Consider the following 53,968-nt stretch of genomic DNA (forward strand, 5'->3'; position numbering starts at 1 on the left):
TCCTGCTCCTCACCCATCGCGACGGCCTCCAGCACGACATGGGCGAGGGGCACCCGGAATGCCCGGACCGGCTGCGTGCCGTCCTGCAGGCGCTTGATTCGGAAGAATTCGCCGACCTGCTCCGCGACGAGCCGGAGGAGGCGACCCTCGAGCAGCTCACCCGCGTCCATCCGGCCGACTATGTGGAGGCCATCCTCGCCATCCGCCCCCGTGAGGGCGACCGGATCGCGCTGGACGGCGACACCATCATGTCCGCAGGCAGCGCGCGGGCGGCGCTGCTGGCGGCGGGCGCGGCGGTGCGCGCGGTGGACGAGGTCTGCACCGGCCAGGTGCTCCGCGCCTTCTGCGCCACCCGCCCCCCCGGGCACCACGCCGAGCGGCGGCGGCCCATGGGCTTCTGCTTCTTCTCCAACGCGGTGGTGGCTGCCCGCCACGCCCAGGCCGTCCATGGGCTCGAACGGGTCGCGATTCTCGATTTCGACGTCCATCACGGCAACGGCACGCAGGATTGCGTGCAGAACGACCCCTCGATCCTCTTCGCCTCCTCCCAGCAGATGCCGCTCTATCCGGGCACGGGCGAGGCCTCTGAGACGGGGGTGGGCAATGTCTTCAACGCCCCCCTGCCCCCCGGCGCCGGCGGCGATGCCTTCCGCGAGGCCTGGGAGGGGCTGCTGCCGGCCGTCGAGGCCTTCGCGCCCCAGCTCGTGATCGTCTCGGCCGGCTTCGACGCCCATGCCCGCGATCCGCTGGCCCAGCTGCGCCTCGCCGAGCCGGATTTCGCCTGGATCACGCAGCAGATCTGCGCCCTGGCCGACCGCTGCTGCGGGGGCCGGGTGGTCAGCCTGCTGGAGGGCGGCTATGACCTCGCCGCACTTGCCAGCTCGGCCGCGGCACATGTCCGGACCCTTCTGCGCAGTTGATACCGATCGGTTCGGGGCATTGGGATTCGCGCCCGAAGGTCCTATACTCGCCCGTTCATCGAGACGGTGCCCAAGGAGGGGCAACGATGACCACCGACGCCCTTTCGGCGGCCCAGCCTGCCGGCGACGACATCCGGGACCTGCCCTTCGAGGAGGCGCTGAGCCAGCTCGAGGGGATCGTCCGGTCCCTGGAAGGTGGCCGCAGCACGCTCGCCCAGGCCATCGCGGAATATGAGCGCGGGACGGCCCTGCGCCGCCACTGCGAGGCCAAGCTGGCCGAGGCCGAGGCGAAGGTGCAGGCAGTGGTCGAAGGCGCGGGCGGCCTCGCCTTGCGTGACGTGGAATAGGATCGCGGGAAAAGTTATGGAAATGGTGACGGGCGGTATTTCCGCCGCCTCCCTCTCGGCCGCGATGGCGCAGGCCGCACAGGACATAGATTCAGCGCTCGATCAGCTCCTGCCCGCCGTCCAGGGCGACGAGGCGCGCCTGTTCGATTCGATGCGCTACTCCACCATCGGCGGCGGCAAGCGCCTGCGCGGCTTCCTGGTGCTGGAAGGCGCGAAGCAGTTCGGCGTCTCTCGCACCTCGGCGCTGCGCGTCGCCTCGGCCATCGAGATGATCCACGCCTACAGCCTTGTCCATGACGACCTTCCGGCCATGGACAATGACGACCTGCGGCGCGGCAAGCCGACCAATCACAAGGCCTTCGACGAGGCGACCGCGATCCTCGCGGGCGATTCGCTGCAGAGCCAGGCCTTCAGCGTCCTCGCCGAAGAGGCCACCCATCCGGACCCGCAGGTCCGCATCGAGCTCGTGCGCATGCTGGCACATGCCGCCGGCCCGCGCGGCATGTGCGGCGGCCAGATGCTGGATATGATGGCCGAGGAGGCCAAGGCGCCGCTGGAGGAATCGGCCATCGGCCGGCTCCAGCTGCTCAAGACCGGCAAGCTCATCGAATTTTCGGCCGAGGCCGGCGCGGTGCTGGGTAAGGCCGCCGCCTCCCAGCGCCAGGCCCTGGCCCAGTACGGCCGCGACCTCGGCGCCGCCTTCCAGATCGCCGACGACCTGCTGGACGCCACCGCCTCCACCGAGGTCATGGGCAAGGCGACGGCCAAGGATGCCGGCGCCGGCAAGGCCACGCTGGTCGGGCTTCTCGGCGTCGAGCGCGCGCGGCTGCAGGCCGAGCGGCTGGTCGCCCAGGCACGCAATCACCTGGAAGGCTTCGACGAAAAAGCTGGCCTTCTGCGGGCGCTCGCCTATTTCGTGATCGAGCGGAGGAACTGATGCAAGACCGCCCCGAAACCCCCCTGCTCGACCGCGTCCGCTTTCCCGCGGACATGCGCAACCTCTCCTCCGACCAGCTGAAGCAGCTGGCGGACGAGGTCCGCGCCGAGACCATCAGCGCCGTCTCCGTCACCGGGGGCCATCTCGGCGCCTCGCTCGGCGTGGTCGAGCTGACGGTCGCCGTCCACGCGGTCTTCGACACGCCGAACGACCGGCTGATCTGGGACGTCGGCCACCAGGCCTATCCGCACAAGATCCTGACCGGCCGGCGGGACCGCATCCGCACCCTGCGCCAGCCGGAAGGTCTTTCCGGCTTCACCAAGCGCAGCGAGAGCGAATACGACCCCTTCGGCGCCGCCCATTCCTCGACCTCCATTTCCGCTGGCCTCGGCATGGCGGTGGCGAGCCAACTGCAGGGCAACGACCGGCATGTGATCGCCGTCATCGGCGACGGCTCGATGTCGGCCGGCATGGCCTATGAGGCGATGAACAATGCGGGCGCCAGCAAGGCGAACCTCATCGTCATCCTGAACGACAACGACATGTCGATCGCCCCGCCCGTGGGCGCCATGTCGGCCTATCTGAGCCGCACCATCTCGTCCCGCCCCTTCCTGTCGGTGCGCGAGTTCATGGCGAAGATGGCCAAGAACTTCCCGGGCCCGCTGGAGCGCGCGGCGAAGCGCGCCGACGAATATGCCCGCGGCCTGCTGACCGGCGGCACGCTCTTCGAGGAGATGGGCTTCTACTACGTCGGCCCCGTCGACGGGCATAACCTCGACCACCTGCTGCCCGTGCTGCGCAACCTGCGCGATTCCGGCCAGCAGGGCCCCTTCCTGCTCCATGCCGTGACGCAGAAGGGCAAGGGCTACGCCCCGGCCGAGGCCAGCGCCGACAAGTACCATGGCGTGGTGAAGTTCAACGTCGTGACCGGCGAGCAGCAGAAGCCGCCGCCGGGCCCGCCGAGCTACACCAAGGTCTTCGCCCAGTCGCTGATCGCCGAGGCCGAGGCCGACGAGCGCATCGTGGCCGTGAACGCCGCCATGCCCTCGGGCACCGGACTCGACCTCTTCGCCAAGCGCTTCCCCCGCCGCTGCTTCGACGTGGGCATCGCCGAGCAGCACGCCGTCACCTTCGCCGCCGGCATGGCGACCGAGGGGATGAAGCCCTTCTGCGCGATCTATTCGACCTTCCTGCAGCGCGGCTACGACCAGGTGGTGCATGACGTGGCGCTGCAGCACCTGCCGGTGCGCTTCGGCATGGACCGCGCGGGCCTGGTGGGCGCCGACGGCGCCACCCATGCCGGCAGCTTCGACATCGCCTATCTCGGCTGCCTGCCCGGCTTCACGCTGATGGCGGCCGCCGACGAGATCGAGCTCGCGCACATGGTCGCCACCATGGCCGCGATCGACGACGGCCCCTCGGGCGTGCGCTACCCGCGCGGCGAGGGCCTGGGCGTCGAGGCGCTGCCGGCCCGCGGCACCGTCCTGCCCATCGGCAAGGGCCGCATCCTGCGCGAGGGCACCAAGGTCGCCATCCTCTCCTACGGCGCGCGCCTGCAGGAATGCCTGAAGGCCGCCGACGAGCTGGCGACCTTCGGCCTCTCCACCACGGTCGCCGATGCGCGCTTCGCCAAGCCGCTGGACACCAAGCTGATCGAGCAGCTCGCCCGCCACCACGAGGTCCTGATCACCATCGAGGAAGGCAGCGTGAACGGCTTCGGCGGCCTGGTGATGCATCACCTCGCCACCCATGGCCTGCTGGATCACGGCCTGAAGCTGCGGCCGATGACCCTGCCCGACATCTGGATCGACCACGAGGCACCGCGCAAGCAGTACGACCTCGCGCGGCTCAACGCCCCGCAGATCGTCGAGACCGCGCTGGCGGCGCTGGGCAAGAGCGCGCTCGCGGTTCCGGCCTCGGCCTGAAGGGAGCGGCGCGCCCCTGGGGGCGCGTCATGAGGGCCGGATCGGATGGCTGACGAGGCCGCCTCACGCAGGAAGGGCCAGCGCGCGGATGTGACGCTGGTGGAACGCGGGCTCGCGGAATCGCGGACCCGCGCGCAGGCGCTCATCATGGCAGGGCTCGTCTATTCGGGCGAGCAGCGCATCAACAAGCCCGGCGAGGTCATCGCGCCCGACCGCGCCGTCGAGCTGCGCGGCCAGGACCACCCCTGGGTCTCGCGCGGAGGCGTGAAGCTGGCACATGGAATCGAGCATTTCGGCCTGTCGCCGGAGGGCCGGGTCTGCATGGACCTCGGCTCCTCCACCGGCGGCTTCACCGACGTGCTGCTGCATCACGGCGCGGCCCATGTCCACGCGGTCGATGTTGGCCACGGCCAGCTCGCCTGGAAGCTGCGCAACGACCCGCGCGTGACGGTGCGGGAGCGCGTGAACGCCCGCCATCTGAAGGAAGGCGACCTGCCGCCCCTCGGCGTCCTGGTCTGCGACGCCAGCTTCATCGGGCTGCGCGTGGTCCTGCCGGCGGCCCTCTCCTTCTGCGGGCCGGGCGCCTGGGCCATCGCGCTGATCAAGCCGCAATTCGAGGTTGGCCCCGCCATCGCCAAGGGCGGCGTGGTTCGCGACGCCGCGGTGCATGAGCGCGTCTGCGCCGAGATTTCCGCCTGGTGGGCCGCCCTGCCGGGCTGGCGCGTGCTCGGCGTCGAGCCCAGCCCCATCCTCGGCCCGGAAGGCAACCGGGAGTTCCTGATCGCGGCGGTTCGTCCTCCCGAAGGTTGAACGGCAACCCGTCTCTCCACGCGGCGTTCGGATGGCACTTATCGTCGCGAGGACGGCCTTCGTGCCCTTGGCCCTGCGTGGATTTCTTGGCCTCATGGTGGCCCTCGTCCCAGCCGGAGCGGTGCTGCTCAAGCTCGACCAGGAATCCAGGACCGCCCGCGAGACCCAGGAGATCGACCAGGTCACCTCGCTGCTGCAGCGCGTCGCCACGCAGCAGGCCGCCACCTTCGGCGCGGCACGGCAGATCCTCAGCGCCATGGCCGCGACGCCGATCCTCGCGGGTCGGGAATGCGCGACGTTCCTGCACCGGGCGCTGGAAGCCAATCCGCGCTACCTCAACGCCGTCCTCTCCGATGCCAATGGCCGGGTGATCTGCACCACGCGGGCCTCCGCACCGCCGGACCCCGGGCTGCTGGCGGTCCTGCGGGGCGAGGGGTTCCAGGTCAGCAGCTACCAGGCCGGCGTGGCCCCGGCGGGCGGCACGCTGAGCCTCGCCCAGCCGCTGCGCGACGCCTCGGGCCGCTTGGTGGGCGCGGCCGCCGTCACCCTCTCGCTCGACTGGCTGGCGGAGGATCTCGGCGCCATGGGGCTGCCGCCCCTGGCGATCGCGACCATTGCCGACCGCAACGGCATCGTCCTCGCCAGCTCCCGCCGCACCGAGACGCTGGTCGGCAGCCAGCTGTCCGGGCTGGCGCATCGTTTCCTCGACGCCGCCGCCGCGGGCGTCGTGGCGGCGACGGGGGAGGAAGGGCTGCGCCGCCTCGCCTATGTGCCGGCCCATGAGGGTCCCGGAGGCCTCTTCGTCGCGGTCGGCCTGCGCCAGGACAAGGCCGATGGCGCCGATGTCGCCCTCGACACGGCCCTGATGATCGTCGGCGGCCTGCTCCTGAGCTTCCTGATCGGCCTCGCGGTGTTCCACGCGGCCGCCGAGGGTCCGGTCCAGGCCCTGCTCGGCGCCGCGCGGCGCTGGGGCGCGCAGGACTGGAGCGCGCGGGTGGGCAGGATCGGCGGCGGGCGCGATTTCCGCCGCCTCGCCGGAGCCTTCGACAGCATGGCGCAGACGGTCGAGGCGCAGCAGCGGGCCGAGGCGCGGTGGCAGGCCTGCATGGAAACCGCGCCGCTCTTCGTGCTGGCCGCCGACCATGCGGGGCGCGTGGAATGGGTCAATCTCCGCTGGCGGGACGCCACCGGTCTCGACCTCAACGAAAGTCGTGGCGACGGCTGGCTGGAGGCCATCGCCCCCGCCGACCGACTTTCCTTCGAAGCCGTCTGGTACGCGGCCGTGGGCGATCCGGAAGGCCCCTCGCTGATCCGGGAGGTGACGCTGCGCAGCGGCCATCGCTGCCTCTTCACCGGCGCCCCGGCCGTCTCCGACAAGAAGGAGGTGCTGGCCTGGGCGCTCTTCGGCATCGACGTCCGCGATCGCCTGCGGGCTGAAGCGCGCGCCGAGGAGAGCGACGCCCAGCTGCACGCCGTCTATGCGCACGCGCCGGTCGGCCTCTGCCTGCTGGACCGCAACCTGCGCTTCCTCGCCGTCAACGGAAGGCTGGCCCGGGCCCATGGCCGTCCGGCTTCCGAGCACCCCGGACGCAGCCTGGCCGAGATGGCCCCCGACTTTGCCGCCGAGCTCGAGGAAAGGCTCCGGGAGGTCGTCGCGACGGGCAACGCGCTGGAGGATATCGAGGTCTCCACGCATCTGGACGGCGATCAGCGGCACTGGCTCTGCAGCTATCACGCCGTGCGCGACCATTCGGGCGCCGTGGCCACCATCAGCGGGGCGGTGGTCGACATCACCGCCCGGCGCCGCATGGAGGATTCCGCCCGGCAGCTCTCCCGCGAGGTGGACCATCGCGCGCAGAATGCGCTGAGCGTCGTGCGCGGCCTGCTGCGTCTCTCCGCCGCGGACGCACCGGACGACGTTCCCGCGCTGGTCGAGGAGCTGGAGGGCCGCATCGGCGCGATCAGCCGCGCGCATGACGTCCTCTCGCGGGAGAACTGGCTGGGGGCCGATCTCGGCGAGATCGTCATCCGCGAACTGGCCGCCCATCCCGGCCGCATCGAGGCCTCCGGCCCGCCGATCGGCCTCGTCGCCGAGGGAGCCCAGCCCCTGGCACTCGCCTTGCACGAGCTGGTCAGCAACGCGCTGCGGCACGGCGCCCTTTCCGACGAGAGCGGCCAGGTCGTCATCACCTGGATGCGCACCGACAAGGGCGCCGAGCTGCACTGGACGGAGAGCGGCGGGCCGCCGCTCGCCGGCCCGCCGGCGCGGACCGGCTTCGGCACCATGCTGATCGACGCCAATATGCGCACCCAGCTCGCCGGTGACATCCACCGGCAATGGGCAACCGAGGGACTGAGCTGCGTCCTGGAGATTGGCGCCGAGGCGCTGGCGCCCGACCACTCGCGTGGCCGTCTCGAGGGCAAGCCGCTCGCCGGCCGCAGCGTGCTGCTCCTGGAGGACGTCCCCTCGCCCGACATCTCCATCGCCGCGGCCCTGCGCGAGGGCGGCTGCCGCGTGCTGGGGCCGGCGCGCTCCGTCGCAGAAGCGATCTTCCTCGCCGGCCAGGCAGGGCGCGTGGATGTGGTGCTGATCGCCGGGCGGCTCGCGGAGCATCAGGATGAGCGGCTCGGCGAGATTCTGCGGCAACGCGCGCGGCTCGTCCTGCGGCTGTCGCCCGAACTGCTGAAGGGCCGCCCCATGACGCCCCAGGGCGTCCGCCAGGTACTGGCCGGGGCGTTGGCTTCCACGAGCTCCGGCTGAGAGAGCTTTCCCGAGACGGCGATGCAACGCGCGCCGCGCTTCGCGCGTTTCCCCTGCATCAAATGTTCGGAGGAACAACAATGCTCAAGGTATCTCGGACGGCCGGGGCTCTGCTTCTCCTCGGAACCCTTTCGGCCTGTGGCTACAGCACGGGCGACCGGGTGGGCTCCGGCGCGCTGCTCGGCGGTGCTGGCGGTGCGGCGATCGGCGCGATCGGCGGCAATCCGCTCGCGGGCGCTGCGGCCGGTGCCGTGGCAGGCGGCGCGGTTGGTGGCCTGACCTCGCCCAACACGGTCAATCTCGGCCGGCCGGTCTGGCGCTGAGGATCGGGATTCCATGCCGAGCGATACCAAGACGAAGAAGCGCCCCGCCACCAACAAGGCGGAGGCCGGGGTGGCCGCGTCCCTCAATGGCTTCCTGGCGGATACCTACGTTCTGCTGGGCAAGACCCAGGCCTGCCACTGGAATGCGACCGGCCCGAACTTCTTCGGTCTGCACAAGCTGACCGAGGCCCAGTACGGCGAGCTCTTCGCCAGCATCGACGAACTGGCCGAACGCGTCCGCGCGCTGGATGCGCTGGCACCGGGCGGCCTTGGCGCGATGCTGCATCTCGCCCGCCTGCATGACGGGCAGGAAGGCCCCGTCACCACCACGGAGGCTGCCCGCCTCCTCGCCGAGGACAACGCCACCCTGGCCGCCCGCGCAAGCGAACTGGCCGAGGAGGCGGACGAGGCGGATGACCTCGCGACGCACGACATGCTCGTGAAGCGCATCGAGGTCCACGAGAAGGCCGCCTGGCTGCTGCGCAGCCATCTCGGCTGAACATTTCAATAGGAGCTATACGATGTCCCAGACCGTTGAAAACGCCCGCAACCTCGCCAACGACGCCAAGAACGAAGCCCAGCGTCTCGCCGGCGGCGCGCGTGACCTCGCCTATGGCGCGAAGGACGACGCCTCGCGCCTCGTCTCCGATGCCCGGGCCGAGATCTCGCAGCTGCGCGAGAAGGTGGAATCCCTGCTGAACGACCGCGTCACGCCGGCGGTCTCCGCCGTGGCCGACCGCGCCTCCTCCCTTGGCAAGAGCGCGAGCGAGACCGTCCGCCACCAGGCCGATCGCGCCTCCGACGCCGTGCACGACAAGCCGCTGATCGCTCTCGGCGTCGCGGCGCTGGCCGGCTTCGTCATCGCGAGCCTCATCCGGCGATAAGCCTGGCCTCCAGGTCGAACGGGAACGGGCGGGGGGCAACTCCCGCCCGTTTTCCGTTGGGGCCGCGCCGTTCCGACCCACCAATGAATGGCGCCTGTTCACCGGATTCCAGCCAACCCGAAGGCTTCTGAATCGTTGAAAAACCAGCATTCAAACAGGAAGACGCGCTCATGAAGACCCTTCACGCACAGCTCGCTCCGATGACCCTGGCGGCCGGCCTGGTGGCCCTCCCCCTGCTCGCCTTCGCCCAGGCCGACGGCACGCCGGGCAATCCGCCGAGCACCGCTGTGGGCCGCGCGATCGACCGCGCCACGGGCAATCCCACGATCCCGGACGGCGCGCCCGGCAACCCGCCGGGCACGGCGGTGGGCCGCACGATCGACCGCCTGACCGGCCAGCCGACGAACCCCGACGGCACGGGCAACAACCCGCCCGGCACCGCGCTGGACCGCGCCGCGCGCCAATCCTCCACCACCACCCCCGCCGCGCCGGCCATCTCGGCGCCTGCTGCCGCCGTGCTGGCGGCGACCTCGGGCTCCGTGGTGATCGAGCGGCCGCGGCTGAGCCAGATCCTGGGCGGGAACATCTACAACGAGCGCAACGAACGCATCGGCGAGGTCGACGACGTGATCCTTTCGGCGCCCTCCGGCGAGACGCAGGGCCCGATCGCCGTGATCCAGGTGGGTGGCTTCCTCGGCATCGGCGGAAAGCTGGTGGCGGTTCCGCTCAACGATCTCCGCTGGAGCGCGGAGCACAGCCGGATCGTGATGCCGGGTGCCTCGAAGGAAGCGCTGCAGGCCCGAACCCCGTTTGATTACAACTCGTTGCGCAGGGGGTGAGCATCGTCATGACCGGCCTCCAGCGGCGCGGGCAACCCCGCGCCGTCGTCCCGGCGACACAGCCCCGCAGATCTTGCCACAGGGCTGAAACCGTTTCGACATATCGGCGTTCCACCGGCATGTCCGACGACGTACGTTCGGCGCTGCCGGGACAAAGCGTCGCGGCATCCTGCGCCTACTTGCCGGGCATCCACTATTCAGAGGTCGACAGCCTCAAATGACCAGCGGTCACGAGCCAGGAGAAGAGAAGGCGATGCCCCGTGCGTCTACAGGGTCGCAAAGGTCCCGACGGAACAGCACCTCGGAAGTGGCCTTCGACAGCTGGCTGAATCGCAGCCTGCGCGCCAGCTTCGGCGAGGTCACGCAGGAGCCCGTTCCCGCCGCGCTGCTGGACCTCGTCCGCGCGCATAGCCCCGGCAGCTAGCCGCCCCGGCCTTCCCGCCGGGGTCGCCCGCCCCGTCTAGCGACGGGCACCACGCTTCATCTTCTTGGGGTCATATCCCCCACCGCCCGGGCCCAGCGGCTTGGGTTTCCAATCCTTCTTCGCAGACGCCTTCCCTGCCGCGCCGGCCCGCGGCACCGCCTCGCGCAACGAGCGACCAGCCTCGTTGGCCAGGAGCGCGCCCTCGCCCGGGATGCCGAGCTCCAGCGCCTCCAGCCGCTTGATCTCGTCGCGGTAGCGGGCGGCGGTCTCGAACTCCAGGTCGGCCGCGGCCGCCCGCATCTTCTTCTCCATCTCCGCGATCGCCTGCCGCAGGTCCTTGCCGACGAATTGCGCCTCGGCATCGCCCTCCACGGCCTCGACGGTCACGTAGTCGCCCTGGCTGACGTCGCGCAGCACGTCGGCGATCTCGCGGCGGATGGTGGTCGGCGTGATGCCGTGCTCGGTGTTGTAGGCGATCTGCTTGGTGCGGCGCCGCTCCGTCTCCTCCAGTGCGCGCTTCATGCTGTCGGTCATGCGGTCGGCGTAGAGGATGACGCGGCCCTCGGCATTGCGGGCGGCGCGGCCGATGGTCTGGATCAGCGAGGTGGTGGAGCGCAGGAAGCCCTCCTTGTCCGCGTCCAGGATGGTGACCAGCCCGCATTCGGGAATGTCGAGCCCCTCGCGCAGCAGGTTGATGCCCACCAGCACGTCGAAGACGCCGCGCCGCAGGTCACGGATGATCTCGATCCGCTCCAGCGTGTCGACGTCGCTGTGCAGGTAGCGGACCTTCACGCCCATCTCGGTGAGGTATTCGGTGAGCTGCTCGGCCATGCGCTTCGTCAGCACCGTGACGAGCGAGCGGAAGCCCTTGGCCGCGACGGCCTTCACCTCGGCCAGCAGGTCGTCCACCTGGCCCTCGATGGGGCGGATATCGCAGACGGGATCCACGAGGCCGGTCGGGCGGATGACCTGCTCGGCGAAGACGCCCTGCGTGCGCTCCATCTCCCAGGGGCCAGGGGTGGCGCTGACGAAGACCGTCTGCGGCCGGAAGCTCTCCCACTCCTCGAATTTCAGCGGGCGGTTGTCGGTGCAACTCGGCAGGCGGAAGCCGAAGTCGCTGAGGATGATCTTGCGCGCATAGTCGCCCCGGAACATGCCGCCGATCTGCGGGACCGTGACGTGGCTTTCATCCACGACCAGCAGCGCGCCCTCGGGCAGGTATTCGAAGAGGGTCGGCGGCGGGTCGCCCGGATTCCGGCCGGAGAGGTAGCGAGAGTAGTTCTCGATGCCTTTGCAGGAGCCGGTGGTCTCCATCATCTCGATGTCGAAGGTGGTGCGCTGGTCGAGCCGCTGGGCCTCCAGCAGCTTGCCCTCGGCTTCCAGCTCCTTCAGCCGCTCCTTCAGCTCGGTCTTGATGCGACCGATGGCCTGCTGGAGCGTGGGCCGCGGCGTGACGTAGTGGCTGTTGGCGTAGATCGAGATCTTGTCGAACTCGCCGGTGATCTCGCCCGTCAGCGGGTCGAACTCGCGCAGCGCCTCCACCTCGTCGCCGAAGAGGCTGATGCGCCAGGCCCGGTCCTCCAGATGCGCCGGCCAGACGTCCAGGTTCTCGCCGCGCACCCGGAAGGTGCCGCGCTGGAAGGCGGCGTCGTTGCGCCGGTACTGCTGCTCGACCAGGCCCTTGAGCAGCGCGTCGCGCGGGATGGACCCGCCGCGCTCCAGCTTCACGACCATGTTCGAATAGGTCTCGACCGAGCCGATGCCGTAGATGCAGGAGACCGAGGCCACGATCACCACGTCCCGCCGCTCGAGCAGCGACTGCGTGGCGGAGTGCCGCATGCGGTCAATCTGCTCGTTGATCTGGCTGTCTTTTTCTATGTAGGTGTCGGTGCGCGGGACATAGGCCTCGGGCTGGTAATAGTCATAGTAGCTGACGAAGTATTCGACCGCGTTGTCGGGGAAGAAGCTCTTCATCTCGCCGTAGAGCTGCGCCGCCAGCGTCTTGTTCGGCGCCAGGATCAGCGTCGGGCGCTGCACCGCCTCGATCACCTTCGCCATGGTGAAGGTCTTGCCCGAGCCGGTGACGCCGAGCAGCACCTGATCGCGATCGCCGCCGTTGACGCCCCCGATCAGCTCTTCGATCGCGCGCGGCTGGTCGCCATTGGGCTGGAAGGGGCTCTCCACCGTCAGCGGCTTGCCCGCCGGCGGCATGGGTTGCCGGATGGGCTTGAAGAGCATGGGCGCGCTGATCAGGTTCATGCGGCCAATATAGGCACGGTCGGCCGCTCCCGCAGCCCGCTGGGCTTTCGGACGTTACGGACTTATGATCGATCCCATGCCCGAGGATGTGGACCCCGAAGACCGCTTCGTCAGCGACGATGCCTACGCCGCGGGCCGCCAGGCCTTCCAGGCCGGATCCTCCGTCCTGGAGAACCCGATGGCGCAGACCGGCGACTGGGGCAAAGCCTGGTTCGCCGGCTGGCTGGATGCCCTGGCCGATGCCGTGACCGGCCACGACCGCGAGAAATCCGGCTACGCCCGCCTCCTGCGGCATGACCGCGCGGAACCCTTCTGAGCAGTCTTCCCATGCGCCATATCGCCCCGATCCTTCTCCTCGCCGCGACGCTCGCGGCGCCGGCCGCCCAGGCCCAGACCCGCATCATCGCGCAGACCAACGGCTGGTCCGCCTTCGGCGGCACGGGCTCCGACGGCACGCCCCTCTGCGGGCTGGAGACGCGCGACCCCCGCACCGGCCGCCACTTCCTTCTCGAGCAGCCGGTGGGGCTCGAGCGGCCGCTGCTCCGGCTGTCCCGGACGAATTGGAGCCTCGGCACCGGGGGGAACCGCCCCGTACGGATCGTCATCGACAACCGGCGCAGCTTCTCGGCGAATGCGGTTGGCACCGGCCGCAGCCTCGTCCTGCCGCTCTCGCTCGAAGGGCCCGAAGGCTTCGAGGCCGCCTTCCGGCGGGGCTCGGTCATGCGGGTGGAGTTCCCCAGCGGCCAGGATTCGCCCTGGAACCTCAGCCTCACCGGCACCAATGCCGTGATGGGCGCCTTCATGGGCTGCCTGCGGATGATGAGCGACGCGCCCGTCCCGCCGCCGGCGGGCATGCCCTCCCCTGGCCTCGCGCCGCCCGGCCCGTCTGGGCCCGGGGACGTGCCCCATTGGGGCTTCCCCCCGGACAAGACGCCCCCGGCGGCGCTGCCGCCCGCCGAGCCCCCGCCGTCGCCGGACGGCGGCAAGCCCATCGACCTCTGATCCCGCCCCTCAGCCGGGGCGGGCGATCCGGTAGAGCAGGTGCCGGCGCATCGGATGACCCTCGGGCAGTCGTGGGTGCTCGAACTCGCCGTCCGGCGCCATGCCGAGCTTCTCCATGAGCCTCCAGGAGGCCTCGTTGGGCGGGATCGTCCACGCGAAGATCTCGGGCAGGCCGAGCGGCCCCAGCCCGGCCTCGATCGCCAGGCGCGCCGCCTCCTCGGCATAGCCGCGCCGCTGGTGGCCGGGCGCGATGCGCCAGCCCACCTCCACCGCCGGGGTGAAGCGCGCCTCGAAGCCGACCCGCATGAGGCCCACCAGCCCGACGAGCCTCGGTGCCTCCCGCCGCTCGACGCTCCAGAAGCCGAAGCCGTGCTCGGCGTGGTGGGCGATGAGCCGCCCCAGGAAGGCGTCGCTCTCCGCGCGCGTAAGAGTGCCGGGGAAGTGCCGCATCACGCCCGGATCGCCGTTGATCGCGGCGAGCTCCTCCGCATCGGCGGGCTCGGGCGGCCGCAGGGTCAGCCTCTCACTCCTCAGGATCATGGCTTCCCCCCTCGCCTCGCGTGAAACTTCCGCGTAGATTCAGGCAGGAAGGAACGCAAGATGAACCCCACCGACATAGAATCCATGGCCGCGAGCGTGCCGGACGGGGCGCTGATCGCCCTCCCGCCCGACAATTCGCTGCCCTCCGTCGCGCTCGCCAAGGCGCTGATCCGTAAGGGCGCGCGGAACCTGCGCCTGCTCGGCGTGCCCGTCTCGGGCTTCGCCACCGATATCCTCATCGGCGCCGGCTGCGTCGCCTCGGTGCAGACCAGCGCGGTCAGCCTCGGCGAGGCCGGCTTCGCGCCGCGCTTCACCGCCGCGCTGAAGGCCGGCACCATCACCATCACCGACGCCACCTGCCCGGCGATCCACACCATGCTGCAGGCCGCCGAGAAGGGCGTGCCCTTCATGCCGCTGCGCGGGATCATCGGCAGCGACATCCTGGCGAACCGCCCGGACTGGAAGGTGATAGAGAACCCCTTCGACGCCAACGAGAAGATTGTCGCCCTGCCCGCGCTCCATCCCGACATCGCGGTCTTCCACGGCGCCATGGCCGACAGCCACGGCAATATCTATGTCGGCCGCCGGCGCGAATGCGGCACCATTGCCCATGCGTCCAAGCGGGCGCTGGTGACGGTGGAGCGCGTGGTGGAAGGCAACTTCCTGGAAGACGAGAAGCTGGCCTCCGGCACCATCAACGCGACCTATATCTCGGCCTTCGCGATCGCCGAGCGCGGCGCGCGCCCGGCCGCCCTGCTCGACCAGTACGGCTTCGACGCCGCCTATGTTTCCACCTATGCCCGTGCGGCCAAGACCGATGGCGGCTTCGCCGACTGGTGCGCCGAGCACGTCTTCGAGGCACGCGCGGAGGCCGCGGAATGAGCACCGACTACCGCCCCGAGGAGCTGCTGGCCGTCACCCTGGCCAAGCTGATCCGCGCCGTGCCGACGCATCACATCGCCGTCGGCGCCGCCTCGCCCGTTCCGGCGGCCGCCTGCTGGCTGGCCGTGAAGCAGGGCGCGCCCGTCCGGCTCTCGCTGCTGCACAAGCGCTCCGGCAATCCCTTCACCGAGGGCACGCGCGAGCTCTTCGACCTGACCGGCCAGGGCCGGATCGACCTCTTCTTCCTGGGCGGCGGCGAGATCGACGGCCAGGCCAACCTCAACCTCATCGGCACCGGCGCCTGGCCGGGCCGCGAGGTGCGCTTCCCCGGCAGCTTCGGCTCGGCCTTCATGTACTTCATGTCCGGCCGGACGATCCTCTTCCGCGAGGAGCACAGCCCGCGCGTGCTGGTAGAGAAGGTCGCGAACATCTCCGCCCCCGGCATCAGCGAGCCCGGCGTCTATCGCCGCGGCCATGCCCAGGCGCTGGTGACGGGCCGCTGCGTCTTCACCTTCCACCCCGACCGCGGCCGCTTCTCGCTGACCTCGGTCCATGAGGGCGAGACGGTGGAAAGCGTGCGCGCGATGACCGGCTTCGACTTCGACGTCGAGGGCGAGGTGCCGCAGACGCCCGCCCCCACCGCCGAGGAGCTTGCGCTCCTGCGCGGATCGGTGTGTGACGAGATGATGGAAACCTACCCGGAGTTCTGCGCCCGGGTATTCAACAGGAAGCTAGCGGCATGAACGACGCCCTTCCGATGGCAGAGGGCCGCGCCCTCGCCACCGGCCCCGGCGCCCTCTCCGGACTGCGCGTGGTGGACCTCACCCGCGTGCTCGGCGGGCCCTATTGCACGATGGTGCTGAGCGATCACGGCGCCGACGTCATCAAGCTCGAGCCGCCCCAGGGCGACGAGGTGCGCGACTGGGGCCCTCCGTTCGACGATCAGGGCGATGCCTCCTACTTCCTGGGCGTGAACCGCAACAAGAAGTCGGTCGGCCTCGATCTCTCGCAACCCGCGGGCCGCGAGGTGCTGCTGCGCCTGCTCGAGGGCGCGGATGTGCTCATCGAGAACTTCAAGCCCGGCAGCATGGAGAAGTGGGGCCTCGGCTACGAGGAGGTGCTGTCCAAGCGCTTCCCCCGCCTGATCCATTGCCGCGTCTCGGGCTTCGGCGCGACGGGGCCGCTCGGCGGCTTCCCGGGCTACGACGCCATCCTGCAGGCGATGGTCGGCCTCATGTCGATCAACGGCACGGAGAATTCCGGACCGACGCGCCTCGGCACGCCGATCGTGGATATCGCCACCGGCCTGTTCAGCACCATCGCCATCCTCATGGCGGTCGTGGAGCGGGAGAAGTCCGGCAAGGGCCAGTATTGCGACATGACGCTGCATGATTGCGGCATGGCGCTGCTGCACCCGCATGCCGCCAACTTCTTCCTGAACGGCAAGCGGCCGGTGGCCACGGGCAACCCGCACCCGAACCTGGCACCCTACGCCAAGTTCACCACGAAGACCTGCGAGATCTTCGTCGGCTGCGGCAATGACCCGACCTTCCGGAAGTTCTGCAAGTTCCTGGGCCTCGACGACCTCGGCACCGATCCGCGCTTCGCCACCAACGGCCAGCGCGTGATCAACAAGGCCGCGCTGACCGAGATCCTGAACAAGCGCTTCGCGGACGAGGACGGCATCGAGCTCTGCCAGCGCATGCTGGCGGCGGGCCTGCCGGCCGGCCCCGTCTACGGCGTGGACCAGGCGATGGCCGCGCCGCACACGGCGCATCGCAACATGATCACCGAGAAGGACGGCTTCGTCGCGCTCGGCACGCCGATCAAGCTGAGCCGCACGCCCGGTGGCACGCATGCCGCGCCGCCGCGCTTCGCCGAGCATACCAACGAGGTGCTGGCGAAGTACGGCTTCTCGGAGGAGGAGATCGCCCGCCTCGCCGAGGCCGGCGTGCTGGTCGAGAAGCGGCGGAAGTAAATGGTCGTCGAGATTCGGGAGGCGGAAGCGCCTCCCGAAGTCGCTGCCATCTACGCCGAGCTGCGGCAGGCCTATGGCCTGCCGCTCGTGAACCTCATCTGGCGCCATTTCGCGGCGCTGGAGGGGGTGCTGCCCTGGGCCTGGGAAACGGTTCGCCCCGCCCTGCCCCTGCTGCCTGCCGCCCGCGCGCGCGTCGAGACGGTGCTTTCCGTGCCGAAGCTATGGATGGGCGCCGAAGCCGCCACCCTGGCCGCCGCCTACCATCGCGGCAATCTCAGCAATCTGATCCTGCTGACCGCGCTGCAGCGCGGCAGGTTAGGCGAGGCCCCGTCGCCTGCCGCCACGCCTCCCGTCAGGATGCTGCCGGAACCGCCAGCCCTGCCGAAGCTGGATGCCCTGCCCGAGGCGGTGGCGCGCGACGTCCGCGCCCTGGCCGCCCTGCATGGGCATGAGGGCGGCGTGATCCCCACGCTCTACCTGCACCTCGCCGTCTGGCCGGCCCTGCTGAGGCCTCTCTACAGCGCGCTCTCGCCGATGATGGCCATGGGCCGGATCGCCGCCCTGCGCGACCTCGCCATCGAGGCGGCATCCCTCGAGGCGGAGAAGCTGCGTCCCTTCCTCGGCTCCCCGCCGGAACCACCGCCGGCGGCACTCGCCACCGCGCGCGACACGCTGCGCATCTTCACGGGCCGGGTGATCCCCGAGATGATTCCGATCGGGATGATGCTGACCCGCTAAGCCGGTCGAAATGCCACCGCCGGGAAAGCTCCCCGGCGGCTGGCGTCATTCCTGGACGGGGGCGCCGTCGCCCTGGGCGACCAGCGCCTCGGCCTCGCGCTTCAGCCGCCCGTAGGAACGGGCGGAGAAGAACAGCATCCCCATGTAGATCGCGCCGCCCAGCGCCAGCGCGGCCCAGGGCTCGGTCACCAGGAAGGCGATGAAGGCACCGGTGCCCAGCAGCAGCGGCAGCACCATCTGCGCCGGCACCTTGAAGTTCTTGAAGGACCAGGACGGCAGCGTGCTGACCATCAGCCCGCCCACCACGAAGAGCACGATCGCGCTGAACAGGGGGAAGCGGATGGCCTCCGCCAGGCGCAGCCACTCCGATTCCGCGAAGGCGAGCGAGGCGAAGAGCGGGAAGAGCGCGAGACCCGCGCCCGCCGGGGCCGGCACGCCGGTGAAGAAGTTATAGGCATAGGCCGGCTTCGGCGCGGGCACGACGCCCGGCTCGGCGATGCTGGCCGCGTTGAAGCGCGCGAGGCGCAGCGCGCTGCAGACCGCGAACATCACGCAGGGGATGAAGCCCAGGGGCCCGGCGTTCTGGAGCGTCCAGAGATAGAGGATCAGCCCGGGCGCCACGCCGAAGCACAGGAAGTCGGACAGGCTGTCGAACTCGGCGCCGAAGCGCGAGGTGCCCTTGAGCAGCCGCGCGATCCGTCCGTCCAGCCCGTCGATCACGGCCGCGACCACGATGAAGGAGGCGGCCTGCGGGAAGCGGCCCTCGATGGCGAAGCGGATGGCGACGAGGCCGAAGCACAGCCCCATCATCGTCATCAGATTCGGGATCAGCCGGTTGAAGGACGGGCCGCGAAAGCGCGGCCGCTGGCGAGGGCTGAAGTGGCGTAGCCGGCCGCGGAGGCTCGGGCGGTTCATCCCGCGCCTTCCGTCGCCGCGAGATCGGCCAGGACCGTCTCGCCGCCGATCATGGTCTGGCCCACCAGCACGCGGGGCCGCACGCCCTCGGGCAGGTAGACGTCGGTGCGGCTGCCGAAGCGGATGATGCCGAAGCGGTCGCCGGCCAGGAACTGGTCGCCCTCGCGCGCCGTGCAGACGATGCGGCGCGCCACCAGGCCCGCGATCTGCACGCAGGCGAGCTGACGGCCATCCGCCAGGTCGAAGCGCAGGGCGTTGCGCTCATTCTCGGTGGAGGCCTTCTCCAGGCTGGCGTCGATGAAGGTGCCCGGGCGATAGGCGATGCGGCTGACGCGGCCCTGTACCGGGGCGTAGTTCACATGCACGTCGAGCACCGAGAGGAAGATGGCCACGCGCCAGCGCGGCGCCTCACCCATCTCCAGCTCGGCGGGCGGGATGGCCGGGCCGACGAGCACGACCTTGCCGTCGGCCGGGGCGATCACGAGGTCGCGCTCCTGCGGCGGCACGCGTTTGGGGTCGCGGAAGAAGTAGAGACAGAAGAGCGTGAAGGCGACGCCCAGCCAGAACAGCCAGCTGCCCAGCAGCATCCCGCCGAGCACGGCCACGCCGGCGCCGCCATAGATGAAGGGCTTGCCCGCCGGGTGGGGCGGCGAAAGGACGAGGGACAGGCTGTTCGCGAGGGACATAGCTCTGGTTTATCCCTTGTTCACCTTCCTGCGGCAAGTTGTGGAAGACATGATCACGCTGGGCCCCTTCGCCGTCGGCAGCGACGGCACCCTCTCCCCCCGATCGCCCGGCAGCAGCCCGGAGCTGCGCTTCGCCTGGCGGGGGCGCGATTGCCGGGCCCTGGTCACGGAGCGCGCGCTGCAGCTGCGGGCCATGGCGGGGCGCATCCCCTCCACCGCCGACCGTCATGCCGACCGGGCCGCCACCCTGCGGGCCGTGGCCGCGCTACCGCTCGAGCTGCCGGCCGGCTGGCGGCTCCGCCTCACCGCCGACCACCGGCTCGCGCTGGAGATGGAAGCGCCGCCGGGGGCGACGGCCGTCGCCCTGCTCGGCGACATGGTCCGCTTCGCCATGGCGATGGACCCCTATCTGGATCGGCTCGAGGCCGCCGGCGCCTGATCGTAAGGCGGCCTCAGTGGCCCGCGCGCGGCAGGGTGAAGATCTGCCCCGGATAGATCAGGTGCGGATTGCGGATCTGGTCGCGATTCGCGGAGAAGATCTGCGTGTAGCGGACACCCTCGCCATAGGTCCCGCGGGCGATGCGCCACAGGTTGTTCCCCGGCTGCACCACGTAACGCCCCTGCGCCCCGGCCTCCGCCAAGACATTCGCCGGCGGCGCATCGCGCTGGAAGGGCTGCTCGACGCGCGAGATGACCTGGCCCTGCGCGCCCAGATGGTCGGCCCGCAGCACGTGCCGGCCGAAGGAGGGCTGGCTCGGCGGCGAATAGCTCCAGCGTCCCTGCGCGTCGGCGACGACCTCGCCGGCCGGCACGTCGTCAATGTAGAGGCGCAGATGGGAGCCCGCCGGCGCCGCGCCTGCGAAGCGCATGCCGGAAGCGCCGGCATAATCCACGAGATCGATGGAAAGCCGCGTCGCGGTGGGGGCCTGCAGCGCCCGGATGGGCCCGTCGACGCCCGGGGCGGGCAGAAGCAGGACCAGCGGCGAGGCGGCGGGCTCCGCCGAGGCCGGCTCCGCCGCGGGGCGGGAAGCGGGCGCGGCGCCGGCCGGCGTGGGCGATGGCCGCGCCTCGGCCAGGGCGATCGGGCCGGGGACGACGAGCACGACGCTGGCCTCGCCAGCCAGGGGCTCACCGCCCGGCAGGCGCGCCGTCAGCGTCAGCTCGCGAGCGCCGGGCGTCAGGGGCCCATCCGGCAGAATGACCCATTCGCCGCGCGCATCGGCGCGGGCGCGGCCGATCTCCCGGCCATTCTCGAACAGGATCACCTCGGCGCCCGGGCTGGCTCGGCCGGCCGTGACCAGCGCGCCGCGTGCGCCGACCCGCGCCACGTCGAAGCGCGGCGGCTCCGGGCGCGGCCTGGCGGCCTCGGGGCTCGCGGCGGGCGCGGCTGTAGCGGCGGCGGCGGCGGCCACGCCCGCTGGTGGCGAAATGGGAGAACCGGGCGCGGCGGCAGGTCGCGCCGCCTCGGCGGGCGGTGAGACGGGGGCGCTCTGCTCACGACGCGGCGGAGCCGGCTCCACGCGCGCGGCGGTTTCACGGGGTGAGGCGACAACGGGCGGCACGGCGGCGGTCGTATTGCCGTCAATGGTTGCCGGGCGGGTGGATCCGGGGCTTCCGCCTTGCGCTGTCGTCGCGGGCGGTGCTGCGGGCGAGCGGGACGAGGCGTCGACGGGTGCGCCCTGGAAGGCACCGCCGAACCACGCGCCCAGGACGAGCACGAGCGCCGCGACCGCGAATAATCCCAACCGGCCCAAGCTGATCCCCGAACAGAAGTCGCATTTCGTAACTAAGCGGAAGCGTAACCGGCGTCCATGTCGCTGCGTGGTTTCCGCCCGCAAATTGCCAGCGTCGCGCCGATTTGCGACGCCGCAACGTGAATACTGTCGGGTTTCCATGCGGCGTGGGAGTACTCGCCGCCTCGGGGCCGGGATCGGCCCCCTTCGTCAGTTGCTGCTGATCGCGGGCTCCAGCCCCGCCAGCTTGGCCGCGGGATGGCCGGGATTGCGGAAGCGGAGCTCCCCCTCGGGAACGGAGGTGCCGGCGCCGAAGAATTCCTGCCGCGTGGTGCAGGTCACGGCGACGACGCGCTTGGCCACCGGCACGGTGAGGAAGCGACGCACCGCGCCCTCAAGCTCCAGCGTGTCGCGCAGGGAGTGCCACTCAGCCGCTTCCAGATCGTCCAGGAAGACCGCGAGGATGCCCGGTTGGCTCCCCGAAAGGCGCGCCTCGGCCGTCGAGGCTAGGCGCTTGGCCACGACCTGGGAGATCGCATTCTCGCGCCCGGCCCGCGCGGCCATGACGAAGATGCTGCCGCTGGCCGGATCGGCGGTCACGGCCAGATGCGCCTCCACGCCGAAGACCTGTCGCAGCCGCGCCGGCAGCGCCCGCTGCGGGTCGCTCGCCGCCTGGGCCCCGGCCAGCACCAGCGGATCGAGCTTGAAGACCGCCTCGGCGCTGGAATCCTGCCGCCGCTCATTGGCCAGCATGGTGGAGATGCGGGCATGGAGCTCGGCGAGGCGCGTCTGGTCCGACACGCCCTCCGGCAGGGTCATCTTCAGGATGTAGCGGCCGGGATGGGCGGCGAGCCAGGTCTGCAGCTCGGGATTCACGCGGTCCACGAGGGTGGCCCAATGGCCGCGGTGCAGCGGCCGCCCCTCCTCCGCCGAAACCGTCTCGCAGACCACCTCGGTCGCCGTGCCGCCGCGCTCGATGAGCAGGTCGTGGCGGGCGCCGTCGATCAGCCCCTCGAAGCGGACCTCGAAGCCGCGCGCCCGCAGCAGCGAGGCGGTGCGGACGAGATGGAAGAGCGGCAGGAGGTTCGCCTCCCCGGCCAGGCCCTCAGCGAACATGGATTTCAGCCGCTTGCGCCCGGTATCGGGCAGCGACTTGGCCAGATCGGTCACCTCGCGGGCGAAGCCCAGCACCAGGCGCTCGGCACGGCCCGCCTTGGCCATGGCTTCCGGACGGTCCAGCCGGCCGAGGATCAGTTCCAGGATATGGCGCTGCTGGGCCGCGCGGCCCGCCAGCGTTCCGGGCTGGGCGCGCGCGCCCAGGTCGAGGAGGCGCCGGCGCCAGAGGGAGGGCCCGGCGAGCGCCACGAAAGCGCTGAGCGCGCTCGCATCCGCGCGGTTCGGTTCGGCAAGCGGCATCGGGCCTCGCTAGGGTATCGCGGCATCCAGCGCGGCCAGCACCGCCCGGTCTCGCACGGGGTCGTCGTCCCGCGGGACGACGCTATCAGAATTCATTCCCGCGCCTCAACTTGCTTCATTCCCGCGGCAGCCGGCCCTGGGCAGGGGCGCCGGGGTTCTGGGCACGATGGCGCAGGAGGTGGTCGGCCAGGACGCAGGCCAGCATGGCCTCGCCCACCGGCACCGCGCGGATGCCGACGCAGGGGTCGTGGCGGCCCTTCGTCAGGATATCGGTGTTCTGTCCTTCCAGCGTCACCGCCTGGCGCGGGGTGAGGATGGAGCTCGTCGGCTTCACGGCGAAGCGCGCGACGATGGGCTGGCCGGTCGAAATGCCGCCCAGGACCCCGCCCGCATGGTTCGCGAGGAATTCCACATGACCGTCCTGGCGCATGCGCATCTCGTCGGCATTCTCCTCGCCGGAGAGGGCGGCGGCGGCGAACCCGTCGCCGATCTCCACACCCTTCACCGCATTGATGGACATCAGCGCCGCCGCGATCTCCGCGTCGAGCTTGCCATAGATGGGAGCCCCAAGGCCCACGGGAACCCCCTCGGCGCGCACTTCGATCACGGCACCGACGGAGCTGCCCGACTTGCGCACGGCCGAGAGCTGTTCCTCCCAGCGGAGGGCGGCCTTGGCGTCGGGGCACCAGAAGGCGTTGTTCCCCACCTCGGCCCAGTCCCAGGCCTCGCGGTCGATGCGGTCGGCGCCGATCTGGACCAGCGCGCCGCGGATCACGACCCCCTCGCCCAGCACGCGCCGCGCGACCGCGCCGGCCGCGACCCGCATCGCCGTCTCGCGCGCCGAGGCGCGGCCGCCGCCGCGATAGTCGCGGATGCCGTATTTCCATTCATAGGCGATGTCGGCGTGGCCGGGCCGGAAGCTCTTGGCGATCTCGCCATAGTCCTTCGACCGCTGGTCCTGGTTGTCGATATGGAGCGCGATCGGCGTGCCGGTGGTCCGGCCCTCGAAGACGCCGGAGAGGATGCGGACCTCGTCCGGCTCCTGGCGCTGCGTCACGAACTTGGAGGTGCCCGGCTTGCGCTTGTCCATGAAGGGCTGGATCCAGCCCTCGTCGAGCTCGAGGCCCGGCGGGCAGCCGTCGACCACGCAGCCGATGGCCGGACCATGGCTCTCACCCCAGGTGGTGACGCGGAAAAGATGTCCGAAGCTGTTGTGGCTCATGGCCGTCCTCCTGGAGGGGCTGGCGCTCCGCGTCGCTCACGCCATCCGCCCCAGCCTGTGTCTCGTCGCGATAACCGGCCGCGCGATGCCGGCGGCCGGCGCCCGGTCTAGCCCGCGCGCGAAACGGCGGCCACTGGGGGCCGCCAAAGCCTTGATGCGCCTGTCCCGGCGCGTCCCGCCTCAGAAGGTGGGGGGTGCGGCTTCTTCCTCACTGGAATCGGGCATCGGCACCTCGATTCGCACGGTCGAGGGGTCCACCCCGGGCCGCCGGTCGAGCCAATAGGTCACGCTCTGCGGCCAGAAGATCACCACCGCCACCAGGATCAGCTGCAGCAGCACCCAGGGGATCGCGCCCCAATAGATGTCGGTCGAGCGCACCTCCTTGGGAGCGATTCCGCGGAGGTAGAAGAGCGCGAAGCCGAAGGGCGGGTGCATGAAACTCGTCTGCATGTTCACGCAGAGCAGCACGCCGAACCAGACCAGATCGATGTCCAGCTTGGCAGCCACGGGCGCCAGCAGCGGAATGACGATGAACACGATCTCGAAGAAATCGAGGAAGAAGGCCAGGAAGAAGATGAAGACGTTTACGAAGATCAGGAAGCCGACCTGACCTGCGGGGATGTGCGAGAGCAGGTGCTCGATCCACAGCCCGCCGTCCACGCCCTGGAAGACGAGGCTGAACACGGTCGACCCCACCAGGATGAAGATCACCATGGCGGTGATCCGCATGGTGCTTTCCATCGCCTGATAGAGCAGCGCCCAGGTGTAGCGCCCGTTGAGCCAGGCGAGACCGATGGCGCCCACCGCGCCCATCGCGCCGGCCTCGGTCGGCGTCGCGAGGCCGAGGAAGATCGTGCCCAGCACCAGGAAGATCAGCACGATCGAGGGCACCATGCCCTTCAGCACGCGCCAGTAGAGCGGCCAGCCGCGCGGCGCCAGCGCCTCGGGCGGCAGGGGCGGGACCTTGTGGGGCGCGAAGATCGCCACGCCCGCGATGAAGGCCATGAAGAGCAGGATCTGCAGGATCGAGGGGCCGATGGCGCCGGCATACATGTCGCCCACCGAACGCCCGAGCTGGTCGCCCAGGATGATCAGCACCAGCGAGGGCGGGATGACCTGCGTGATGGTGCCCGAGGCCGCGATGACGCCCGTGGCGATCCGCATGTCGTAGCCGTAGCGCATCATGATCGGCAGCGAGATCATGCCCATCGCGATGACCGAGGCCGCGACCGTGCCGGTGATGGCGCCCAGCACCGCGCCCACCAGGATCACCGCGAAGGCCAGCCCGCCCGGCACCTTGCCGAACAGCTGCCCCGTGCCCTCGAGCAGGTCCTCCGCCAGGCCGCAGCGCTCCAGCACCGCGCCCATGAGCGTGAAGAAGGGGATGGAGAGCAGCAGGTCGTTCGACATGATGCCGAAGATCCGCAGCGGGAGATTGCCCAGATAGGCCGAGGTGAAGAAGCCCATCTCGATGGAGAGGAACCCGAAGAAAAGCCCCGTGGCCGCCAGGGAGAAGGCGACCGGAAAGCCGATCAGCAGGAAGACGACCAGCCCGCCGAACATGATCGGCGGCATGAGTTCCAGGCTCATCCGGGGATTTCGTCCTATTGCTCGGGGCGCACGTATTCGGACACCAGCTCGACCTCACCGGTCCTGGTGCCCTTCAGCGCCGCGATGCGTTTGATGAGCTCGGAAATGCCCTGCAGGAAAATCAGCGCGAAGCCGATGGGCAGGATCAGCTTGACCGGCCAGCGCAGCAGCCCCCCGGCATTGGAGGAGCTCTCCTGCCGGGTCCAGCTGTCGAGGAAGAAAGGCCAGGTCATCCAGGCCAGCAGCGCCATGGCCGGCCCGAGGAAGAGGATAAGGCCGACGACATCCACCCAGAGCCGCGCCCGTGGCGGCAGGTTGCCGTAGACCAGGTCCACCCGCACATGCTCGTTGCGCAGCAGCGTGTAGCCCGCGCCCAGCATGACGATCACGGTGAAGAGGTACCACTGCACCTCGAGCCAGGCATTGGAGCTGTAGGAGAGGAGGTAGCGGATCGCCGCATTGCCGGCGCTGACCACGCAGGCCACCAGCACGGCCCAGACGGCGAGCCGGCTGACCAGCCGGTTCACCACATCGATCGCATGGCTGACGCTGAGAAGCGGGCCCATCTTCGTCCTTCCCTACTCGGCCCTACCCTCGGCGCTGCTGCTCCTGCGACTGCATGAGGTAGTTGAAGCTGTCGAAGGTGTTCTCGGCCACGCGGAACCAGGGCAGCGTCGCCTCGCGGAAAGCCTTGGTGTGGTCGTAGATCCGCTTGAACAGCGGGTTCGCCGCCGAGGTCTCGGCATAGAGCTCGTTGGCCGCGTGGTAGCAGGCCTCCATCACCGGCCGCGGGAAGGGCCGCAGCTGCGCGCCAGCGCCCACCAGGCGGCGCAGCGCCGGCGGATTGACGGCGTCGTACTTCGCCATGGTCTCGATGGTGGCGTCGCGGCAGGCGCTTTCCAGCGCCTCCTTGTAGAGCGTGGGCAGCGCGTCGTAGCGCTGCTTGTTGCTGTAGAAGGAGAGGTTGAGGCCGCCCTCCCACCAGCCGGGGTAGTAGTAATAGGGGGCAACGCGGTTGAAGCCGAGCTTCTCGTCGTCATAGGGCCCGACCCATTCGGCGGCGTCGATCGTGCCGCGCTCCAGTGCCGGATAGATGTCGCCACCGGCGATCTGCTGCGGCACGACGCCGAGCTTCGCCAGCACGTTCCCCGCGAAGCCGCCGACGCGGAACTTCAGGCCGCGCAGATCCTCGGGCGTGCGGATCTCGCGGCGGAACCAGCCGCCCATCTGCGCGCCGGTATTGCCCGCCGGCATCGAGACGATGTTCATCGGCTCGAAGAACTCGCGCAGGATCTGCCGGCCGCCGCCATGTTCCAGCCAGGCATTGATCTGGCGGAAGTTGAAGCCGAAGGGCCAGGTCGCGTCGAAGGTGAAGGTCGGGTCCTTGCCGACGAAGTAGTAGGAGGCCGTGTGGCCGCAATCGACCGTGCCGCCGGTCACGGCATTCGCGACCTCGAGGGCCGGGACCAGCTCGCCCGCGCCGAAGACGCGGATCTGGAACTTGCCGTCCGTCAGGGCCAGGACGCGCTTGGCGACGTGCTCGCCGGCACCGAAAATGGTGTCGAGCGACTTGGGGAAGGAGGAAGCGCAGCGCCAGCGGATCTCCGGCATCGCCTGGGCCAGCGCGGGCGCGGCAAGACCTGCCGCACCAAGGGCGCCAGCGGCCGTCCCGGCGACAATACGGCGACGATTCATGCAATGCGATCCTTTTCCCGGACTTCCCCGTGGCCTCGCTCTAGCGGCGGAGGCTCACTCGATTCTCTTACGATACAGATTCCGACATCGTAAGGAAAAGAAGAATGTCCAGGATCGGGAGCGGTTGGCGCCGGTTACCGGCGCGGAGGGGGCGAACCCCCTCCCCCTTAAGTCAACTCTTGTCGATGGTGAGGTCGGGCGCGTCGGGGTTCTTCATGCCGACGATGTGGTAGCCGCAATCGACGTGATGGACCTCGCCCGAAACGCCGGTGCTCAGCGGCGAGAGCAGGTAGAGGCCCGCACCGCCCACCTCGTCGAGGCCGACATTGCGCTGCATGGGCGCGTTGTACTGGTTCCACTTCAGGATGTAGCGGAAGTCGCCGATGCCGCTGGCGGCCAGCGTCTTGATCGGCCCGGCACTGATCGCGTTCACGCGGATACCGTCCGGCCCGAGGTCGGCCGCCATGTAGCGCACGCTCGCCTCGAGCGCGGCCTTGGCCACGCCCATGACGTTGTAGTGCGGCACCCACTTCTCGGCGCCCAGGTAGCTCAGCGTCAGCAGCGAGCCGCCCTCGCTCATCAGCGCGGCGGCACGGCGGCCGGCGGCGGCGAAGGAGTAGCAGGAGATGTCCAGCGCCTGGAGGAAGGCCTCGCGCGGCGTGTCGACGAAGCGGCCCCGGAGGTACTGCTTGTCCGCGAAACCGATGGCGTGGACGAAGAAGTCGAGCTTGCCCCAGCGCTCCTCGATGGCGCCGAAGACCGCATCCAGATCCTCGTCGCGGCCGACGTCGCAGGGCAGGATGATGTCGCTGCCGATGCTCTCGGCGAGCGGGCGAACGCGCTTTTCCAGCGCCTCACCCTGATAGGTGAAGGCAATTTCAGCCCCTTGCGCCGCGCAGGCCCGGGCAATGGCCCAGGCGATGGAGCGGTCATTCGCGACACCCATGATGAGGCCGCGGCGGCCTTGCATCAGCGTACCGGTTGGCAAGGCGGGAGCGGCGTCGTCCTTCATGGCGTTCCGTGTCTTGGTGGGGCGCGACGGCGCGGGCACCGGTTGCGGGGCGATAGTTGTGGTGGCACATGCCCTAGAACCGGGCAAGGCCCCCAAGGACTTAGCATGGCTCAAGCAACCGATCCCTACGCTCTCTTCGCCGAATGGCTCGCCGAGGCGGAGAAGTCCGAACCCAATGACCCCAACGCGCTGTGCCTGGCCACCAGCACGCCGGAAGGGCGCCCTTCGGCGCGCATGGTCCTGCTGAAGGGCCACGACGACCGGGGCTTCGTCTTCTACACCAACCTCGAATCGAGGAAGGGCGAGCAGCTCGCCGCGAATCCCTTCGCCGCGATGTGCTTCCACTGGAAGTCCCTGCGCCGCAGCATCCGGGTCGAGGGCCAGATCGAGAGCGTGACCGACGCCGAGGCCGACGCCTATTACGCCACCCGCCCGCGCGGTTCGCGCATCGGGGCCTGGGCCTCGCGCCAGTCGCGGCCGCTGGAGGGGCGCTGGGCGCTCGAGAAGGCCGTCGCCGACTACACGATGAAGTTCGGCGTGAGCGCGATCCCGCGGCCGGCCTTCTGGTCCGGCTTCCGCCTGATCCCCGACCGGATCGAGTTCTGGCGCGACATGCCCTTCCGCCTGCATGAGCGCCGCGTCTTCCATCCCGAGGGCGAGGCCTGGCGCGAAGAGGCGCTGTACCCCTGATGGCCGTGCCGGCCGGGCAGCAGGAGGCCGCGGCCTTCCTCGCCCGGCTGACGGGCGGTGGCGTCATCGAGACGCATATCTCGGCCGTCTTCCTCGGCGAAAGGGAGGCGCTGAAGCTCAAGAAGGCCGTGGATCTGGGCTTCCTCGACTTCACCCGGCTCGACGAACGCGAGCGGCTGGTGAAGTTCGAATACGCGCTGAACGCGCCGCATGCCCCCTCCCTCTATCTCGGTTGCGAGAAGCTGACGCGCGGTCCCGAGGGCTTGCGCCTGGGCGGCGAGGGCGAGGCGGTGGACTGGGTGCTGCGCATGCGCCGCCTGCCCGCCGACGCCTTCCTCTCGGCCCGCGACCTCGACCCCGCGCTGCTCGATCCGCTGGCCGATGCCGTAGTCGCGCTGCACGCCGCCGCACCCTGGCGCGCGGGCGATGGCGACATGACCGCCATCCTCACGGGCAATCGCGACGCCGGGCTGGCGGCCGGCCTGCCCCGGGCCGAGGTGCTGCGCTGGGCGGAATCGGCGCTTGCCCTGCACGGCCGGCTGAAGCCCTGGCTGGCCGAGCGCGCCCGCGACGGCTTCCTGCGGCGCTGCCATGGGGACCTGCACCTGGGGAACCTCTGCCTGATCGACGGCCGCCCCACGCCCTTCGACGCCCTCGAATTCGACGAGGCGCTGGCCACCATCGACACGGGCTACGACCTGGCTTTCCTGCTGATGGACCTGGCCCTGCGGCACGGCCGCGGGCCGGCCAACCGCGTGCTGAACCGCTACCTGGCCCGCACCGGCGATGTGGCGCTGTTGCGCGGCCTGCCACTCTGGCTTTCGACCCGCGCCTTCATCCGCGCGCATGTCGTCGCCCGCGCCGAAGCCGCTTCTTCCGACGAGGCGGCGCGGCTGCTGGCGGCGGCGCTGTCCTGGCTCGAGCCCGCGCCTCCCCCGGTGCTGGTCGCGATCGGCGGCCTTCCCGGCACCGGCAAGACGACGATCGGACGGCTCGTGGCCCCCGAGCTCGGCCCCTCGCCCGGCGCGGTCCAGCTCCGCAGCGACGAAATTCGCAAGCGCCGTCACGGCGTGCTGCCCGAGATGCGTCTCCCGAAGGAGGCCTATGGCTCGGAGACCTCGAAAGGCGTTTTCGACGAGCTGCGAGAACTCGCGCGCGTCGCGCTCAATGCCGGCTGCCCGGTCGTGGCCGACGGCGCGTATCTCGACCCCGCGGAACGCGACGCCATTGCCGCTCTGTCAACGAATTTCTTCGGCTTCTGGCTCGAAGCGCCGCTCGACATTCTGCGCGACCGCGTCGCTTCTCGGCAGGGCGACGCTTCCGATGCCGACGTCCATGTCCTCGATGTCCTGGCCGCGCGCGACATCGGCCGGATCGAATGGAAGCGCGTCAACGCGGCGGTTGATACAGCGTTGTCATCACGCAAGATGCTGGACTCATTGCCTTCCACGCCGCCATAACCCATTCCAGTACAACCCGCTTCAGGGGAACCACCATGGCCTACCGCCGCCTGCTTCTGCCCATGACGGGAACCGCCGCCGGCGAAGCCGCGCTCGCGACCGCCCTGCTCGTCGCCCGGATCTGGAACGCGCACGTCCATTGCCTGCATGTCCGCGTCGATGCGCGTGACGTCGCGCCGCTCGCCGGCGAAGGCCTGTCCGGCGCCATGATCGAGGAGATGATGGCGGCCACCGAACGCGAGAGCGGCGACCGCGCCGGCCGCGTGCGCGCGCTCTTCGATCGCTTCGCCGCCACCGCCGGCGACATCACGATCGCCGATTCCGCGGAGACCGCGCTGAAGTCCGGCGGCCCGACCCTTTCCTTCGAGTCCATCGCGGGCCGCGAGGAGGACATCGTCGCCCAGCAGTCGCGCCTCTACGACATGGCGGTGGTCCCGCACCCCGAGGCCGACGAGGACGTCTCGAGCTCCGACGCGCTCCACGCCGTGCTCTTCGATAGCGGCCGCCCGGTGCTGATCGCGCCCCGCGAGGCGCCGAAGACCATCGGCACGCGCGTCTGCTGCGCCTGGAACGGCTCCGCCGAGAGCGCCGCTGCCATCGATGCCGCCCTGCCCTGGCTGCACCGCGCCGATGCGCGCCGCATCCTCTATTCGGACGAGTACCAGCGGCGCGGCCCGAAGGTGGAGGGCATCCTGGCCTATCTCCACTGGCACGAGATTTCCGCCGAGGCGATGCAGTTCAAGCCGCTGACCAAGGATGTCGGCGCCGGCCTGCTCGGCGCCGTGCGCGACTTCGACGCGGACCTGCTCTGCATGGGCGCCTACAGCCATTCCCGCCTGCGCCAGCTCATCCTGGGTGGCGTCACGCGGCATGTGCTGGAGAACAGCGACGTGCCCGTGCTCATGTGCCGCTGAGACACATGAGCCGGATCGACCACGGACCGCCGGGCGCGCGGATGAGTCCCGCCGCCGGCCGTCTTCAGCTCGTGCGACCGGCACGGGAGCATCTGCGCTCCTATCTCGGCGCGCTCGAGACCGGCTGGTCGCCGGACAATCTGCGCCCCGAAGTCGCGGCGGAGCAGATCGCGGCCATCGGGCAGGATGCGGAGGCCTTTCTGGCCTCGTTCGACGATCCGGAGGCCAAGGGACCGCCCATCGGCCTGCCCGACGGCACGACCGTCCCGCGCCTGCCCAGCTTCCGCCGCTGGATGTGGGAGGGGGGCGAATTCTGCGGCTCGATCGGCGCGCGCTGGCAGCCCGGCACGGCGGCGCTCCCGCCCCATGTCTTCGGCCATATCGGCTACGCCGTCGTGCCCTGGCGCCGCCGCGAGGGGCTCGCCACCCGGGCGCTCGCCCTGATGCTGGAGGAGGTGCGGCCGCTGGGCCTTCTCCATGTCGAGCTCACCTGCGACGCGGATAACGAGGCCTCCATCCGCGTCATCCGCGCCAATGGCGGCGAGCCCTGCGGCCAGTTCGACCGTGCCGCCGGCCATGGCGGCGGGGTCGAGCTACGCTGGCGGATCCCGTTCTGATCGACGTCCAGAATTCAATACTCAAACACCTGTTCATACGTTGACATAAAAGCCGGCGACACCTATCCGGGGCTTCCCTGAAGCGGAAGACCCATGTCGCCCTCCACCATCGCCATGCTCTCCTTCAGCATGTCTGCCGATGCCTTCGCGGCCTCCATGGCCAAGGGCGCATCACTGGATCGCCCACGGCTGAGCGAGGCGCTGCGCACCGGTGCCATCTTCGGAACCGTCGAGGCGATCACGCCCCTGCTCGGCTGGGCGGCCGGCTTCGCGGCCAGCGCCTATATCGCCGCCGTGGACCATTGGATCGCCTTCGTCCTCCTCGCCGTCATCGGCGGGCGCATGGTACGGGGCGCGCTGAAGCCGCCAGAGAGCCTGGAGGGCGATGGCACCCGGCCGCGCCGCCACAGCCTCGGCGTCCTGCTGGCGACCGCCATCGCCACCAGCCTCGACGCCATGATCGTCGGCGTGTCGCTCGCCTTCCTGGACGTCAATATCCTCGTGATCGCGCTGTGCATCGGCGGCGCCACCTTCCTGCTGTCGACCGGCGGCGCCCTGTTCGGCCGCCATCTCGGCGCGCGCCTCGGCCGCTGGGCGGAGGGGCTGGGCGGCCTCGGCCTGATGGCGATCGGGACCTCGATCCTGATCGAGCACCTCTTCCTGGCCTAGGAAGCCGGCGGTTCCTCCCGCGAGGGCGCCGCCGCGGCCTCCAAGATCCAGGCGCGGAAGGCCGTGAAGGCGACATCCTCCTCGCGCCCGGCGCGATGGACCAGGAACCACCCCTTCTCCTTCGGCACCGAGGCCGCGAAGGGCGCCACCAGCCGACCCTGCCGCAGCGCGTCGTCAATATAGGGGCGGATGCCCATGGCCACGCCGAGCCCGTCCGCCGCCGCCTGCTGCGCCTGTCCGTAATAGTCGAAGACCGGCCCGCGCACCGCGACCTTCCCTGCAAGCCCCTGCGCCGCCAGCCAGAGCGGCCAGTCCTCCTCCGCATGCGCCACCCGCAGCAGCGGGACGCCGGCCAGTTGTTCCACCCCCTCAAGGCGCCCGGCCATGGCAGGCGAGCAGACCGGCAGGAGGCCCGCGGCGAAAAGCGGCGTCGCCACGAAGCCCGGCCATTCGCCGTCGCCCAGGCGAATGCCGCAGCTCCAGCCCTCGTCGAAGGCCGTCGTCGCGCCGCCCGAGGTCACGCGCACCTGGATGCCGGGCGCGCGGGCGTGCCAGTCGGCCAGCCGCGGGATCAGCCAATGCGCGGCGAAGCTCGGCCCGACGCCGAGGGTGAGCATGCGCTGCCCGGCCTGCGCCACGGTCGCGACGGTCAGACGCTCCAGCTCGTCGAAGATGGCACCCAGCCCGGCGCGATAGGTCTCGCCCACGGGCGTGAGGGTGAGGCGGTTCGGCCGCCGCTCGAACAGCACGATGCCCAGGCGCTGCTCCAGCAGCCGCACCAGCCGGCTCACCGCGGCCGGGCTGACGTGGAGCTCCGCGCCGCCGGCCGCGAAGCTGCCATGGCGCGCGGAAGCCTCGAAGGCGCGCAGGCCGTTCATGAAGGGCAGGCTTCGGGACATGGCTTCTCCACCCTCAGGAAAGCTGAGGGTCAGCCGAGTATATCTTCCCTATCGCGTCGTTGCGCCAGCGCGCAGATTTCGCCGCATGTCGCTTCCCCTCGCCGCGCTTCTTGGCGCCATCATGATCTTCACCTCCCTCCTATCGGGCATCTTCGGCATGGCGGGCGGGCTGATCCTGGTCGGCGTCCTGCTCGTCCTCATGCCCCTGCCCGATGCCATGGCGCTGCACGCCGTCACGCAGATCGGCTCCAACGGTTGGCGCGCCATTCTCTGGATCCGCTACGTGCGCTGGCGCAGCGTGGGCGCCTATCTCACCGGCAGCGTGCTGGCGACGGCCGCCTGGGCGATGGTGCAGTTCGTGCCGGACAAGCCCTGGGCGCTGCTCGCCCTCGGCGCGACGCCCTTCCTCGCCCGGGCGCTGCCGTCGAGCCTGCGGCCGGACCCGGACCGGATCTCGCACGGCCTCGCCTACGGCGCAGCCTGCATGATGCTGATGTTGGTGACCGGCGTGACCGGGCCGCTCTCCGACACCTTCTTCCTCGGCAACGGCCAGCAGGACCGGCGGCAGATCGTCGCCACCAAGGCCTTCTGCCAGGTGGTGAGCCACGCGCTGAAATTCGTCTATTTCAGCGCGCTGATCCCCGATTCCGGCAGCGTGGCGCTCTGGCTCGCCGTGATGGGCGTGGCCTGCTCGATGCTGGGCACCACCCTGGCCCGCCGCGTGCTGGACGCCATGACCGACACCGGCTTTCGCCTCTGGTCGCGCCGCCTGATCACCGTGATCGGCCTGTTCTACCTCGCCCAGGGGGGCTGGCTGCTGATCTCCGGATGGATGAACGCCTCATGAGCACACCCGTGGTCCAGGCCCTGATGCTCGACATGGTCGAGTGGCTCGCGCGATCGCCGCGCCCTTATGAGGAGGCGATCGAGGCCTGGCGCACCTCCTGCCCGCGCCTCACCGTCTGGGAGGATGCGATGGAGGAGGGCGTGATCGAGAACCGGCGCGCGGCGGGCGGCGGCCTCGTGGTCGCCGTCACGCCGAAGGGCCTGGACATGTTGCGGAGGCGTCATCACCCGGCTGAATAGGGCTGATCCATTCGCCTGCATGGCGAAGGCACCCTCCCTTCACCTATCTCATCCCCCGAAGCCACAAACCGGCTCACGGGATCAGACCATGATCGACATCCGCCCCTTCGACACCCTCGGCCACGCCGACCACGGCTGGCTCAACGCCCGCCACCACTTCTCCTTCGCCAGCTACCACGACCCCAAGCGCATGAGCTGGGGCAAGCTGCGGGTCTGGAACGACGACGAGATCGCGGCCGGCAACGGCTTCGATCCCCACCCGCACCGCGACATGGAGATCATCACCTATGTCCGCGAGGGCGCGATCACCCATCGCGACAGCATGGGCAACGAAGGCCGCACCGAAGCGGGCGACGTGCAGATCATGTCCGCCGGCACCGGCGTCACGCACAGCGAGTACAATCTGGAGCCGGAGACGACGAAGCTCTTCCAGATCTGGATCATGCCCGATGTGCGCGGCGCCAAGCCGAACTGGGGCGCGAAGAGCTTCCCCAGGGCCGGGCGCGAAGCGCGGTTCGAGGTGCTGGCCGGCGGCCGCGAAGGCGACGCGGCGGCTGGCGCGCTGCCCATCAACGCCGATGCGGCGGTGATGGCGGCGACGCTCTCCAAGGGCCAGGAGCTGCGCTACACGCTGGCCGAAGGCCGCGCGGCCTATCTCGTCGCGGCCAAGGGCAGCGGGTCGGTGAACGGCACGCCGCTCGGCCCGCGCGACGGGGCGGCGATCTACAAGGAGGACGAGGTCGTCATCGTCGCGAATGACGAGGCCGAATTCGTTCTCGTCGAGGTCGCGGCCTGATCGGTCACGCCTAAGGTGAAGGGGGATTTCCCCCTTCACGTCCCACCATACGAAACACTCCTTTTCGATCCGCATCCTGGCGCGGCGCGGCGCCTTTCGGTTAAAGCCGGATTCATCTTCGGAACGATAAGGAAGCACGGCCATGAATGCCGCCTCGGAACAGGTCACGTCGGACACGCTCCTCGTGCGAAGCGCCACCGACGCCGACATGGAAGCCGTGGCCGACATCTACGGCCACTACGTGCTGCACGGCACGCCCACCTTCGAAACGGAACCGCCGGGCGCGAGCGAGATGGCGCGGCGCCATGCCGGGCTGGTTGCGCAGGGCTATCCCTATCTCGTCGCGGAGCGCGACGGCGTTGTGCTCGGCTATGCCTATGTCAGCTCCTACCGGCCGCGCCCGGCTTATTGGAACACGGTCGAGAACTCGATTTACCTGCGGCATGACGCGGGCGGCCGCCGCGTCGGCACGCGGCTGCTGGCCGCGCTGATCGAGGAATGCGAGCGGCGCGGCTTCCGCCAGATCATCGCGATGATCGGGGACAGCGGAAACGAGGCCTCGCTGCGGCTGCATCTCGCGCATGGCTTCGAGAGCATCGGCACCCTGCGCGCGGTCGGCTACAAGCTCGGCCGCTGGATCGACACGGTCTGCCTGCAGCGCAGCCTGGGCCCGGGCGACACCATGCCGCCCGCGGGCCCGCCGCCCGGCTGACGGCGGCGGGTTGTCGGCGCCGCTCAGGCGGGCGCGATCTCGCCCCGCTCGATGACGTAGGTGCTGTCGACCAGCGGTCGCAGCAGGCCCGGATTGCTCTCGGTGATGAGGATCGCGACGTCCGGCAGCGCGTCGCGCAGGCGGCGCAGCGCCTCCGCGTAACGCAGCGCCAGCGCGGGCGCCAGGCCCTGGAAGGGCTCGTCCAGCAGGATCGCGCGCGTGCCGATCATCAGCGCGCGCGCCAGCGCGACCATCTTGCCTTGCCCGCCCGAGAGGCCGGCGGCCTTGCGCGGCGCCAGGTCCCGCAATTCCGGCAGCAGGGTGAAGACCGCCTCCATCCGCCGTGCCGTCTCCGCCGGGTCCAGCTTCAGCACCTGGGCCGGCAGCAGCATGTTGTCGTGCACGGTGAAGCTGCCGAAGAGCCGGCGATCCTCCGGCGCGTAGCCCACGCCGAGCCGAGCGCGGAAATGCGCGGGCACATGCGAGGCATTCTCCCCCGCCACCGAGACGCTGCCGGCGCGCAGCGGCAGCAGCCCCATCAGCGCGCGCAGCGTTGTGGTCTTGCCGGCGCCGTTGCGGCCGATCAGCGCCACGCGGCCGCCCGGCGGCACGTGCAGCGAAACGCCGCGCAGCACCGGCGCGCCGGCGATGTCGACGCAGGCGCCCTCAAGCCGCAGCATGGCGCTCGATCCCGATCACGTCGCGTTGCACCTGCGGGTCCGACAGCACCTCGGCGGGCGGGCCCAGCGCGGCGATCCTGCCCTGCGACCAGACGGCCACGCGGTCCGCGAAGCGCTCCACCACGTCCATGTCGTGCTCAACGAAGACGGCCGTGACCTGCGCCGCGCGCAGGACGCGGGCCAGCGTCTCCACCACCTCCATCTTCTCGTTCGCGGCCACGCCGGAGGTCGGCTCGTCCATCAGCAGCAGGCGCGGCTTCAGCGCGACGGCCATGGCGATGTCGGCCAGCTTGCGCGCGCCCTCGTTCAGCGCATCCGCCCGCGCCCCGGCGATGGAGGTGAGGCCGAAGCGCTCCAGCAGATCCACCGCCTCCTCGCGCCAGCGCGGACGCAGCAGCGGCGCCAGCGGCGACCACGGCCCCTCCCGTGCGGCGATGGCGAGCGCGACATTCTCCAGCACCGTGTGCTCGGTGAAAAGCTGCGGCAGCTGGAAGGAGCGCGCGATGCCGCGCGCCACGATGCGCCGGGGCGCCATGCCGGTAATGGCCTGGCCCTCATAGGTGATGATGCCGGCCTGCGGGCGCAGATAGCCGGTGGTCATGTTGATGAAGGTCGTCTTGCCGGCGCCGTTCGGCCCGATGATGGCCAGGAACTCGCCGCGCCGGACATCGAGGTCGATGCCGTCGGCCGCCTTCACGCCGCCGAAGGCCAGGCGCAGCCCCTGCGCCGAGAGAAGCACGTCGCTCATGCGCGCCTCCGCCACAGGCTTTCGACCATGCCCCACAGGCCGCGGGAGAAGAACAGGATCACGCCCAGCAGCACGAGGCCGAGGATGGCCTGCCAGGCATCGGCGAAGCTCGCCGCCGCATAGACCCGAACCAGCTCGAAGGTCACCGCGCCGAGGAAGGGGCCGAGCGCGGCGCCGGCGCCGCCCAGGATGGCGATGAAGACCAGCTCGCCCGAGACGGTCCAGTAGCCCAGCAGCGGCGTCACATGGCGCGTCGTCATGGCGATGATGCTGCCCGCCAGCCCGCCCATCAGCGCCGAGAGCACATAGGCCGAGAGCAGCACGGCGCGCGCCGGCAGGCCCATGAACTCAAGCCGCGTCTCACGCGTCTTGATGGCGGAAAGCGCCTGCCCCATCGGCGAGGCGAGGTAGAGGCGCACGAAGCAACCGATGGCCAGCGCCAGCACCAGCGCCGTCCCGAACATCGCCCATTCGAACTGGTCGCGCTCAAGGGCCATGCCGAGGAAGCGCGGCACGCCGACGCGGATGCCGTCCGTGCCCTTGGTGTAGTGGTAGAGCTTCTCCAGCAGCGAGTAGAACACCATGCTGATGGCGAGGTTCAGCATGCTGAAGAAGATGTCCCGGTAGCGCGACACAAAGAGGCCGATCACCAGCCCGAGCAGGCCCGAGAGCAGCATGGCCACGGGCATCAGGATCAGCGCCTCGGGCATCGCGGGCGCGAGGAAGGCCACGGTATAGGCGCCGAAGGAGAGGTAGAGTGCGTGGCCGAAGCTCACCTGTCCCGCCCGCAGCAGCAGCAGGATGCCGAGCACCGCGACGCCCTTGGCGAGGGCGATGGTCAGCACGAAGCGCAGCCAGGGCGCGAGGATGGCCAGCAGCACCAGCAGCGCGGCGCCGCCGATCGCGAGAAGCGTTTCCGTTCTTCTCATTCTACCGATCCCTTGAGGAGGGCTCTGCCCTCCTCAAACTCCGCCCGCCAGGGCTTTTGGCCCTGGACCCCGGGACTCAAGTATTGGTTTCCAAAGGCCCTTCGGCCTTTGGTGGGGAGGGTCTTCCAGGAAGCTGTCCTGCTCATACCCGCCGCGTCTCCGCCACGCCGAACAGCCCCTGCGGCCGCACCAGCAGCACCGCCACCATGATGAGATAGGGCGTCAGCACCTCGGCCTCCGGCAGGAAGTAGACGGCGATGGAGCGGGAGAGGCCGATCATCAGGGCGGTCAGCGCCGCGCCCTCGATCTGGCCGAGCCCCGCCGTCGCCACCACGGCGAAGGAGAGCACGATGGTCTGCGCCCCCAGCCCCGGCACCAGCGAGGCCGTGGGCGAGGACAGCGCGCCGCCCAGCGCGGCCAGGATCGCGCCGAAGGTGAAGGTCAGCAGGTAGATGCGCGAGGCGTCGATGCCCATGGCCGTCGCGGCCTCGCGGTCGGTGGTGACGGCGACGATGACGCGCCCCGTCAGCGTCCGCCGCAGGAACCAGGCGAGGCCCACCAGCGTCGCCACCGCCACGCCCGGCAGGACGAAGAGCTGATAGGCCGTGAAGGGGATGAAATCGGCCCCGAAGGGCACGTCGAAATTGCCGAGCAGCCGCATCGCCGCATCGTTCTGCACGGGCTGCGTGCCCCAGATCAGCTTCTGCGCATCCTCCAGGATCATGAAGAGCGCGAAGGTGACGAGGAGCTGCAGCACCGGCTCCTGCGCATAGATCCGGCGCAACAGCAGCCGCTCGATCAGCGGACCGAGGATGCCGCCGACCAGCGCCGCCGCCACGAGCAGCACGGGCAGGCTGGCCCAGGCCGGCAGGCCGCTCGACGCCGCGAAGAGGCCGAGGCTCGCGGCCGCATAGGCGCCGATCGCGTAGAGCGAGCCATGGGCGACGTTCAGCACGCGCAGCACGCCGAAGACGAGGTTCAGCCCCACCGCCACCATGAAGACGAGCGCCGCATAGGCGAGCCCGTCCAGCAGCGCGAGGCCGAGCAGCAGCCCGTTCTCCTCGAACCAGCCATACATGCGCGTGCCTCCCGGCTCAGATCGCCTCGCCCGCGGTGTTCTCCAGCCCTGCGCGCAGCGTCTTCAGCCAGTCCACGCTCTTCTGCCCGACCGGCGCGCTGACGTTGGTGGCGGGGTAGAGCATCATCTTCTCCGGCACCGCATAGGGCAGCGTGCCGAAAGAGGAGAGACCGACGATCTGGTCCTCCATTCCCTGCCCGTCCTCGCGGATGGTGATGCGCGAGGTCGGCGTGTCGAAGGTCAGGCCCTGGAAGGCCGCCGCCAGCTCCTGGTCGTTCGGCCAGCCACCGGACTTGGCCGCGATCGCCTTGGTGTAGGCCGCCTGCAGCGCCGAGAAGGCCTGGAACATGTGGTGGCAGGGATAGATGGCGGGCTGGTTGAAGCGCTGCTGGTAGCCATTCACGAAGCGGTCCAGCGCCGCCTTGTCGCGCGGGCGCGGATGGTTGACCCAGTGGTCGCCGCGCGTGCCGATGATGTGGCCGGCCGGCATGGAGCGGCCCAGCGGCGGAAGCGAGGCCTCGGCCACCGGCAGCACCATCAGCGAACGCTCGAGCAGCCGCCGCTCATTGGCCTGCCGCACCAGCGTCACCAGTTCGCCGCCCCAGGAGGTGGAGAGGATGACGTCGGGCCGCAGCGCCAGCAGGCGGGTGATCTCGGTGGAGAAGTCGGTGCTGTTGAAGCGCGGGAAAAGCTCGGCCACGACGCGCACGCCGGGCTTCATCGCGTCCATGCCCGCGCGCCAGAGCTCCCAGGAATCGCGGCCCCAGGCGTAGTCCTGGTTGATGACCGCGATGCTGCGGAAATCGGGCTTGTGCTTCAGCAGGTAGAGCAGCGGCGCCAGCACCTCGGAGGTGCCGTAGCCCTGGGTGCGGAAGGCGAAGGGGTGGCGCCCCTCCTCGAAGATGCGCTGCGTGCCGCAGTCCCAGAGGATGGTCGTCTTGCGCATCTCGTCCGAGAGCGGCGTGCAGGCGAGGCAGGAGCCCGAGGAGATGGAGGCGAAGACGACATGCACGCCCTCGGACTGCACGAGGCGGCGGAACTCGCCGACCAGGTGCTCCGTGCCGGGGTTCTCGTCCACGAAGGAAAGCCGCACCGGCACGCCGCCGATGCCGCCCGCGGCGTTGATCTGCTCGGCCAGCATCTCGGCGGTCTGCTTGGCCGGAACCCCGAAGACGCTGGCCGGGCCGGAGAGGAAGGTGGTGATGCCGATCTTGAGCTCGGCGGGCTTGGCGGGCTGGGCCTCGGCGCCGGAACCGGCCATGAGCAGGCTGCCGGAGGTGGCGGCGCCGGCGAGCACGGAACGGCGTGACATGGACGCGCTGGTCGTCATGACGTGATCTCCCTGGACAGGGTCGATTCATGTCGTGATCGACCTCTTCACCGACGCTGCCCGAGGACAATGGCCAAAGCAAGCCTTGGCTGCCCTCAGGCCATGGCCCCCTTCGGCACGGCCCGCAGCGCGGCCACGAGGTCCACCGCCAGCGCCAGCGCCACGGCCACGCCGCCGACGAGGAAGAGGAGCTGGTAGTTCCCGCCCGTCGCCGTAAAGACGAAGCTCAACCCATAGGCGGCGACGGCCTGGAAGAGGGCGAAGAACACCGTCGCCCGGCTCCAGGCGGCCTTCTGCCGGACGTGATGGCCCGGCAGGAGCTCGCCGATCCGGCCCAGCACCAGCGGCACCGTCCCCGTCACGAAGGCGCCGACCACGAGGCTCGACGCCCCCAGCGCGAGGGGGCCCGTGGCCACGGCCGGCAGGGCCACCGCCACCGCCTCCAGCACGAAGCCGAGGCGCAGCGCCGTACCGAAGCCCACCCGATCGGCGAAGTGGCCGAGGAGCAGCGGGCCGAGCGTGGCGCCGATGCCGAAGAGGATCCAGTAGCCGGAGCCCGCCTGCACGCCCTGCCCCAGCCCGCGCGCCACGAAGTCGACCAGGAAGATCATGTGCGGAACCCAGCCCGCGGCGTTCAGTGCATAGGAGGCGTAGAGGGCGCGCAGCGGCAGGGGCCGGTGCGCGGCGGCCTTTTCCACGGGCGGCGGGGGCAGCGCGCCCTCGCGCGGCCAGCCCGCCCAGGCCGTGGCGGTGAGCAGCATCGACAGGGCGCCGAGGCCCAGCCAGGCCTGCGACAGCCCCTGCTGCAGCAGGAGCGGGACCAGCGTGCCGGAAATGGCGACCCCCGCCCCCACCCCCATGAAGATCAGCCCGCCCGCCAGTCCGCGCCGCGCCGGCGCCAGATGCGGCAGCACGGCCGGCGCCGCCAGCACCATCAGCGCCCCGCCCGCGACGCCGGCCGCCAGCCGCCAGACGAAGAACCAGGCGAAGTCCACCGGATGGGTGCAGGCGAAGAAGGAAGCGGTCGCGAGGAGCATCATGGCCCGCAGCACGGCGACGGCGCCGAAGCGCGCGGCGAGCGGCCGCCCCAGCAGCGCGCCGGCGAGATAGCCGGCCAGGTTGGCGGCCCCCAGATAGGCCGCGGTCGAGGCCGCGAACCAATGGGCATCGACGATGGCCGGCAGGAGCGGGGTATAGGCGAAGCGCGCGAGGCCGATCCCGATCAGGCTGGCGCAGAAGGCGGAGAGGATGGATCGCCCGCCCACCACCTCTGCCCGGACAGGATTGGTTTCGCCCTTCCGGGCCGCGCGAGACATGTCAGCTCCATCAGCTATCGCTGACGGAGAAGGTAGGAGCGCGGTCTTATCTATAAAATTGAATTGTTCAGATAACGGATATCTCTGCGGGAGATATCCCTTCCGCAGACCGGTCGTGCCCCGAGCCTGCGGCGCGCACGAGATTGAGGAAGGCGGCCAGCGCGCTCGACACATAGCCATCCGCCCGGCGGACGAAGAGCGTCTCCACCCAGGCGCGGTCCGGCGGCAGCGTGTGGAGGGCGACGCGGCCCTCCCGCTCCGCCTGGGCCGCCACCCCGCGCGGCAGCAGCGTGACCCCGACCCCGGCCGCGACGCAGCTCAGGATCGCATCGAGCGAGCCGAATTCCTGTGGCGTCGCCGTCACCGCCCCCATCCCGGCCAGCAGGTCCTCGAGACGCTGGCGATAGGAGCAGCCGAGCTGGAAGACGACGGTCCGCAGCTCCCGCACCTCCGGCAAGGCCGCGAGGGACGGGATCGCGGGGGAGGTCACCAGGACCAGCTCCTCCCGGAACACTGGCTCGGTCACGAGTTCGGGATGGGCCACGGGGCCCGCGACGAAGGCGCCTTCCACCCGGCATTCCAGCACATCGCCCAGCAGCTTGCGCGTGGTGCCCGTGCTCACGGCGAGCCGCACCGCCGGATGCTCGCGGGAGAAGCGGCCCAGCAGGGGGGAGAGGCGGAGCGCCGTCGTCGTCTCGAGGCCGCCGAGCAGCAGCGTCCCGGACGGCGTTCCGTCGTCCCGCGCGGCCACCTGCGCATCGCCCAGCAGCTTCCTGATCCGCCCCACGAAGGGCAGCATCCGCTGGCCGGCGGGCGTGACCGAGACGCCGCGCGCATGGCGCTGGAAGAGCGCGACGCCCAGCTCGTCCTCCAGGGCGCGGACCCGCGCCGTCACGTTGGACTGGACTGTGTTCAGCTCGCGCGCGGCCTGGTTCATGCTCCCGTGGCGGGACACGGCCTCGAAGACGCGCAGGTCGGAGATATCCATGGGCCACCTATCCCTTCGGGAGATAGATAGGAAATCCTCCGGCAGAAATAAACGATATCCCAGAGCAGATCCCGCTCAGGCTGCTTCACCCGAGCGGGTGGAGATGCTCGAAAACAAAAAGCTCTAGTCGCGCAGCGCCACGGCGCCGACCATGAGCGTCCGTGCCGTCCGGTAGACGACGGCGGATTCCGCGCGCCAGCCCTCGCCGTCGCGCCGCACCTCGGCGCCCACCGCCAGCATGCCGCTGGGCTGCGCCACCCGGATCTCATCGGGGCTCCGCAAGGGCCCGCAGAGCCTTTCGGGCAGGCTGCCCTCGACACGGCAGGCGCAGGCCAGGCCGAGCGCGCCGGTCAGCGGCACCGCGCGATGCACGCGCTCCATCGAGAGCATGCGCACCTGGATGTCATGGCTCTCCGGCGACATCACCGAGCCGTCCAGCAGGCGCGGGATGCCCGGGGGCGCCAGCAGCGCGATGCGCGGCGCGGCGAGCCCCACCTGCTCCGGCGTCTCCGCCAGCCCCATTCGCACGCCGGCGAGCCGACGCAGCACGTCGAGCCGCGCCATCAGCCCCGGCACGGCCTCGATCGCGTCCGGGCTCTCCTCGCCGGTCAGGCCGAAATCCGCCGCTGCGAAGAAAACGGCCGGATTGGCGGCATCGATCAGCGTGCAGGCCAGCCCGTCGATCCGCTCGATCGCCTGGCCGGTGGGCAGCAGCGCTCCGGTCTGGGTGCCGCCCGGCGACAGGAAGTCGAGCCGGATGCGGGCGCCCGTGCCCGCGACGCCCGCGATGGCGTAGTCGCCCCTCACCTCCGCCTTGCCGTTCCGCACCGGAAAGCGGGCGTGGATGATCTTCTTCGTATTCACCTGATGGATGCGGACCAGCGCCTCGCCATCCGCCACGCGCACCAGCCCGTTATCGACAGCGAAGGGCCCCACCGCCGAGGACAGGTTGCCGCAATTGCCCTTCCACTCGACCACCGGCCGGTCCACCGCCACCTGGGCGAAGGTGTAGTCGATATCGGCCTCGGGATGGGTCGGCGGACCGATGATCACGCCCTTGGACAGGGAGGAGATACCGCCGCCCATGCCGTCGAGCTGGCGGCCATAAGGGTCGGGCGAGCCCAGCACCTCGAGCAGGAGGGCATCCAGCGCCGCGCGGTCGGCCGGGAGGTCCTTTGCGTGGAAGAAGACGCCCTTGGACGAGCCGCCGCGCAGGAAGGTGGCGGGGACGAAGCGCTGGCTCATGCGGAAACCCTCCGGTCGCGCCCGAGGCGGCGCCGCCTCATCTGAGCCATGCCCCTGGCGCCGCGCAAGCCGGGCGCCTCACCGGGTGGACGGCCCCTGCAGGACCGAGGAATGCACCCAGCCCACCGGGCTGCCGCCCTGCCCGACCTGGTACCAGCCGCCCGGCGCCTCGCCGACGACCTGGAGCGTGCTGGAGGGCGGCAGGGAGCGGATCACCGCCCCGCCGCGCGTGCCGTTCCGCAGATAGGCGCCCGACCGGGCGACGATGACGGTGCCCCGGCCGCGCGGCGTCTCGGCGGGCGCCTGGGCCTGGGCAACCACGTCGTCTCCCAGCTCCGGCGCGGGCGGCGGGCGGGTCGCCGGGCCGCCGCCCTCGTAGCAGCGGTTGATCATCTGCGCGAAGGCGCGCGAGGCCTCGCGGCCGCTAGCGCCCAGGACGAAGTCGGTCAGGCTCGGCGTGGCGCCCTCGAAGGACACGATGGCCACATAGGGAAGGAAGGGGCTTCCGGCGGCGGTGGAGGCCTGCGCCCGCCCGCAGACCGCGAGCGTATCGGCCAGGGCCTGGGGAAAAACCTGCACGCCCCGCTGCCGGACGCCCGCCACTTGCAGCCGCTCCAGCACGGCCGCGGCGCCGGCTTCGCGGGCCGCCTTCTCCCGCGCTTCCGCGGCCGAGCCCCTCTCCTCGCGGCAGGCCACGAGCGCAAGCAACGCGACGGCAAGGGCGGCATTCAGGCGCATGATGCGCCACAACGCCGCTCCGCCCCCGCCGTTGCGTCGGGCGTCGCGAAGTGTCAGGCCACGGCGAAGGCCTGGGTCCGCACCAGCCGGGCATAGAGGCCATTCGCGGCCATGAGCTCGGCATGGGTGCCCTGCTCGACGGCGCGTCCGTCATCCATCACCACGATGCGATGGGCGTTCTGCACCGTCGCCAGGCGGTGCGCGATCACCAGCGTGGTGCGTCCCTCGCGCAGCGTCTCGAGCGCCGCCTGCACGGCCGCCTCGTTCTCGGCATCAAGCGCGCTGGTGGCTTCGTCGAGCAGCAGCACCCGCGGGTTGCGCAGCAGGGCCCGGGCGAGGCTCACGCGCTGGCGCTGGCCGCCCGAGAGCCGGCCGCCGGCCGGGCCCAGCGGCGTGTCGTAGCCGGCGGGCAGCGCCTGGAGGAAGCTATGCGCCTGGGCCGCCCGCGCCGCCGCCTCGACCTCCTCGCGCGTGGCGCCCGGCCGGCCGCAGGCGATATTGGCGAAGGCCGTGTCGTCGAAGATCACCGCCTCCTGCCCCACATAGGCGATGGCGTCGCGCAGCTCGGCGAGGTGAACCCCGCGGATATCCGCGCCATCCAGCAGGATGCGCCCCTCCGTCGCGTCGTAGAGGCGTGGCAGCAGCGCGATGGCGGTGGATTTTCCCGCGCCCGAGGGGCCCACCAGGGCAACCGTCTCGCCAGGGGCGGCGCGCAGGTCCAGGCCCTCGACCGCCGGGACGTCGCTGCCGGGATAGCGGAAGCCCACCCGGTCGAAGACGACCTCGCCATGGCCCGCGGGCAGCGGGCGCGCCTCGGGCTGGTCCGCGATCTCGCGCCTGATGTCGATCACGCCGAAGACGCGGACGAGGCCGGCCAGCCCCTCCTGCAGGGCCGCGTTCAACGAGCCCAGCGCGCGCACCGGCCGGGCCGCGATCAGCACGGCGGCGACGAAGCCGGTGAACTCGCCGATCGTCCCCTGCCCCGTGGACACCCGCCAGCCGACGACGCCGAGCACGACGGCGACCGTCAGGCCGCCCAGCGCCTCGAGGATGGGGTCGACACGGGCACGGACGCGGATGATGCGCTGCAGGCTGCCGCGCAGCTCGGCGAAGGCGGCGGCGGCGCGCGCCTCCTCCTGCTCCTCCAGCCGATAGGTGCGCACGACGCGGGCGCCCGAAAAACTCTCGTTCAGCAGGGCGCTGGTCTCGCCCGCCCGGTCCTGCATGCCGCGCGAGGCGCGGCGGATGCGCTTGCCGATAGTCAGGATGGGCCAGGCCGCGATCGGGTAGAGCAGTGCCGCCATGGCCGCGAGCTGCCAGTCGAGCCAGATCATCGAGGCGACGAGGCCGATGACCGTCAGCAGGTCGCCCATGCCGTTGATGCTGCGGGTCAGCGCCTCTCGGATCTGGGTGGCGTCCAGGGTGAAGCGGGTGACGTGCCGCGCCGGCGCCTCGGCGCTCACGGCCGCGTAATCCGCCCGGGTAAGGGCCGAGAACAGTGAATTCTGCAGATGCTCAATGCTGCGCAGGACCGCGCTCTGCATCACCGTCTGCTGGAAGTACATCGCCGCCCCGCGCGCGGCCGTCACCAGGACGATGATGGGCGGCAGCAGCCAGACGACGTTCGGGTCACCCTTCCCGAAGCTGTCGAAGGCCTGCTGGATGATCACCGGATAGAGCGCGGTGATGCCCGCCAGGACCAGGGTCAGGACAACCGCCAGGACGAGGCGTCCCTTCTGCTGGTGCAGATGGTCGCGCCAGTAGCGGCGGATCAGGGGAAGCGAGGCGCTCTCGGTGGACATGGGGGCGCGGGGTATCAGGAAGCGCCCTCCCCGACCAGTTCGCGCAGTTTTTCCAGGCATCCGGCGTGGCCGGCGGCAGCGCCGGTCGCGAGCCACCAGTCGCGGACCTGCCCCAGCAGCCGGCCGATCGCCGGCCCGTGCGCCACGCCCAGGGCCACGACGTCGCGGCCCTGGAGCGGAAAGGCCGGACCCAGCCCCGGCTCCAGATGGTCGAGGAGCGGTCCATAGTCGCGATCCGGATATTGCGCGGCGGCGACGAGGAGGATCTCGCCCGGCAGGGCGGCCTCGCTGCGCAGCCGGGCGGCGGCGCGGAAGCGGCGCAGCACGTCCGGATCGCGTTCCTCCGGCGACGGCACGCCCTCGATGGCATGCAGCGCCCGCAGGCGGGAGGCCTCCTGGCCCGAGAGCCTGAGCCGCGAGGCCAGCGCCGTCAGGTCGGCGCCCACCGGCAGCAGCAGCGCGATGCGGAGCACGACGTCGGTCACGCCCCGCGCCAGGGCCAGGTCCAGCCGTGCGGGGTCCCCGGCCTCGGGCAGCACGGCGGGCAGGACGCCCGTCCCGGCCATGAGGCGGAGCGCCGCGCGCGGATCCTCGGCCTCCATCAGCCGCTTGAGCTCGCTCCAGACCCGCTCGGCGGAAAGCCGCGCCAGGCCCGGCACGGCCTCCCGGATCGCCTGCACGGCGACGGGGTCGGGCTCGGTCCCGCCATAGCGGGCGTGGAAGCGGAAGAAGCGCAGCGCGCGCAGATAATCCTCGCGCAGGCGCTGGGCGGCGTCGCCCACGAAGCGCACCCGCCGCGCCGCGAGATCCGCCGCGCCGGAGAAGTAGTCGTGCAGCAGGCCGTCCGCGCCCATGGACATGGCGTTGATGGTGAAGTCCCGCCGCTCGGCATCCTCGCGCCAGTCGGTCGTCCATTCGACCTCGGCATGGCGGCCGTCGGTCGCGACGTCCCGGCGGAGGGAGGTCACCTCGATGGGCACGCCGCGCAGCACCGCCGTCACCGTGCCGTGCGCGAGCCCGGTCTCGAAGACCTTGAAGCCGGCGGCCTTCAGCCGCTCCGCGATCTCGGCGGGCGGAAAGGGCGCCGCCATGTCCAGGTCGCGGACGGGCACGCCCGCCAGGCTGTCGCGCACGCAGCCGCCGACGGCCCGCGAATCCGCCAGGGCCCCGAAGACCCGCTGCGGCCCCTCGGCGCGCAGATAGTCCGGCAGGCTCACCGCGTGGTTCCCCGCACGATCCCGCCCCGCTCGATATGCGCGGGCACGTAGTTGTCGTTCTCCAGGCTGCGCGAGAGGCCGTAGTAGATCGCCCCCGCCACGCCGCAGGCCACGCCGATCGCCGCCAGCACGATCAGCCGGCGCGAAGGCTCGTGCCCCGGCTTGCTGCCGGTCATCCGCCACCAGATGACATAGGCGATGAAGGGCAATGCGAAGAGGATTAGCTCGATCAGGATGCCCATGGTTGGACCATAGCGACTTTGTGCGGCGGAGCCATGACGACCTGCGTCAGGCGGAACCCTGAGCCCGCAGCGCGGTGGCGAGGTTCACCAGGATGGTCGCCGTGGCGCCCCAGATGAAGTGCTCGCCATGCGGCCAGACCCAGTATTCGCGCATGCGCCCTTTCCATTCCGCCCGCTCGCGACGGGGCGCCGCGGGGTCGAGCAGGGTGGAGAGCGGAAGCTCGAACGCGGATTCGACCTCGTCCGGCGAAGGCAGCAGGGTGAAGCCCGGCCGCAGCGCGGCGATGATGGGCGTGATCTCATAGCCCGTTCCGGTGAGATGGCGCGGCAGGCGGCCGATCACCCGCGGCAGGCTGGGGTCCAGCGCCACCTCCTCGAAGGCCTCGCGCAGGGCGGCCTGCTCGGGGGATTCGCCGGGCTCGATGCGGCCGCCGGGGAAGCTGACCTGCCCCGGATGGCTCTTGAGATGCGCCGCGCGCTGCGTGAGCAGCACGCCCGGCTCCTCGTCGCGCAGCACCATGGCCACGAGAACGGCCGCGGGCTTGATGATGGTGCCGGGGGGCAGCAGCGCGTCGTCGCCGGTGGGCGGCGGCATGGCCGCCATCAGCCGGGGATCCCGCAGTCGGGCGCAAAGCTCCTTGGCGGTCACTCCGCCGCCACGTCGAGCGCGGGCTCGTCGTCGATCGGGAAGAAGACGCCCTCGCTCCAGACGCCCATGACGTTCCGGTCGTCCAGGCGCTCGGTCACCGAAAGCGCGACCATTTCGTAGAAGACGGGCCGGGCGATTCGCGCCTCCAGCCCCGGGCGCACGGTGATGTAGGGCCGCGGTTCGCGCGTGCGAGGGTCCATCTGGATGCGGATCGGATGATCCGCGTTGCAGGGCACCACCTCGTCGCAATTCGTGCGGAAGCTGAGGCATTGCCGGATGGGGCCACCATCGCCGCAATCACAGTCCCGCCAGGCCATCTCGACGGCGACGAAGGGCGCGTCCTCGACCGTGATGCGCCCCTTTTCCACTGGTGTTTCAAGGAGATAGCCGCCATCGGCCTCGCGCTTCAGCACGGAGGCGAAGAGGCAGACGAGCTCCTTCCGGTTGATCGGGCTGCCCTTGTAGAACCAGGTGCCGTCACGCGCGATCCGCATATCAATGGATCCGCAATCATGCTTCTCACGGAGGGGCGGCTTGCTCAAGGATTGGTCAATCCGCCGCGCGCAGTCGGGGAGACCCTCCCCAATCGATGCTTTGATCCCAGCTTCGGGCGGCATAGGCTTTCCTGGCAAAATCCCGTGTGGTCCGGCGGGCACTGCCCAACGCAGCATCGCCGCCACACGACGTCAATATGGGAACCGTGAACAGATGGGTGAAGTGGCCGAGGCAGAATCCCTGATCGCCGACATCGAAGCCCTGGGCGCTAAGCTCCAGAAGGCCCGCCAGTCGGTCGGTCGGGTGATCTTCGGCCAGGACGAGGTGGTGGACCAGGTCCTTATCACCTTGCTCTCCGGCGGCCACGTGCTGCTGGTGGGCGTGCCCGGCCTCGGCAAGACCAAGCTCGTGGACACGCTGGGCACGGTGATGGGGCTCGATGCCCGCCGCGTTCAGTTCACGCCCGACCTGATGCCGGCCGACATCCTGGGCAGCGAGGTGCTGGAGGAGGGCGCGGACGGCAAGCGCGCCTTCCGCTTCCTCCAGGGCCCGGTCTTCTGCCAGCTGCTGATGGCCGACGAGATCAACCGCGCCTCGCCCCGCACCCAGTCGGCGCTGCTGCAGGCCATGCAGGAGCATAAGGTGGCGATCGGCGGGCAGATCCTGCCCCTGCCCGAGCCCTTCCATGTGCTCGCGACCCAGAACCCCATCGAGCAGGAGGGCACCTACCCCCTGCCCGAGGCCCAGCTCGACCGCTTCCTGCTGGAAATCGAGGTCGACTACCCCGACGCGGCGGCCGAGCGCGCCATGCTGCTGGCCACGACCGGCGCCAGCGAGGCGAAGCCCGTCGCGGCCATGACGGCGCGCGAGCTGCTGGAGGCGCAGGCCCTGATCCGGCGCATCCCCGTCGGCGAGCAGGTGGTCGACGCCATCCTGAAGCTGGTCCGCGGCGCCCGGCCCGGCGAGGGCGGCCTGCCCACGGTGCGCGACAACCTGGCCTGGGGCCCCGGCCCCCGCGCCGCCCAGGCGCTGATGCTGGCCACCCGCGCCCGGGCCGTGCTCGACGGCCGCCTCTCGCCGAGCCTGGACGACGTGCTGGCCCTGGCCGAGCCCGTCCTGCGGCACCGCATGGCGCTTTCCTTCGCCGCGCGGGCCGACGGCGTGAAGCTCGCCGACGTGATCGCCGAGCTGAAGGCCAGCCTTGGCTGATCCCGCCGCCGTTTCCGCCCCCTTGTCCCAGCCCTTGTCGCATCTGCGCGCCGAGGCCGCGGCCTCCCGCCTGCCGCCGCTCGTCGTGGCGGCGGAGCGCGTGGCCAATACGGTGATGCAGGGCGTCCATGGCCGCCGCCGCTCCGGCCATGGCGACGCCTTCTGGCAGTTCCGACCCTATACGCCCGGCGACGCCGCCTCGGCCGTGGACTGGCGGCAGAGCGCCAAGGCCGACCGCCTCTTCGTGCGCGAGACCGAGTGGGAGGCGGCGCAGACCGTGCTGCTCTGGCGCGACCCCTCCCCCTCCATGCGCTGGCGCTCCGGCAAGAACCTCGAGGAGAAGGCGGCCCGGGCGGACCTGCTGCTGCTGGCCCTGGCCTCGCTGCTGCTGCGCGGGGGCGAGCGCGTGCGCCTGGTCGGCGACCGCCAGGCCTTCATGGGCCGCTCGGCGCTGCCGGCGCTGGCGGCGGCCATGGCGCGCTCGGCCCCGGCCGAGGCCGAGGACGCGACCGCCCCCCGCCATGCCCGCCTGGTGATGTTCGGCGATTTCCTCCAGCCGCTGGCCGGGCTGCAGGCCATGCTGTCGCGCCAGGCGGCGAAGCCCCTGCGCGGCCAGATGCTGCAGATCCTGGATCCGGCCGAGGAAAGCCTGCCCTATTCGGGCCGCATCCGCTTCGACGGGCTGGAGGGCGAGGGCTCCCTCCTCGTGCCCCGCGTCGAGACCATCCGCGGCCTCTACGCCGAGAGGCTGGCCGCGCATCGTGACGGGCTGTCGACCATGGCGCGCGCCGCGGGCTGGGGCTTCTCCACCCACCTCACCGACCAGCCGCCGCACCTCGCCTTGCTGTCGCTGTGGCAGGCGTTGGCGCCGGCATGAGGCATGATCTAGACTGCCGCATGCCCCGGAATGATGTGGAGTTGGCGGGCTGCCGCGCGGCGGGCGAAAGCCGCGGATGATCAGCTTCGCCGCACCCCTTCTGCTGCTCGCCCTGCCGGCGCTGCCGCTGCTGTGGTGGCTGCTGCGCGTCACGCCGCCGCAGCCGCGCCGGATGGACTTCCCTGCCGCAATGCTGCTGCGCGACCTCCCCCTCGCGGAGGAAACGCCGGCCCGCACGCCCTGGTGGGTGCTGCTGATGCGCATCGCGGCGGCGGCGCTGCTGATCCTGGGTCTCGCGCGCCCCGTTCTGGGGCCGGGCGCGACCGGCAGCGGCGACGGCGCGCTGCTTCTCGTGCTCGACGACGGCTGGGCCTCCGGGCCCGACTGGCCGCTGCGCGTGGCCATCGCCCAATCCGAGCTCGACCGTGCCGGGCGCGAGGGGCGCCCCGCGGCCCTGCTCACCACCGCCCCCGGCGAGGGCGCCGCCCCGCCCCGCGTGATCGGCCCCATGCCCGCGGCCGATCTGGCGCCCCGGCTGGCCGCGCTGCGGCCGCGCTCCTGGCCGCCCGACCGGCAGGCGGCGCTGGCTGCTCTGGATGGCTGGGTTCGCGCGGATCCCGGCAACGGTCGCTTCTCGGCGCTCTACCTCTCGGACGGCATCGCCCACCGGACCGACGACACGGCCGAGGCCTTCATGGCCCGGCTGGGCGAGGGCGGCCCCCTCACCGTGGCGCGGGCCGGGGAACGGCCGGTGCGGCTGCTCGCGCCCCCGCGCACCGAGGGCGACCGGCTGCTGCTCACCCTGCGGCAATCGCCGGTGAACGCGGCCGGCGAAGCGCAGCTCGTCGCCCGCGCACAGGATGGCCGGGCTCTGGCGCGCGCCACCTTCGCGCTCGGCGCCGGCGCGACGGAGGCCGAGACGGCGCTCGACCTGCCGACCGAAATCCGCAACCGCGTCTACCGGCTGGACCTGCTGGACGAGGGCGGCGCGGGCGGCATGGTCCTGCTGGACGAGCGGTTCCGCCGCCGCCCCGTCGGCCTGCTGCCCGGCGCCGAGGAAGCGGCCGCCGACGCCCCGCTCATCGGCGACCTCTTCTATCTCGAGCGCGCGCTGAACCCCTTCGCCGAGCTGCGCCGCGGCGAGGTGGAGCAGCTGCTCGCCCGTCCCCTCTCGGTGCTCATCCTCGCCGATCGGCCGGTGGCCGAGGGGCCGGAGATGGCCGCCCTCACCCGCTTCGTCGAGCAGGGCGGCATGCTTATCCGCTTCGCCGGCCCGAGGCTGGCCGAGCATCCGGACACGCTGCTGCCCGTGCAGCTGCGCGCCGAACGGCAGCTCGGCGGCTCGCTCTCCTGGGAGCAGCCGCAGCATCTGGCCCCCTTCGCGGAGGGTTCGCCCTTCGCCGGCCTGCCCGTCCCTTCCGAGATCAGCGTGGAGCGCCAGGTCCTGGCCGAGCCTTCGCCGCGGCTGGCCGACAAGGTCTGGGCACGCCTCACCGACGGCACGCCGCTGGTGACGGCCGAGACGCGCGGCGCCGGGCGGATCGTCCTCTTCCACGTCACCGCCACGGCCGAATGGTCGGACCTGCCGCTCTCGGGCCTCTTCGTCAGCATGCTCCGGCGGCTGGTGGCCCTCTCCTCCGGCGTCGCCGGGCAGGAGGGCGAGGGCGTGCTGGCGCCGCTGGAGGCGCTGGACGGCTTCGGGCGGCTCGTCGCGCCGCCGCCGGGCGCGCAGCCCATCCCGACGAATGGCGAGGCCCTTCCCTCCGCACGCACCCCACCCGGCTGGTACGGCACCGCGGGCGCCGAGGGCTTCCGCCGCGCGCTGAACCTCGGCGACACGCTTCCGGCACCGCGGCTGCATGCGAACCCGCCCGCCGGCACCACCCTGCGGGCGATCGCCGGCATCCCGCCGGAGCGCGACCTCGGCCCCTGGCTGATGGCCGCCGCGCTGGCCCTCCTGGCGCTGGACCTGCTGGCCTCGCTCCGGCTCCGGGGGCTGCTCGGCCTCGCCCGGACGGCGGGCGTCGTGCTCGTCCTGATGGCCGGCACGGCCCAGGCGCAGGAGGGTGCCCTGCCGGCGCTGGTCACGCGCCTCGGCTACATCGTCACCGGCGACAGCGCGGTGGACGAGACCATGCGCCAGGGGCTGACGGGCCTCTCGGAATTCGTGAACCGGCGCACCGCCGCGGCGCTCGCGGAGCCCGCCGGCGTCACGCCCGGGCGCGACGACCTCAGCCTCTATCCCCTGCTCTACTTCACCGTCCGGCCCGATGCGCCGGCCCTGGAGCCCGAGGCGGTGGCCGCCCTCAACGGCTTCATGCGCAATGGCGGGATCATCCTCTTCGACACGCGCGACGAAGGCTCGGGCGAGGGCTTCTCCCCGGGTGCGCGGGCGGCGCTGCGGCGGGTGACGCAGGGGCTGGCGATCCCGCCGCTCATGCCCGTGCCCGAGGAGCACGTGCTGCGCCGCGCCTTCTATCTGCTGGCCGACCTGCCGGGGCGGTTCGCCGGCGGCACCGTCTGGGTCTCGCGCGAGCAGGATCGCGCGAATGACAGCGTGAGCCCGGTCGTCATCGGCGGGCACGACTGGGCCAGCGCCTGGGCGGTCGATGCGCGGGGCCAGAACCTGCATGCGGCGGTGCCGGGCGGGGCGCGGCAGCGCATCCTGGCTTATCGCTTCGGCGCGAACCTCGTGATGTACGCCCTCACCGGCAACTACAAGGGCGACCAGGTGCACGTGCCGG

Annotated in this window: 56 protein-coding genes (2 of these 56 only partly in view); 30 read left to right on the plus strand and 26 right to left on the minus strand. The window is 70.9% G+C overall.

Annotated elements, in window-relative coordinates:
* From KHU32_RS14370 to KHU32_RS14420, 11 genes are all read left to right on the plus strand, one after another.
* Window positions 1–920: the 3' portion of a histone deacetylase family protein gene (locus KHU32_RS14370; protein WP_347265553.1), read on the plus strand. Its footprint begins 7 nt before the window's first position; only the last 920 of its 927 coding nucleotides appear in the window; its start codon lies off the left edge, out of view; its stop codon occupies window positions 918–920.
* An 86-nt stretch (window positions 921–1,006) separates the two neighbouring features.
* Window positions 1,007–1,267: an exodeoxyribonuclease VII small subunit gene (gene xseB, locus KHU32_RS14375; RefSeq protein WP_213670765.1), complete on the plus strand. Its 261-nt coding sequence runs from the start codon at window positions 1,007–1,009 to the stop codon at window positions 1,265–1,267.
* Window positions 1,268–1,283: 16 nt separating this feature from the next.
* Window positions 1,284–2,204, plus strand: coding sequence for a polyprenyl synthetase family protein (locus KHU32_RS14380; RefSeq protein WP_249681047.1), 921 nt, complete (start codon window positions 1,284–1,286; stop codon window positions 2,202–2,204).
* Window positions 2,204–4,129 carry a 1-deoxy-D-xylulose-5-phosphate synthase gene (dxs, locus tag KHU32_RS14385; RefSeq protein WP_213670766.1) on the plus strand — a complete coding sequence of 642 codons (1,926 nt, stop codon included), beginning with the start codon at window positions 2,204–2,206 and terminating at the stop codon, window positions 4,127–4,129. Before KHU32_RS14380 ends, dxs begins: the two co-directional genes overlap by 1 nt.
* Before the next feature lie 45 nt (window positions 4,130–4,174).
* Window positions 4,175–4,939 (plus strand): TlyA family RNA methyltransferase, encoded by a 765-nt coding sequence (locus KHU32_RS14390; RefSeq protein ID WP_213670767.1) that lies wholly within the window; start codon window positions 4,175–4,177, stop codon window positions 4,937–4,939.
* 31 nt (window positions 4,940–4,970) lie between these two features.
* Window positions 4,971–7,700 carry a sensor histidine kinase gene (locus KHU32_RS14395; RefSeq protein WP_213670768.1) on the plus strand — a complete coding sequence of 910 codons (2,730 nt, stop codon included), beginning with the start codon at window positions 4,971–4,973 and terminating at the stop codon, window positions 7,698–7,700.
* A gap of 80 nt (window positions 7,701–7,780) precedes the next feature.
* Window positions 7,781–8,023, plus strand: a complete 243-nt coding sequence (locus KHU32_RS14400; protein ID WP_213670769.1) for a hypothetical protein — start codon at window positions 7,781–7,783, stop codon at window positions 8,021–8,023.
* Window positions 8,024–8,036: 13 nt separating this feature from the next.
* Window positions 8,037–8,522, plus strand: coding sequence for a Dps family protein (locus tag KHU32_RS14405; RefSeq protein ID WP_213670770.1), 486 nt, complete (start codon window positions 8,037–8,039; stop codon window positions 8,520–8,522).
* Between the two features lie 22 nt (window positions 8,523–8,544).
* On the plus strand, window positions 8,545–8,907 hold the full coding sequence (locus KHU32_RS14410; RefSeq protein ID WP_213670771.1) for a DUF883 family protein: 363 nt from the start codon (window positions 8,545–8,547) through the stop codon (window positions 8,905–8,907).
* A 170-nt stretch (window positions 8,908–9,077) separates the two neighbouring features.
* Window positions 9,078–9,746 (plus strand): PRC-barrel domain-containing protein, encoded by a 669-nt coding sequence (locus KHU32_RS14415; protein WP_213670772.1) that lies wholly within the window; start codon window positions 9,078–9,080, stop codon window positions 9,744–9,746.
* 253 nt (window positions 9,747–9,999) lie between these two features.
* Window positions 10,000–10,170, plus strand: a complete 171-nt coding sequence (locus KHU32_RS14420) for a hypothetical protein (RefSeq protein WP_213670773.1) — start codon at window positions 10,000–10,002, stop codon at window positions 10,168–10,170.
* A gap of 36 nt (window positions 10,171–10,206) precedes the next feature.
* Here the strand turns inward: KHU32_RS14420 and uvrB are convergent, their stop codons facing one another.
* Window positions 10,207–12,429, minus strand: coding sequence for an excinuclease ABC subunit UvrB (uvrB, locus tag KHU32_RS14425; protein ID WP_213670774.1), 2,223 nt, complete (start codon window positions 12,427–12,429; stop codon window positions 10,207–10,209).
* 76 nt (window positions 12,430–12,505) lie between these two features.
* On the opposite strand from uvrB, the gene KHU32_RS14430 reads away from it, so the two are divergent.
* Together KHU32_RS14430 and KHU32_RS14435 are read left to right on the plus strand one after the other, a co-directional pair.
* Window positions 12,506–12,745 carry a hypothetical protein gene (locus tag KHU32_RS14430; protein ID WP_213670775.1) on the plus strand — a complete coding sequence of 80 codons (240 nt, stop codon included), beginning with the start codon at window positions 12,506–12,508 and terminating at the stop codon, window positions 12,743–12,745.
* An 11-nt stretch (window positions 12,746–12,756) separates the two neighbouring features.
* Window positions 12,757–13,431 (plus strand): hypothetical protein, encoded by a 675-nt coding sequence (locus tag KHU32_RS14435; RefSeq protein WP_213670776.1) that lies wholly within the window; start codon window positions 12,757–12,759, stop codon window positions 13,429–13,431.
* Window positions 13,432–13,440: 9 nt separating this feature from the next.
* Here the strand turns inward: KHU32_RS14435 and KHU32_RS14440 are convergent, their stop codons facing one another.
* The gene (locus KHU32_RS14440) at window positions 13,441–13,971 is read right to left on the minus strand and encodes a GNAT family N-acetyltransferase (RefSeq protein WP_213670777.1); all 531 of its coding nucleotides are present in this window, start codon (window positions 13,969–13,971) and stop codon (window positions 13,441–13,443) included.
* 60 nt (window positions 13,972–14,031) lie between these two features.
* Here KHU32_RS14440 and KHU32_RS14445 point away from each other — a divergent pair, with 60 nt between their 5' ends.
* Genes KHU32_RS14445 through KHU32_RS14460 form a run of 4 tightly spaced genes read left to right on the plus strand, consistent with a single transcriptional unit; the run spans window position 14,032 to window position 17,569 of the window.
* Window positions 14,032–14,853, plus strand: coding sequence for a CoA transferase subunit A (locus tag KHU32_RS14445; protein WP_213670778.1), 822 nt, complete (start codon window positions 14,032–14,034; stop codon window positions 14,851–14,853).
* Window positions 14,850–15,596: a CoA synthetase gene (locus KHU32_RS14450; RefSeq protein WP_213670779.1), complete on the plus strand. Its 747-nt coding sequence runs from the start codon at window positions 14,850–14,852 to the stop codon at window positions 15,594–15,596. Before KHU32_RS14445 ends, KHU32_RS14450 begins: the two co-directional genes overlap by 4 nt.
* Window positions 15,593–16,831, plus strand: coding sequence for a CaiB/BaiF CoA transferase family protein (locus KHU32_RS14455; protein WP_213670780.1), 1,239 nt, complete (start codon window positions 15,593–15,595; stop codon window positions 16,829–16,831). The genes KHU32_RS14450 and KHU32_RS14455 overlap by 4 nt, the downstream gene beginning before the upstream one ends.
* Complete coding sequence (locus KHU32_RS14460; protein WP_213670781.1) at window positions 16,832–17,569, plus strand: hypothetical protein; 738 nt, start codon at window positions 16,832–16,834, stop codon at window positions 17,567–17,569.
* A 45-nt stretch (window positions 17,570–17,614) separates the two neighbouring features.
* Here KHU32_RS14460 and KHU32_RS14465 read toward each other — a convergent pair whose 3' ends face one another.
* A complete protein-coding gene (locus tag KHU32_RS14465; RefSeq protein ID WP_213670782.1) occupies window positions 17,615–18,484 on the minus strand; it encodes a CDP-alcohol phosphatidyltransferase family protein in 870 nt (289 codons plus the stop codon).
* Window positions 18,481–19,170, minus strand: coding sequence for a phosphatidylserine decarboxylase (locus KHU32_RS14470; protein ID WP_213670783.1), 690 nt, complete (start codon window positions 19,168–19,170; stop codon window positions 18,481–18,483). Before KHU32_RS14470 ends, KHU32_RS14465 begins: the two co-directional genes overlap by 4 nt.
* A 49-nt stretch (window positions 19,171–19,219) precedes the next feature.
* On the opposite strand from KHU32_RS14470, the gene KHU32_RS14475 reads away from it, so the two are divergent.
* A complete protein-coding gene (locus KHU32_RS14475; RefSeq protein WP_213670784.1) occupies window positions 19,220–19,609 on the plus strand; it encodes a hypothetical protein in 390 nt (129 codons plus the stop codon).
* Window positions 19,610–19,622: 13 nt separating this feature from the next.
* Here the strand turns inward: KHU32_RS14475 and KHU32_RS23470 are convergent, their stop codons facing one another.
* The 7 genes from KHU32_RS23470 to fabI form a co-directional block, all read right to left on the minus strand.
* On the minus strand, window positions 19,623–20,582 hold the full coding sequence (locus KHU32_RS23470; protein WP_213670785.1) for a LysM peptidoglycan-binding domain-containing protein: 960 nt from the start codon (window positions 20,580–20,582) through the stop codon (window positions 19,623–19,625).
* Window positions 20,583–21,113: 531 nt separating this feature from the next.
* On the minus strand, window positions 21,114–22,319 hold the full coding sequence (locus tag KHU32_RS14485; protein WP_213670786.1) for a hypothetical protein: 1,206 nt from the start codon (window positions 22,317–22,319) through the stop codon (window positions 21,114–21,116).
* Window positions 22,320–22,434: 115 nt separating this feature from the next.
* Window positions 22,435–23,541, minus strand: a complete 1,107-nt coding sequence (aroC, locus tag KHU32_RS14490) for a chorismate synthase (RefSeq protein WP_213670787.1) — start codon at window positions 23,539–23,541, stop codon at window positions 22,435–22,437.
* A gap of 180 nt (window positions 23,542–23,721) precedes the next feature.
* Entirely contained in the window at window positions 23,722–25,131 is a 1,410-nt protein-coding gene (locus tag KHU32_RS14495; RefSeq protein WP_213670788.1) for a TRAP transporter large permease, read from the minus strand.
* A 14-nt stretch (window positions 25,132–25,145) separates the two neighbouring features.
* Window positions 25,146–25,697 (minus strand): TRAP transporter small permease subunit, encoded by a 552-nt coding sequence (locus tag KHU32_RS14500; RefSeq protein WP_213670789.1) that lies wholly within the window; start codon window positions 25,695–25,697, stop codon window positions 25,146–25,148.
* 22 nt (window positions 25,698–25,719) lie between these two features.
* Window positions 25,720–26,826, minus strand: coding sequence for a TRAP transporter substrate-binding protein (locus tag KHU32_RS14505; protein ID WP_213670790.1), 1,107 nt, complete (start codon window positions 26,824–26,826; stop codon window positions 25,720–25,722).
* Between the two features lie 172 nt (window positions 26,827–26,998).
* Entirely contained in the window at window positions 26,999–27,838 is an 840-nt protein-coding gene (fabI, locus tag KHU32_RS14510) for an enoyl-ACP reductase FabI (RefSeq protein ID WP_249681049.1), read from the minus strand.
* 105 nt (window positions 27,839–27,943) lie between these two features.
* Between fabI and pdxH the strand changes: the two genes are divergently transcribed.
* The 5 genes from pdxH (at window position 27,944) to KHU32_RS14535 (ending at window position 32,188) form a co-directional block, all read left to right on the plus strand.
* Window positions 27,944–28,528, plus strand: coding sequence for a pyridoxamine 5'-phosphate oxidase (gene pdxH / locus KHU32_RS14515; protein ID WP_213670791.1), 585 nt, complete (start codon window positions 27,944–27,946; stop codon window positions 28,526–28,528).
* On the plus strand, window positions 28,528–29,988 hold the full coding sequence (locus KHU32_RS14520) for a bifunctional aminoglycoside phosphotransferase/ATP-binding protein (RefSeq protein ID WP_213670792.1): 1,461 nt from the start codon (window positions 28,528–28,530) through the stop codon (window positions 29,986–29,988). Before pdxH ends, KHU32_RS14520 begins: the two co-directional genes overlap by 1 nt.
* A 35-nt stretch (window positions 29,989–30,023) precedes the next feature.
* The gene (locus tag KHU32_RS14525; RefSeq protein WP_213670793.1) at window positions 30,024–30,902 is read left to right on the plus strand and encodes a universal stress protein; all 879 of its coding nucleotides are present in this window, start codon (window positions 30,024–30,026) and stop codon (window positions 30,900–30,902) included.
* 5 nt (window positions 30,903–30,907) lie between these two features.
* Window positions 30,908–31,519 (plus strand): GNAT family N-acetyltransferase, encoded by a 612-nt coding sequence (locus KHU32_RS14530; protein ID WP_213670794.1) that lies wholly within the window; start codon window positions 30,908–30,910, stop codon window positions 31,517–31,519.
* Window positions 31,520–31,612: 93 nt separating this feature from the next.
* The gene (locus tag KHU32_RS14535) at window positions 31,613–32,188 is read left to right on the plus strand and encodes a manganese efflux pump MntP (protein ID WP_213670795.1); all 576 of its coding nucleotides are present in this window, start codon (window positions 31,613–31,615) and stop codon (window positions 32,186–32,188) included.
* On the opposite strand, the gene KHU32_RS14540 is transcribed toward KHU32_RS14535, so the two are convergent.
* Window positions 32,185–33,087 (minus strand): LysR substrate-binding domain-containing protein, encoded by a 903-nt coding sequence (locus tag KHU32_RS14540; RefSeq protein WP_213670796.1) that lies wholly within the window; start codon window positions 33,085–33,087, stop codon window positions 32,185–32,187. The genes KHU32_RS14535 and KHU32_RS14540 overlap by 4 nt on opposite strands.
* Before the next feature lie 85 nt (window positions 33,088–33,172).
* Between KHU32_RS14540 and KHU32_RS14545 the strand changes: the two genes are divergently transcribed.
* The 4 genes from KHU32_RS14545 to KHU32_RS14560 all read left to right on the plus strand — a co-directional run bounded on the left by KHU32_RS14545 (window position 33,173) and on the right by KHU32_RS14560 (window position 35,681).
* Entirely contained in the window at window positions 33,173–33,934 is a 762-nt protein-coding gene (locus KHU32_RS14545) for a TSUP family transporter (RefSeq protein ID WP_213670797.1), read from the plus strand.
* Window positions 33,931–34,173: a hypothetical protein gene (locus tag KHU32_RS14550; RefSeq protein WP_213670798.1), complete on the plus strand. Its 243-nt coding sequence runs from the start codon at window positions 33,931–33,933 to the stop codon at window positions 34,171–34,173. The genes KHU32_RS14545 and KHU32_RS14550 overlap by 4 nt, the downstream gene beginning before the upstream one ends.
* A gap of 88 nt (window positions 34,174–34,261) precedes the next feature.
* Complete coding sequence (locus KHU32_RS14555; RefSeq protein WP_213670799.1) at window positions 34,262–34,969, plus strand: pirin family protein; 708 nt, start codon at window positions 34,262–34,264, stop codon at window positions 34,967–34,969.
* Between the two features lie 142 nt (window positions 34,970–35,111).
* Window positions 35,112–35,681, plus strand: coding sequence for a GNAT family N-acetyltransferase (locus KHU32_RS14560; protein WP_213670800.1), 570 nt, complete (start codon window positions 35,112–35,114; stop codon window positions 35,679–35,681).
* A 23-nt stretch (window positions 35,682–35,704) separates the two neighbouring features.
* Here the strand turns inward: KHU32_RS14560 and KHU32_RS14565 are convergent, their stop codons facing one another.
* The 14 genes from KHU32_RS14565 to KHU32_RS14630 all read right to left on the minus strand — a co-directional run bounded on the left by KHU32_RS14565 (window position 35,705) and on the right by KHU32_RS14630 (window position 49,260).
* Window positions 35,705–36,361, minus strand: coding sequence for an ABC transporter ATP-binding protein (locus tag KHU32_RS14565; protein ID WP_213670801.1), 657 nt, complete (start codon window positions 36,359–36,361; stop codon window positions 35,705–35,707).
* Window positions 36,348–37,109 carry an ABC transporter ATP-binding protein gene (locus KHU32_RS14570; protein ID WP_213670802.1) on the minus strand — a complete coding sequence of 254 codons (762 nt, stop codon included), beginning with the start codon at window positions 37,107–37,109 and terminating at the stop codon, window positions 36,348–36,350. The genes KHU32_RS14565 and KHU32_RS14570 overlap by 14 nt, the downstream gene beginning before the upstream one ends.
* Window positions 37,106–38,038: a branched-chain amino acid ABC transporter permease gene (locus KHU32_RS14575; protein ID WP_213670803.1), complete on the minus strand. Its 933-nt coding sequence runs from the start codon at window positions 38,036–38,038 to the stop codon at window positions 37,106–37,108. Before KHU32_RS14575 ends, KHU32_RS14570 begins: the two co-directional genes overlap by 4 nt.
* Window positions 38,039–38,180: 142 nt before the next feature.
* On the minus strand, window positions 38,181–39,116 hold the full coding sequence (locus KHU32_RS14580) for a branched-chain amino acid ABC transporter permease (protein WP_213670804.1): 936 nt from the start codon (window positions 39,114–39,116) through the stop codon (window positions 38,181–38,183).
* Window positions 39,117–39,132: 16 nt separating this feature from the next.
* The gene (locus KHU32_RS14585) at window positions 39,133–40,446 is read right to left on the minus strand and encodes an ABC transporter substrate-binding protein (RefSeq protein ID WP_249681052.1); all 1,314 of its coding nucleotides are present in this window, start codon (window positions 40,444–40,446) and stop codon (window positions 39,133–39,135) included.
* 95 nt (window positions 40,447–40,541) lie between these two features.
* Window positions 40,542–41,762, minus strand: a complete 1,221-nt coding sequence (locus tag KHU32_RS14590) for a YbfB/YjiJ family MFS transporter (protein ID WP_213670805.1) — start codon at window positions 41,760–41,762, stop codon at window positions 40,542–40,544.
* Window positions 41,763–41,829: 67 nt separating this feature from the next.
* On the minus strand, window positions 41,830–42,750 hold the full coding sequence (locus KHU32_RS14595) for a LysR family transcriptional regulator (protein ID WP_213670806.1): 921 nt from the start codon (window positions 42,748–42,750) through the stop codon (window positions 41,830–41,832).
* Between the two features lie 123 nt (window positions 42,751–42,873).
* Complete coding sequence (locus KHU32_RS14600) at window positions 42,874–43,995, minus strand: 2-methylaconitate cis-trans isomerase PrpF family protein (protein ID WP_213670807.1); 1,122 nt, start codon at window positions 43,993–43,995, stop codon at window positions 42,874–42,876.
* Between the two features lie 78 nt (window positions 43,996–44,073).
* Window positions 44,074–44,733: an SH3 domain-containing protein gene (locus KHU32_RS14605; RefSeq protein ID WP_213670808.1), complete on the minus strand. Its 660-nt coding sequence runs from the start codon at window positions 44,731–44,733 to the stop codon at window positions 44,074–44,076.
* A 53-nt stretch (window positions 44,734–44,786) separates the two neighbouring features.
* Window positions 44,787–46,535, minus strand: a complete 1,749-nt coding sequence (locus tag KHU32_RS14610; RefSeq protein WP_213670809.1) for an ABC transporter ATP-binding protein — start codon at window positions 46,533–46,535, stop codon at window positions 44,787–44,789.
* A 14-nt stretch (window positions 46,536–46,549) separates the two neighbouring features.
* The gene (locus KHU32_RS14615) at window positions 46,550–47,752 is read right to left on the minus strand and encodes a CCA tRNA nucleotidyltransferase (RefSeq protein WP_347265554.1); all 1,203 of its coding nucleotides are present in this window, start codon (window positions 47,750–47,752) and stop codon (window positions 46,550–46,552) included.
* Window positions 47,749–47,994 carry a DUF6111 family protein gene (locus tag KHU32_RS14620; protein WP_213670810.1) on the minus strand — a complete coding sequence of 82 codons (246 nt, stop codon included), beginning with the start codon at window positions 47,992–47,994 and terminating at the stop codon, window positions 47,749–47,751. Before KHU32_RS14620 ends, KHU32_RS14615 begins: the two co-directional genes overlap by 4 nt.
* A gap of 46 nt (window positions 47,995–48,040) precedes the next feature.
* On the minus strand, window positions 48,041–48,598 hold the full coding sequence (locus KHU32_RS14625) for a CoA pyrophosphatase (RefSeq protein WP_213670811.1): 558 nt from the start codon (window positions 48,596–48,598) through the stop codon (window positions 48,041–48,043).
* Window positions 48,599–48,639: 41 nt separating this feature from the next.
* Window positions 48,640–49,260, minus strand: a complete 621-nt coding sequence (locus tag KHU32_RS14630) for a DUF1285 domain-containing protein (protein ID WP_408887842.1) — start codon at window positions 49,258–49,260, stop codon at window positions 48,640–48,642.
* A gap of 91 nt (window positions 49,261–49,351) precedes the next feature.
* On the opposite strand from KHU32_RS14630, the gene KHU32_RS14635 reads away from it, so the two are divergent.
* From KHU32_RS14635 to KHU32_RS14645, 3 genes are all read left to right on the plus strand, one after another.
* Entirely contained in the window at window positions 49,352–50,347 is a 996-nt protein-coding gene (locus tag KHU32_RS14635) for an AAA family ATPase (protein WP_213670813.1), read from the plus strand.
* Entirely contained in the window at window positions 50,340–51,224 is an 885-nt protein-coding gene (locus KHU32_RS14640; protein ID WP_249681054.1) for a DUF58 domain-containing protein, read from the plus strand. Before KHU32_RS14635 ends, KHU32_RS14640 begins: the two co-directional genes overlap by 8 nt.
* Window positions 51,225–51,300: 76 nt before the next feature.
* Window positions 51,301–53,968: the 5' portion of a DUF4159 domain-containing protein gene (locus KHU32_RS14645; RefSeq protein ID WP_213670814.1), read on the plus strand. The gene runs 26 nt beyond the window's last position; 2,668 of the gene's 2,694 nt are visible here — the first part of the coding sequence; the start codon lies at window positions 51,301–51,303; its stop codon lies off the right edge, out of view.

Source organism: Roseococcus pinisoli (assembly GCF_018413645.1).
Classification (GTDB): Bacteria; Pseudomonadota; Alphaproteobacteria; order Acetobacterales; family Acetobacteraceae; genus Roseococcus; species Roseococcus pinisoli.

Excerpts from the sequence above, each read along its gene's own strand:
- KHU32_RS14400 (WP_213670769.1), top strand. The coding sequence starts at position 7,781 with ATGCTCAAGGTATCTCGGACGGCCGGGGCTCTGCTTCTCCTCGGAACC.
- KHU32_RS14555 (WP_213670799.1), top strand. The coding sequence starts at position 34,262 with ATGATCGACATCCGCCCCTTCGACACCCTCGGCCACGCCGACCACGGC.
- KHU32_RS14455 (WP_213670780.1), top strand. The coding sequence starts at position 15,593 with ATGAACGACGCCCTTCCGATGGCAGAGGGCCGCGCCCTCGCCACCGGC.
- KHU32_RS14530 (WP_213670794.1), top strand. The coding sequence starts at position 30,908 with ATGAGCCGGATCGACCACGGACCGCCGGGCGCGCGGATGAGTCCCGCC.
- KHU32_RS14550 (WP_213670798.1), top strand. The coding sequence starts at position 33,931 with ATGAGCACACCCGTGGTCCAGGCCCTGATGCTCGACATGGTCGAGTGG.
- KHU32_RS14395 (WP_213670768.1), top strand. The coding sequence starts at position 4,971 with ATGGCACTTATCGTCGCGAGGACGGCCTTCGTGCCCTTGGCCCTGCGT.
- KHU32_RS14585 (WP_249681052.1), bottom strand. The coding sequence starts at position 40,446 with ATGACGACCAGCGCGTCCATGTCACGCCGTTCCGTGCTCGCCGGCGCC.
- KHU32_RS14565 (WP_213670801.1), bottom strand. The coding sequence starts at position 36,361 with ATGCTGCGGCTTGAGGGCGCCTGCGTCGACATCGCCGGCGCGCCGGTG.
- KHU32_RS14635 (WP_213670813.1), top strand. The coding sequence starts at position 49,352 with ATGGGTGAAGTGGCCGAGGCAGAATCCCTGATCGCCGACATCGAAGCC.
- KHU32_RS14590 (WP_213670805.1), bottom strand. The coding sequence starts at position 41,762 with ATGTCTCGCGCGGCCCGGAAGGGCGAAACCAATCCTGTCCGGGCAGAG.
- KHU32_RS14505 (WP_213670790.1), bottom strand. The coding sequence starts at position 26,826 with ATGAATCGTCGCCGTATTGTCGCCGGGACGGCCGCTGGCGCCCTTGGT.
- KHU32_RS14440 (WP_213670777.1), bottom strand. The coding sequence starts at position 13,971 with ATGATCCTGAGGAGTGAGAGGCTGACCCTGCGGCCGCCCGAGCCCGCC.
- KHU32_RS14625 (WP_213670811.1), bottom strand. The coding sequence starts at position 48,598 with ATGGCGGCCATGCCGCCGCCCACCGGCGACGACGCGCTGCTGCCCCCC.
- KHU32_RS14560 (WP_213670800.1), top strand. The coding sequence starts at position 35,112 with ATGAATGCCGCCTCGGAACAGGTCACGTCGGACACGCTCCTCGTGCGA.
- fabI (WP_249681049.1), bottom strand. The coding sequence starts at position 27,838 with ATGAAGGACGACGCCGCTCCCGCCTTGCCAACCGGTACGCTGATGCAA.
- KHU32_RS14500 (WP_213670789.1), bottom strand. The coding sequence starts at position 25,697 with ATGGGCCCGCTTCTCAGCGTCAGCCATGCGATCGATGTGGTGAACCGG.
- KHU32_RS14465 (WP_213670782.1), bottom strand. The coding sequence starts at position 18,484 with ATGAACCGCCCGAGCCTCCGCGGCCGGCTACGCCACTTCAGCCCTCGC.
- KHU32_RS14575 (WP_213670803.1), bottom strand. The coding sequence starts at position 38,038 with ATGAGAAGAACGGAAACGCTTCTCGCGATCGGCGGCGCCGCGCTGCTG.
- KHU32_RS14410 (WP_213670771.1), top strand. The coding sequence starts at position 8,545 with ATGTCCCAGACCGTTGAAAACGCCCGCAACCTCGCCAACGACGCCAAG.
- KHU32_RS14600 (WP_213670807.1), bottom strand. The coding sequence starts at position 43,995 with ATGAGCCAGCGCTTCGTCCCCGCCACCTTCCTGCGCGGCGGCTCGTCC.
- KHU32_RS14450 (WP_213670779.1), top strand. The coding sequence starts at position 14,850 with ATGAGCACCGACTACCGCCCCGAGGAGCTGCTGGCCGTCACCCTGGCC.
- KHU32_RS14415 (WP_213670772.1), top strand. The coding sequence starts at position 9,078 with ATGAAGACCCTTCACGCACAGCTCGCTCCGATGACCCTGGCGGCCGGC.
- KHU32_RS14380 (WP_249681047.1), top strand. The coding sequence starts at position 1,284 with ATGGAAATGGTGACGGGCGGTATTTCCGCCGCCTCCCTCTCGGCCGCG.
- KHU32_RS14595 (WP_213670806.1), bottom strand. The coding sequence starts at position 42,750 with ATGGATATCTCCGACCTGCGCGTCTTCGAGGCCGTGTCCCGCCACGGG.
- KHU32_RS14630 (WP_408887842.1), bottom strand. The coding sequence starts at position 49,260 with ATGCCGCCCGAAGCTGGGATCAAAGCATCGATTGGGGAGGGTCTCCCC.
- KHU32_RS14460 (WP_213670781.1), top strand. The coding sequence starts at position 16,832 with ATGGTCGTCGAGATTCGGGAGGCGGAAGCGCCTCCCGAAGTCGCTGCC.
- KHU32_RS14420 (WP_213670773.1), top strand. The coding sequence starts at position 10,000 with ATGCCCCGTGCGTCTACAGGGTCGCAAAGGTCCCGACGGAACAGCACC.
- KHU32_RS14485 (WP_213670786.1), bottom strand. The coding sequence starts at position 22,319 with ATGCCGCTTGCCGAACCGAACCGCGCGGATGCGAGCGCGCTCAGCGCT.
- pdxH (WP_213670791.1), top strand. The coding sequence starts at position 27,944 with ATGGCTCAAGCAACCGATCCCTACGCTCTCTTCGCCGAATGGCTCGCC.
- KHU32_RS14390 (WP_213670767.1), top strand. The coding sequence starts at position 4,175 with ATGGCTGACGAGGCCGCCTCACGCAGGAAGGGCCAGCGCGCGGATGTG.
- aroC (WP_213670787.1), bottom strand. The coding sequence starts at position 23,541 with ATGAGCCACAACAGCTTCGGACATCTTTTCCGCGTCACCACCTGGGGT.
- KHU32_RS14405 (WP_213670770.1), top strand. The coding sequence starts at position 8,037 with ATGCCGAGCGATACCAAGACGAAGAAGCGCCCCGCCACCAACAAGGCG.
- xseB (WP_213670765.1), top strand. The coding sequence starts at position 1,007 with ATGACCACCGACGCCCTTTCGGCGGCCCAGCCTGCCGGCGACGACATC.
- KHU32_RS14580 (WP_213670804.1), bottom strand. The coding sequence starts at position 39,116 with ATGTATGGCTGGTTCGAGGAGAACGGGCTGCTGCTCGGCCTCGCGCTG.
- KHU32_RS14620 (WP_213670810.1), bottom strand. The coding sequence starts at position 47,994 with ATGGGCATCCTGATCGAGCTAATCCTCTTCGCATTGCCCTTCATCGCC.
- KHU32_RS14495 (WP_213670788.1), bottom strand. The coding sequence starts at position 25,131 with ATGAGCCTGGAACTCATGCCGCCGATCATGTTCGGCGGGCTGGTCGTC.
- KHU32_RS14570 (WP_213670802.1), bottom strand. The coding sequence starts at position 37,109 with ATGAGCGACGTGCTTCTCTCGGCGCAGGGGCTGCGCCTGGCCTTCGGC.
- KHU32_RS14545 (WP_213670797.1), top strand. The coding sequence starts at position 33,173 with ATGTCGCTTCCCCTCGCCGCGCTTCTTGGCGCCATCATGATCTTCACC.
- KHU32_RS14430 (WP_213670775.1), top strand. The coding sequence starts at position 12,506 with ATGCCCGAGGATGTGGACCCCGAAGACCGCTTCGTCAGCGACGATGCC.
- KHU32_RS14475 (WP_213670784.1), top strand. The coding sequence starts at position 19,220 with ATGATCACGCTGGGCCCCTTCGCCGTCGGCAGCGACGGCACCCTCTCC.
- KHU32_RS14535 (WP_213670795.1), top strand. The coding sequence starts at position 31,613 with ATGTCGCCCTCCACCATCGCCATGCTCTCCTTCAGCATGTCTGCCGAT.
- KHU32_RS14470 (WP_213670783.1), bottom strand. The coding sequence starts at position 19,170 with ATGTCCCTCGCGAACAGCCTGTCCCTCGTCCTTTCGCCGCCCCACCCG.
- KHU32_RS14605 (WP_213670808.1), bottom strand. The coding sequence starts at position 44,733 with ATGCGCCTGAATGCCGCCCTTGCCGTCGCGTTGCTTGCGCTCGTGGCC.
- dxs (WP_213670766.1), top strand. The coding sequence starts at position 2,204 with ATGCAAGACCGCCCCGAAACCCCCCTGCTCGACCGCGTCCGCTTTCCC.
- uvrB (WP_213670774.1), bottom strand. The coding sequence starts at position 12,429 with ATGAACCTGATCAGCGCGCCCATGCTCTTCAAGCCCATCCGGCAACCC.
- KHU32_RS14445 (WP_213670778.1), top strand. The coding sequence starts at position 14,032 with ATGAACCCCACCGACATAGAATCCATGGCCGCGAGCGTGCCGGACGGG.
- KHU32_RS14525 (WP_213670793.1), top strand. The coding sequence starts at position 30,024 with ATGGCCTACCGCCGCCTGCTTCTGCCCATGACGGGAACCGCCGCCGGC.
- KHU32_RS14435 (WP_213670776.1), top strand. The coding sequence starts at position 12,757 with ATGCGCCATATCGCCCCGATCCTTCTCCTCGCCGCGACGCTCGCGGCG.
- KHU32_RS14610 (WP_213670809.1), bottom strand. The coding sequence starts at position 46,535 with ATGTCCACCGAGAGCGCCTCGCTTCCCCTGATCCGCCGCTACTGGCGC.
- KHU32_RS14520 (WP_213670792.1), top strand. The coding sequence starts at position 28,528 with ATGGCCGTGCCGGCCGGGCAGCAGGAGGCCGCGGCCTTCCTCGCCCGG.
- KHU32_RS14540 (WP_213670796.1), bottom strand. The coding sequence starts at position 33,087 with ATGTCCCGAAGCCTGCCCTTCATGAACGGCCTGCGCGCCTTCGAGGCT.